At 57.4% G+C, this 57,671-nt stretch carries 39 protein-coding genes, 1 tRNA gene and 1 pseudogene (1 of these 41 running past the window's edge); 29 read left to right on the forward strand and 12 right to left on the reverse strand.

From position 1 onward, the window contains the following. Positions 1-315 precede the first annotated feature (315 nt). Both AC1AWK_RS00005 and AC1AWK_RS00010 read left to right on the forward strand, forming a co-directional pair. Positions 316-1,254 carry an aldo/keto reductase gene (locus tag AC1AWK_RS00005; RefSeq protein ID WP_476567286.1) on the forward strand — a complete coding sequence of 313 codons (939 nt, stop codon included), beginning with the start codon at positions 316-318 and terminating at the stop codon, positions 1,252-1,254. Between the two features lie 761 nt (positions 1,255-2,015). Then, on the forward strand, positions 2,016-2,267 hold the full coding sequence (locus AC1AWK_RS00010) for a hypothetical protein (RefSeq protein ID WP_476567287.1): 252 nt from the start codon (positions 2,016-2,018) through the stop codon (positions 2,265-2,267). A 658-nt stretch (positions 2,268-2,925) separates the two neighbouring features. Here the strand turns inward: AC1AWK_RS00010 and AC1AWK_RS00015 are convergent. Next, positions 2,926-3,702: pseudogene (locus AC1AWK_RS00015) on the reverse strand (nitroreductase family protein). A 250-nt stretch (positions 3,703-3,952) separates the two neighbouring features. After that, a complete protein-coding gene (locus AC1AWK_RS00020; protein ID WP_476567288.1) occupies positions 3,953-4,381 on the reverse strand; it encodes a DUF4235 domain-containing protein in 429 nt (142 codons plus the stop codon). A gap of 154 nt (positions 4,382-4,535) precedes the next feature. On the opposite strand from AC1AWK_RS00020, the gene AC1AWK_RS00025 reads away from it, so the two are divergent. From AC1AWK_RS00025 to AC1AWK_RS00040, 4 genes are all read left to right on the forward strand, one after another. Continuing rightward, on the forward strand, positions 4,536-5,234 hold the full coding sequence (locus AC1AWK_RS00025) for a histidine phosphatase family protein (RefSeq protein WP_476567289.1): 699 nt from the start codon (positions 4,536-4,538) through the stop codon (positions 5,232-5,234). A 300-nt stretch (positions 5,235-5,534) separates the two neighbouring features. After that, positions 5,535-6,869 carry an ABC transporter substrate-binding protein gene (locus AC1AWK_RS00030; protein WP_476569469.1) on the forward strand — a complete coding sequence of 445 codons (1,335 nt, stop codon included), beginning with the start codon at positions 5,535-5,537 and terminating at the stop codon, positions 6,867-6,869. A 141-nt stretch (positions 6,870-7,010) separates the two neighbouring features. Then, positions 7,011-7,868, forward strand: a complete 858-nt coding sequence (locus AC1AWK_RS00035; protein ID WP_476567290.1) for a carbohydrate ABC transporter permease — start codon at positions 7,011-7,013, stop codon at positions 7,866-7,868. Then, a complete protein-coding gene (locus tag AC1AWK_RS00040) occupies positions 7,865-8,704 on the forward strand; it encodes a carbohydrate ABC transporter permease (protein ID WP_476567291.1) in 840 nt (279 codons plus the stop codon). The genes AC1AWK_RS00035 and AC1AWK_RS00040 overlap by 4 nt, the downstream gene beginning before the upstream one ends. 79 nt (positions 8,705-8,783) lie before the next feature. Here the strand turns inward: AC1AWK_RS00040 and AC1AWK_RS00045 are convergent, their stop codons facing one another. After that, positions 8,784-9,401 carry a DUF624 domain-containing protein gene (locus AC1AWK_RS00045; RefSeq protein ID WP_476567292.1) on the reverse strand — a complete coding sequence of 206 codons (618 nt, stop codon included), beginning with the start codon at positions 9,399-9,401 and terminating at the stop codon, positions 8,784-8,786. Continuing rightward, positions 9,401-10,432, reverse strand: a complete 1,032-nt coding sequence (locus tag AC1AWK_RS00050; RefSeq protein WP_476567293.1) for a LacI family DNA-binding transcriptional regulator — start codon at positions 10,430-10,432, stop codon at positions 9,401-9,403. Before AC1AWK_RS00050 ends, AC1AWK_RS00045 begins: the two co-directional genes overlap by 1 nt. A gap of 236 nt (positions 10,433-10,668) precedes the next feature. On the opposite strand from AC1AWK_RS00050, the gene AC1AWK_RS00055 reads away from it, so the two are divergent. The 11 genes from AC1AWK_RS00055 (at position 10,669) to AC1AWK_RS00105 (ending at position 27,790) form a co-directional block, all read left to right on the forward strand. Then, entirely contained in the window at positions 10,669-13,188 is a 2,520-nt protein-coding gene (locus AC1AWK_RS00055) for a glycoside hydrolase family 31 protein (RefSeq protein ID WP_476567294.1), read from the forward strand. Between the two features lie 330 nt (positions 13,189-13,518). Beyond that, a complete protein-coding gene (gene phoA / locus AC1AWK_RS00060) occupies positions 13,519-15,519 on the forward strand; it encodes an alkaline phosphatase (protein WP_476569471.1) in 2,001 nt (666 codons plus the stop codon). 357 nt (positions 15,520-15,876) lie between these two features. Then, the gene (dnaK, locus tag AC1AWK_RS00065) at positions 15,877-17,742 is read left to right on the forward strand and encodes a molecular chaperone DnaK (RefSeq protein ID WP_476567295.1); all 1,866 of its coding nucleotides are present in this window, start codon (positions 15,877-15,879) and stop codon (positions 17,740-17,742) included. Positions 17,743-17,744: 2 nt separating this feature from the next. Further along, positions 17,745-18,398 carry a nucleotide exchange factor GrpE gene (grpE, locus tag AC1AWK_RS00070; RefSeq protein ID WP_476567296.1) on the forward strand — a complete coding sequence of 218 codons (654 nt, stop codon included), beginning with the start codon at positions 17,745-17,747 and terminating at the stop codon, positions 18,396-18,398. 132 nt (positions 18,399-18,530) lie between these two features. Further along, positions 18,531-19,547 carry a DnaJ C-terminal domain-containing protein gene (locus AC1AWK_RS00075; RefSeq protein WP_476567297.1) on the forward strand — a complete coding sequence of 339 codons (1,017 nt, stop codon included), beginning with the start codon at positions 18,531-18,533 and terminating at the stop codon, positions 19,545-19,547. Positions 19,548-19,552: 5 nt separating this feature from the next. Then, complete coding sequence (locus AC1AWK_RS00080) at positions 19,553-20,116, forward strand: heat shock protein transcriptional repressor HspR (RefSeq protein ID WP_476567298.1); 564 nt, start codon at positions 19,553-19,555, stop codon at positions 20,114-20,116. 178 nt (positions 20,117-20,294) lie between these two features. Beyond that, entirely contained in the window at positions 20,295-20,972 is a 678-nt protein-coding gene (locus tag AC1AWK_RS00085; protein ID WP_476567299.1) for an HAD family hydrolase, read from the forward strand. A 343-nt stretch (positions 20,973-21,315) separates the two neighbouring features. Continuing rightward, positions 21,316-23,484 (forward strand): glycoside hydrolase family 127 protein, encoded by a 2,169-nt coding sequence (locus AC1AWK_RS00090; RefSeq protein ID WP_476567300.1) that lies wholly within the window; start codon positions 21,316-21,318, stop codon positions 23,482-23,484. A 103-nt stretch (positions 23,485-23,587) separates the two neighbouring features. After that, a complete protein-coding gene (locus tag AC1AWK_RS00095; protein WP_476567301.1) occupies positions 23,588-24,529 on the forward strand; it encodes a helix-turn-helix transcriptional regulator in 942 nt (313 codons plus the stop codon). Between the two features lie 185 nt (positions 24,530-24,714). Next, a complete protein-coding gene (locus AC1AWK_RS00100) occupies positions 24,715-26,085 on the forward strand; it encodes a glycoside hydrolase family 27 protein (RefSeq protein WP_476569473.1) in 1,371 nt (456 codons plus the stop codon). Between the two features lie 133 nt (positions 26,086-26,218). Further along, positions 26,219-27,790, forward strand: coding sequence for a sialidase family protein (locus AC1AWK_RS00105; protein WP_476567302.1), 1,572 nt, complete (start codon positions 26,219-26,221; stop codon positions 27,788-27,790). Between the two features lie 228 nt (positions 27,791-28,018). Here the strand turns inward: AC1AWK_RS00105 and AC1AWK_RS00110 are convergent. The 3 genes from AC1AWK_RS00110 to AC1AWK_RS00120 all read right to left on the reverse strand — a co-directional run bounded on the left by AC1AWK_RS00110 (position 28,019) and on the right by AC1AWK_RS00120 (position 30,105). After that, positions 28,019-28,091: transfer RNA gene (locus AC1AWK_RS00110), tRNA-Ala, on the reverse strand. A 130-nt stretch (positions 28,092-28,221) separates the two neighbouring features. Continuing rightward, entirely contained in the window at positions 28,222-28,890 is a 669-nt protein-coding gene (locus AC1AWK_RS00115; RefSeq protein ID WP_476567303.1) for a DedA family protein, read from the reverse strand. 204 nt (positions 28,891-29,094) lie between these two features. After that, a complete protein-coding gene (locus AC1AWK_RS00120; RefSeq protein ID WP_476567304.1) occupies positions 29,095-30,105 on the reverse strand; it encodes a LacI family DNA-binding transcriptional regulator in 1,011 nt (336 codons plus the stop codon). Positions 30,106-30,410: 305 nt separating this feature from the next. On the opposite strand from AC1AWK_RS00120, the gene AC1AWK_RS00125 reads away from it, so the two are divergent. From AC1AWK_RS00125 to AC1AWK_RS00140, 4 genes are all read left to right on the forward strand, one after another. Further along, a complete protein-coding gene (locus AC1AWK_RS00125; protein ID WP_476567305.1) occupies positions 30,411-31,658 on the forward strand; it encodes a sugar ABC transporter substrate-binding protein in 1,248 nt (415 codons plus the stop codon). Positions 31,659-31,874: 216 nt separating this feature from the next. Next, positions 31,875-33,056 carry a carbohydrate ABC transporter permease gene (locus tag AC1AWK_RS00130; RefSeq protein ID WP_476567306.1) on the forward strand — a complete coding sequence of 394 codons (1,182 nt, stop codon included), beginning with the start codon at positions 31,875-31,877 and terminating at the stop codon, positions 33,054-33,056. A gap of 1 nt (position 33,057) precedes the next feature. Next, the gene (locus tag AC1AWK_RS00135) at positions 33,058-33,936 is read left to right on the forward strand and encodes a carbohydrate ABC transporter permease (RefSeq protein ID WP_476567307.1); all 879 of its coding nucleotides are present in this window, start codon (positions 33,058-33,060) and stop codon (positions 33,934-33,936) included. Positions 33,937-34,104: 168 nt separating this feature from the next. Then, positions 34,105-36,129 (forward strand): glycogen debranching N-terminal domain-containing protein, encoded by a 2,025-nt coding sequence (locus AC1AWK_RS00140; protein WP_476567308.1) that lies wholly within the window; start codon positions 34,105-34,107, stop codon positions 36,127-36,129. 197 nt (positions 36,130-36,326) lie between these two features. Here AC1AWK_RS00140 and AC1AWK_RS00145 read toward each other — a convergent pair whose 3' ends face one another. Then, on the reverse strand, positions 36,327-37,145 hold the full coding sequence (locus AC1AWK_RS00145; protein ID WP_476567309.1) for an alpha/beta hydrolase: 819 nt from the start codon (positions 37,143-37,145) through the stop codon (positions 36,327-36,329). 364 nt (positions 37,146-37,509) lie between these two features. Here AC1AWK_RS00145 and AC1AWK_RS00150 point away from each other — a divergent pair, with 364 nt between their 5' ends. Then, entirely contained in the window at positions 37,510-38,622 is a 1,113-nt protein-coding gene (locus AC1AWK_RS00150; RefSeq protein WP_476569475.1) for a glycoside hydrolase family 172 protein, read from the forward strand. A 75-nt stretch (positions 38,623-38,697) separates the two neighbouring features. Next, positions 38,698-39,612: a 16S rRNA (cytidine(1402)-2'-O)-methyltransferase gene (gene rsmI, locus AC1AWK_RS00155; protein ID WP_476569476.1), complete on the forward strand. Its 915-nt coding sequence runs from the start codon at positions 38,698-38,700 to the stop codon at positions 39,610-39,612. Positions 39,613-39,630: 18 nt separating this feature from the next. Here rsmI and AC1AWK_RS00160 read toward each other — a convergent pair whose 3' ends face one another. Next, positions 39,631-39,948 (reverse strand): variant leucine-rich repeat-containing protein, encoded by a 318-nt coding sequence (locus AC1AWK_RS00160; protein ID WP_476567310.1) that lies wholly within the window; start codon positions 39,946-39,948, stop codon positions 39,631-39,633. 84 nt (positions 39,949-40,032) lie between these two features. Next, positions 40,033-40,560 (reverse strand): hypothetical protein, encoded by a 528-nt coding sequence (locus AC1AWK_RS00165; RefSeq protein WP_476567311.1) that lies wholly within the window; start codon positions 40,558-40,560, stop codon positions 40,033-40,035. Between the two features lie 227 nt (positions 40,561-40,787). Between AC1AWK_RS00165 and metG the strand changes: the two genes are divergently transcribed. Beyond that, the gene (gene metG / locus AC1AWK_RS00170; protein WP_476567312.1) at positions 40,788-42,650 is read left to right on the forward strand and encodes a methionine--tRNA ligase; all 1,863 of its coding nucleotides are present in this window, start codon (positions 40,788-40,790) and stop codon (positions 42,648-42,650) included. Between the two features lie 310 nt (positions 42,651-42,960). On the opposite strand, the gene AC1AWK_RS00175 is transcribed toward metG, so the two are convergent. After that, positions 42,961-43,338, reverse strand: a complete 378-nt coding sequence (locus AC1AWK_RS00175; RefSeq protein WP_476567313.1) for a hypothetical protein — start codon at positions 43,336-43,338, stop codon at positions 42,961-42,963. Positions 43,339-43,789: 451 nt separating this feature from the next. On the opposite strand from AC1AWK_RS00175, the gene AC1AWK_RS00180 reads away from it, so the two are divergent. The 5 genes from AC1AWK_RS00180 to AC1AWK_RS00200 all read left to right on the forward strand — a co-directional run bounded on the left by AC1AWK_RS00180 (position 43,790) and on the right by AC1AWK_RS00200 (position 56,891). Continuing rightward, the gene (locus tag AC1AWK_RS00180; RefSeq protein WP_476567314.1) at positions 43,790-48,301 is read left to right on the forward strand and encodes a discoidin domain-containing protein; all 4,512 of its coding nucleotides are present in this window, start codon (positions 43,790-43,792) and stop codon (positions 48,299-48,301) included. Positions 48,302-48,381: 80 nt separating this feature from the next. After that, positions 48,382-51,981, forward strand: coding sequence for an Ig-like domain-containing protein (locus tag AC1AWK_RS00185; RefSeq protein ID WP_476569478.1), 3,600 nt, complete (start codon positions 48,382-48,384; stop codon positions 51,979-51,981). Between the two features lie 320 nt (positions 51,982-52,301). Next, complete coding sequence (locus AC1AWK_RS00190; protein WP_476567315.1) at positions 52,302-52,844, forward strand: MarR family winged helix-turn-helix transcriptional regulator; 543 nt, start codon at positions 52,302-52,304, stop codon at positions 52,842-52,844. Between the two features lie 303 nt (positions 52,845-53,147). Beyond that, entirely contained in the window at positions 53,148-55,001 is a 1,854-nt protein-coding gene (locus AC1AWK_RS00195; protein ID WP_476569480.1) for an ABC transporter ATP-binding protein, read from the forward strand. Positions 55,002-55,049: 48 nt separating this feature from the next. Continuing rightward, positions 55,050-56,891 carry an ABC transporter ATP-binding protein gene (locus tag AC1AWK_RS00200; protein ID WP_476567316.1) on the forward strand — a complete coding sequence of 614 codons (1,842 nt, stop codon included), beginning with the start codon at positions 55,050-55,052 and terminating at the stop codon, positions 56,889-56,891. A 609-nt stretch (positions 56,892-57,500) separates the two neighbouring features. On the opposite strand, the gene AC1AWK_RS00205 is transcribed toward AC1AWK_RS00200, so the two are convergent. Continuing rightward, positions 57,501-57,671: the 3' portion of a hypothetical protein gene (locus tag AC1AWK_RS00205; RefSeq protein WP_476567317.1), read on the reverse strand. 54 nt of this gene lie beyond the right edge of the window; 171 of the gene's 225 nt are visible here — the last part of the coding sequence; the start codon falls outside the window, past its right edge — the gene reads right to left on this strand; its stop codon occupies positions 57,501-57,503.

Here is a 57,671-nt window from a genome sequence, read left to right on the forward strand (position 1 = left end):
TTTCCTTGTCGGTCCTTACGATTTGGTGTTCCGTCGTCGCCCATGCCCCGTTCCCCCTCCCGCCGCGTCCCGTTCATGCCCCGGTTCCCGCCCCGTTCATCCCGGGTTCCCTCCCCCGCCGCGATCCCAACGCCCGTCCTCCTCCCGACTCCCCCCGCCTCCTACGCGACGACTGCAAAACCAACCACACAAAACAACACACATCCAATGAACAAGTGGTATAACTGCAGTAGTTGGCGAACAGTATTAGTTGGCAACGGTAATAGGTTGCGGATACATGCAGCACAGAAGGTACATGGTTTCAAGGAGGAGCGTATGAAATACGCGGAAATTGGTACTAGCGGAGTGAAAGCATCCCGAGTCGCACTTGGGGTGATGCGCATTAACGAAAAAGCACCAGAGCAAGCCGCAGATATCGTCAAAACCGTACTCGATGGTGGAGTGAATTTCTTTGATACAGCAGATTGCTATGCAGCGGGAGAAAGCTCGCGTGTATTGGGTCGTGCGCTCAAAGACCTCAACGTTTCACGTGAAACCGTGTATGTACAGACAAAATTCGGTATTTATCATGATCCGGAGCATCCAGATAAAGCGCGGTATAACTTTTCTAAGTCGCATTTGCTCGAAGCATTGAATAGTGAGCTAGAAAACCTGCAAACTGACTACGTAGATTTTGTATTGCTTCATCGTCCGGACACGCTGGTGGAGCTTGATGAGCTTGCGGCAGCATTTAATGAGCTGCAGTCTACTGGAAAAGTGCGCCAGTTTGGTGTGAGTAATGTGAATCCGATGCAGGCAGAATTGCTGCAGAGTGCGGTCAGCCAAAAGCTCCATGTCAACCAGCTGCAATTCGGTCTGGGGCACACGGGAATGGTGCAGCAGGAGTTCCACGTCAATATGTCCGACGCGCCAAGTATCGATCACGATGGCGGACTTATTGCCTATTCGCGCCTGAAACATATGACCATTCAAGCGTGGAGCCCCTTCCAGTACGGCTTCTTTGAGGGTGTCTTCATCGACAATCCGAAGTTCCCGGAGCTCAATGGCGTTCTTGTGCAATTGGCCGAAAAATATGGTGTAAATAAGAATGCTATTGCAGTGGCTTGGATTTTGCGCCACCCTGCCACCATGCAGGTATTGCTTGGATCCATGAACCCGACGCGCTTGAAGAGCATGATCGCAGGCGCGGACATCCAGCTCGACGCGCAGGAGTGGTATGACCTGTACTTTGCAGCCGGCAACGATTTGCCGTAATGCAACACACTACATGTCAAATGTGGGGGTTGTCAGGCATTACGTCGATAGTCCCCACTTGTCTATAAGGATCGTGTTGCATATAGGCATTGGACTGTGCGTGAGATTGGATTGCGTGCGAGGTAGAGCCGCATATGAGGATGAGGGTGCGTGCGAGGGGCGGGGCGCAAGTGAGAAGTAGACCGCATGCGAGGCTTGGGGCTAACAAAACAATCGAGTAGCCGAAAAGGAAGAGCAGCGCTGCGCGAGGTGTTTGTAGTGATGCGCTGTTGGGGGATGAAGCATCTGCGATGGAGTGATGGTAAGCGTGGGGAATAACCGGCGGAAGTGTGTTTTATAGGAGGCGAGGTGCGTCGTGAGTTTGTTGAGCGCGTCCTGAATGGCGTGCGTGGGGATGGATGGTGCCGCATCGACTATATTCGGTGATTAGTTAGGGGGCAGTGTTTTGGCACGTTACGCTAGTGTTGCGTTAACTAGGGGTGAGGTGGATGGTCTATGTCGTATTGGCTCGTGTAATGCTGGTGTGGGCTGTGCCGGGGGGCGTTGGGTGGTTTATGAAGGCGGTCGGACGTAGCGCGACGAGGGTCTGTGACACATGACATGGGGCACATGCTGATGGCAGTTGTTATGGACGGGGATGGTGCAACGAGGAACGCTGATTAAGTATGGCGAAGGCGCGAGGAATGAGCCGTGTGACATCAATGATGGGCTTATCAACGAGGTAGAAGCCGTAGAGGGTGAGCCGTAGGATATAAGGCACTATGCACTACTTCACCCCCAAGCGTTGTGTGACAACCAATAAAATCATGTACCACGATAAGGCCACGGCCGAGCGTGCGGCCGACGATAGTTTGGTGCAGCGTGGCGCGACACTGTGGGTATACCGTTGTCAATACTGTTCGACATGGCATTTGACCAGTCGAGATCCTGCCGATGCCTACGCGTATGCGCCGTTGAACCGTAGCGTCAAGCCGCATTCTCGTAAGAAAGGGTATAAGCCACGGCAGCGATAGCCACATGGTAGATGGTAGCTATGAATATCTGGTGATACAGGTTCAGGTATGCCGGATAGGTTGAGAATCCGTGCCCGGTGGGACGGCTGTGTTTCACTGGGTTGAGCGGCTTCGCGTACTGAGATGTGGGTGCGTTGGCCCGGATCCGGAATGGAATATTGCCGAGTGGCTCGATGCTGTGGCGAGGGACAACCGTACTGTGATGAGAAAACAGCGAAACGATTTTGTATGGGTGTGTTCTGCGCATCCGGACGTTTTGATTGTTGATTGCGGGAGAATCATACTGCGCAGATAAGATGACGCATGGCAGAGAAGACACACCGGGGTAGATTGCCGGGCGGAGAGGACGGTAGAGAAGGTAGATGGTATAGATGAGACCGGCAGTGTAAGCCCGACGGACAGATAAATCAACCGTAAAGATGGGTGCTTATTCCGGGACTGATGCCGTAGTGTGTAATGATAAGGCATCCTCCTCCTCGATGTTGGTCCGTGGGGTAACCAGTCGGATTGGGGCCTGTGTGTCGGTCGGACTGTCTGGTTGGGGTACCTGGTCAGATTGGGCTGGTGGCTCGGCTGGCGAATTGTGGTAGGCTCCCAAGCCGACTAGTCGGGTCGGGAGGCCGACGGTTAGGCCGGCCGCCCGGTGAAGTAGGAAGCGTTATCGGTCTAGACGAAACCCTTGCGCTTTCGCCGGTGCGCTTACGCCGCGATCCAGCACACTCTATGCCACGGCGTTGCCGGCAATCTGATCGCTGAAGGCGTCCACAGGGCGGTCCGTGTTGCGCAAATCATAATATTCATGAACGGTGGCGTCGAAGGCCTCAAGAGCTCCCTCATCCAACGCCCCATCAGGATAGGTGTTCGTAAAGAACTGCATGCCGCGAGGCAGACGAGGTTTCAGTGCCGGCTCTTGCGCGGTTTTGCCAATGGCCAAGCCCAATACCGGATACGTGTATTCTGGCAGGCGGAGCAATGCAATCAGCGCAGGCACGTCATTGAGCAGCGAGCCGAGAATGACGCAGCCCAATCCCAGAGAATAGGCCGCGGTTTCCATCGCGTGCAACGCCAGCACCGCGTCATTGTTCGCTTGCGAGAAACGGTAGCTACTATTGAGCGTGAACTCGTCGCCATGCACATCCACGCCCTTGCGCTGGGCGATCTGTGCGTTACGGTGTTGGTCGGCAACAAATACATACAGCAATGGGGCTTCGGCGATATACGGTTGCCCTGCGATATCGGCAAGACGCCCGGCAGTGGTCTTGTCCGTAATGCGAATCGCCGACCAATCATTCAGAAACTGGCTCGATGCGGCATGCTGCGCCACGGTTTCCAGCGTAGCCACCACGTCATCCGCAATCGGTTCCGGCCGCCACTGACGGATAGAACGGCGGTTGAGCAACACATCAATGGTGGGATTGGAAGCAAGCGATTCCACGGCAACTCCTTCAAATGGTCGATATATCGAACAACGCGGAAGTCTCTCGGCGGTTGCTGCGGCAACGTGTACCCGGAATCGTACGCTGCGGCGTATCGATACGATAACGGGCGGAAAGCTCGCGTCGTAAGCGGAACAATAATACAACGGTCATCTCAAGTTTTTCCGACAGTCCAATGGCGTAATCAATGCGGATGGGCTTGGGGAGGTAGTGCGAGTGGCCGCTAGGAATGGTTAGTGTATCCGGCGTTCACCGACGGTTGTTGCGAGCGTTTTTTTCGGCTCGCCTGCGGTGTTTGCGATCGATAAATGCGCGCGAACCGGCAGAGGAAAGCTGGGAGAGGGCCGCAGTGAATGCCGCGGAGGCTGCCGCAAATAGCACAGTCATCAGCAGTCCGCGCGAATGCGTAGTGTCGTTCGCATCGGCCGTTGGCGCATGCTTGGCGTGTGCCCCATGGGAACGAGCATCGACGCTGGCGTCCCACATCATATGAAAAAGTTTGCCACCAATCATGCCAACCAAGGAAGGCAAGGCGAGCGTGACAAGCTTATCCAACATGGAATCGGGGTCGTTCATTCGTCCGTTACGCATATCGGTCACCTTCTTATCCAGAGCTTGCAGCGCTGCAACCGTTCGCTCGGTTGCGTGCGAAGAGTAATCATCGGTGGCATCGGTCATAGTTCTATGATAAGCCGACATGAGGAACGCTGGGGGAGGGTTGCGGCGCCGGATAGAAAATTGGTGTTGGCTGGTTGGCGTGAATTGTGCTTGTTAATCCGTACAACCGGGTGTTGTCGCGTAAGATACAGCGTTTTCGTATTACAGTAATGATATGGCTGAAGCGAACACTTGGGGCGATGTGGCCTCGATAAGCGGCAAACTGGTGCTGTTGCGTCATGGACAAACCGCATGGAGCGTATCCGGACAGCACACGGGTCGGACGGATATTCCGCTCACCGCCGAGGGCGAAGTGCAGGCGGTGGGTGCCGGAGAACGGTTGCGTAATGCCATTCCGGGCGGCTTCTCCGAAGGATGTGTGTTCTCAAGCCCGCTATCACGTGCGCGGAAAACCGCAATGCTTGCCGGTTTCTCACAGCACCGTGTGCTAGACGATTTGGCGGAATGGGATTACGGGCGTGCGGAGGGGCGCACGCGTGCTCAGCTTGCCGAGGCATTAGGGGAGTCTTGGAATTTGTGGGCCGATGGCACAGGGTGTTTACCCAAACAGTTAGAGGGCGAGTGGGATACTGAGTTGCCGGACGGTACGGCGGTGCATGTCCGTAATGGGCGCGGTGAGGAAGTAGGCGATGTGGCGCAACGCGCCATGCGAGCGGTCCAACAAGTGTTACCGATGCTGGAATCCGGCGAAAACGTCCTGTTCGTTGCCCATGCTCATGTGTTGCGAGTGGTGGCGACGCAGTGGCTTGATATGAGTCCGCGGTACGCTCGTCAGTTACGCATGGATACCGCACACTATGGTGTGTTGGGCCAATATAAGGGTGATGCGGTTATCGAGTGCTGGAATTGCTAGCATTGTCGGCATGAGGAGGTGTGTAATCTCAAGCGGCACGCCTAATGCTTACGTATGCAAATTGCGTAGTCAATAGCGTTTACATGGCATAGATTTGGTGGAATAAGTGATTCTTTTTATGCCGTTATACGTTATCTTGTCATGTTTTTAGACGATCCGTGCATAATATGCGAAGAAAAAGGCGAACGTTTGCAAAAACATCAGTTAACAAGTATAGTGGGCTGTGTCAGTACTTCACCGCACCAACGATGGTCGGTTTTCCGTTCGTTTTCTGGAAGTATGGCGAGAGAGAAAGGTTCGATGATGAATCGTATGATAATGAGAACAATGAGTGTCCTGGCCGTTGCTGCCATGTCATGTGCCGCGCTTGCAGGGTGCGGGACAGGATCGAGTGCCGGTGACGAAGGGCGTGTGTACTTTCTGAACTTCAAGCCGGAAGCCGCTGATCAATGGGTGGCATTGGCTAAGGCTTACACCGATGAAACTGGTGTACCGGTTGATGTGCAGACGGCGGCGTCCGGCACATATGAACAGCAGCTGAAAAGTGAAATGGCCAAGAGCGAAGCGCCGACATTGTTCCAAGTCAACGGTCCCGTGGGATACGCCAATTGGAAAGACTACACGGCGGATATGTCCAGCACCAAGGTATACAAGGAGTTGCAAAATCAAGATGTGGCGCTAAAGGATGGCGACAAGGTCGTTGGCGTTCCGTACGTCATGGAGACGTATGGCATTATCTACAATAAGGACATCCTCAAGAAGTATACCGAGCTGCCCAATGCCAAGATTACGTCTGTCGACGATATCGATAACTTCGATACGCTGAAGGCTGTGGCGGATGATATGCAAGCCCGTAAAGACAAGCTCGGCATTCAAGGAGCGTTCACCTCCGCCGGTTTCGATTCCAGTTCCGATTGGCGCTTCAAGACCCACTTGGCCAACCTGCCGCTGTACTACGAGTTCAAGGCGGACAACGTAACCGAGCAGCCCGCTACCATCAAAGGCACGTATTTGCCGCAATACAAGCAGATTTTCGACCTGTACATCACTGATTCGACCACCGACCGCACCCAGTTGAGCTCCAAAACCGCCGATGACGCCAACTCCGAGTTCGCTCTCGGTGAGGCGGCGTTCTACCAGAACGGCACTTGGGCGTGGACGGATCTGCTCAAGGCGGGCATGACCGCCGACCAAGTTGGCATGATACCGATTTACATCGGCGCCGAAGGTGAAGAAAATCAAGGCTTGGCCACCGGTTCGGAAAACTACTGGTGCATCAACGCCAAGGCTTCCGAGAAAGACCAGAAGGCCACCGCAGATTTTCTCGCATGGGTTATCAGCTCGGACACCGGCAAGAAGAGCATCTCCTCCGACATGGGTTTCACCACACCGTTCAAGACCTTTGACGACGTGAAGTCCGACAATCCGCTAGTGGAGGTGGCCGTGGCCGACCAGAAGTCCGGAAAGACGCAGGTCTCCTGGAACTTCACCATGATGCCGTCCGAACAGTGGAAGAATGATTTGGGCAACGCGTTGCTCGAATACGCGCAGGGCACTGGCGACTGGAGTGCGGTCAAGACTGCATTCGTAGACGGCTGGGCCAAGGAATACCAGACAGCGCACAGCAATAGCTAGGCGCTCTAGCGATACCCCCACACGGAGACGATGACGCGTGGAAAGCGGCGGCCACCAATGAGGGCGGCCGCCGACCTTCGCATCCCAAGCGCCTCAGCCGCATCGCCGCAACGACGCGGCACACAAGGAAAGGACACTGTCATGGTTATCAACATGACGGGTAAGGCCATACGGCGTTGGTGGGCGTTGTTCGCACTACCGACGTTCGCTGCATTCGTAATAGGTTTTCTCGTGCCCTTCATCATGGGCATCTACTTAAGCTTCTGTAAATTCACCACCGTCACCGACGCCTCCTTCATCGGCCTCGGCAATTATCAAGCGGCGCTCGCAGACATGGAATTCTGGCGCTCTCTGGCATTTACGGTGGCGTTCACCATCGTGACCACCGTGGTGATCAATGTGATGGCGTTTGCCATAGCCTATATGCTGACCAAAGCCATTAAAGGGTCGACGATTTTTCGGTCGGTATTCTTCATGCCGAACCTTATCGGCGGCATTATCTTGGGTTATATTTGGCTACTGCTGCTCAATGGAGTGCTGGCGCATTGGGCGAAATCCATCACGTATTCCGCTGTGTATGGCTTCTGGGGATTGGTGATTCTAGTGTGCTGGCAGCAAATCGGCTACATGATGATCATCTACATCGCCGGTTTGCAAAGTTTGCCCACCGACGTGCTGGAAGCCGCCGCCGTGGACGGCGCGAATAGTCGACAGACATTGTTCCGCATCACCGTACCGCTGATGATGCCCAGCATTACGGTATGTACCTTCCTGTCTGTGACCAATGGTTTCAAGCTGTTCGATCAGAATTTGGCGTTGACGAACGGCGCTCCTTCCAACACTTCGGAAATGGCGGCTTTGAACATCTATCGGACGTTCTATGGACGTGTTGGTTTTGAAGGTGTGGGGCAGGCCAAAGCGGTGATCTTCTTCATTATTGTCGCGTTGATTGCAGTGCTCCAAAATCGTCTGACTACCAGTAGGGAGGTGCAGGCATGAACGGCGACAAGGTGAAGCACGGCGGCCTGTGGACGGTGCTGTTCGCGGTGATTTCGCTGGCGTGGATTTTTCCCATCATTCTGGTGGTAATCAATTCGTTCAAACAGAAGGCTTATATTTCCCGTAATGCATTCTCCATACCCATGGGCAAAGCCTTCGTAGGGCTGGATAATTATACGTTGGGCATTCAGCGCACCAATCTCATTGCCAGCTTCGGGTGGACGGTGGTTATCACCGTGGGTGCGGTACTGCTGATTCTGCTGTGCACGTCCATGTGCGCATGGTGGATTGTGCGCGTGAACAACTGGGCGGCCAAGGGCATGTATCTGCTATTCCTGTTCAACATGATCGTGCCGTTCCAGATGGTGATGTTCACACTTTCTAAGCTCGCGGACATGTTGGGGCTCAACACTCCGTGGGGCCTATGGATTGTATATCTGGGGTTCGGTGCCGGATTGGCGGTGTTTATTTTCACGGGCGTGGTCAAGGGGATTCCGCAGGAGCTAGAGGAATCCGCCATGATCGATGGCGCGAGCGTGCCGCGAATTTTCTTCCAAATCGTGATGCCGATCATGCGGCCGTCGGTGATTTCGGTGGCCATTTTGGAGGCGATGTGGATTTGGAACGACTTCCTGCTGCCGTATCTGACGTTGGATTTGCGTAAGTACAAGACCATGTCGATCGCCATTCAATACCTCAAGGGAGGATACGGCGCTGTTGATATGGGCGCGATGATGGGATGCCTGGTACTGGCAATCATTCCGATCATCGTGTTTTATCTGGTCTGCCAGAAGTACATCGTCAAAGGCGTTATGGCAGGCGCTGTCAAGGGCTGATTTCCTTTCCTTGGTGGTCCTGGACAGCATGGGGGCGGGAGTGATTCCGTCCCCATTTTTATATGGTGATGAAGTGGAGCTAATCGTGCGCAACGGCGGCCTGCGCATAAGGCGTGAATACACGTTCCAATATGGGGGTATGTACGTAAATCATGGAGCCGTAGCCGAGTATTACCAGTAGGAACAATCCTTGCGGGAAATGGAACCAGCACGCGATGAGCAGCCCCCAATACGCTGCGTCGATGAGTAGGAGACACAGTGTCCATCCAATATGCGATACGCCGAAAATACAGGCATTTGCCAAGGTTCGCCAAGGGGTGTTGTCAAAACGCGCTTGTAGCGCGAAGACCCATTCAAAAGTGATAAGCCAAAGCAAAGTGAATCCGAATTTAGGGATAAGCAGAGGAGTGATGTGTAATGTAACCCAAGCGTACAGCAATGCTACGCCGCTTGCGGCGTACACCACCCACAGTACGGTGGCGCGATACAGATTACTCCACACGGCACGCCAGTAGGCACGGGTGATGTGTGCCTCGCCTTGTGCCGATCGGCGAGAGGAGTCATGGGCCGCGCTTAGGGCCGCACCGATGGTGGCAAACGGAAGACAGAGGATCAAGGTCATGAGGTTGATCCAGATGGCGTCGGCAAAATTGGCTACGGCCTGCATGAACTTTGAACCGGGGTTCAGCCACTGCATCAGGCGCCCCGCAGCTGGTCGGTGTCGCGGAGTATGAGTTGTGCGTCTACGGTTTCGTGTGGCTGTTCCACGATTTTGCCATTGATCAGCGCAAGCGCTTTGGCGGCGGCCGCACGTCCCGTGGCGTAAGGATCCTGTCGCATCGTGGTAAGTCCTAAAACACCGGCATACAGGCTGTCGTCAAACCCGATGATGGAATAGTCTTGTGGAGCGTGATGGCCGTATTTGTTGAGTTTAATAACAAGCGGTATTGCCAGCATATCCATGGAGCAGCAGATGGCATCGGGGAATTCGGGCAAGGCGAGCAGCGCGGAAAGCGCGTCATCGGCGATGGATGTTCCACGTGGAACACTGATGACCTGCCAGCGGATATCGCCGTGTGCATGGTGTCGCTGCGCGGTTTCGCAAGCTCGGATAAATCCGTGGCGGCGGGTATCGACGCTGGAATCAAGCGCGGCCACAGGCTCGGCGCACACGTATACCAAATTGCGGTGTCCTAAGTTCAGCAAATGCTGGGTAGCAGTGAACATGCCTTGTTCGTCGGCAATGCTGACGGAAGCGTCAAAGCAGTTGGTCGAGGGCGTATTAATGCCGATCAGCGGTACGTGGATGCGTTGCAGCTGTTCCACCTCGTGACTGTCAATGGCAAACGAAGCGACGAATACGGCGTCAACATTGCGACGGACCGGTAGGTTGGTGAAGAATGCACGTCGCTGTTCCGCGGAATCAATGCGCTGGAATAGAGAAATATCGTATCCCGCTGGCTGCATTATTGAGTTGATGCCATTGACCAGCTGGTTATTGAACCAGCTGGTGATGTCTTCGTTCATCAGCAAAGCCACACGATAGGTTTGTCCTGATTTGAGCGCTGTTGCTGAGCGGGAAATGTTGAAATCCAGCTTATCGGCTGCGGCGAGCACTTTCGCGCGAGTCTTTTCCGAAACTAAGTCAGGGCGGGTGAACGCTCTCGATACCGTGGAAATGGATACTCCGGCAGCCTTCGCCACCTCTCGAATACCTGCCCTGGTCATAACCGCCTCTGCTTCCTTGCTTTTATTGCTTCATGATTATGGCTGTCGGCATTGACAACACACACTTATTATACTGCATACGTTATCAACGTTGTGGAGATGCAATGTGTTGATATCGCCGTGGCGCGTGTCATGTAAGGCAAGACGCTATGATGCAGGTGAGCCTCGCCGGTGTTGTCGATGCCGCAGCGTTGCGTAAAGGATGCAAACGATTCAGAGTTCTTGCAAGGAGTGATATGAGCCACACGATTAATGCATGCGATTTCCGCGTTCAGGCAAAGCCGCTGATGCGTGACGAGTATGTACTGCAGGGTGAGCATTGGCGTATCGGCGTGATTACCGAGTCATTGGTGCGGTTTGAATGGTCGGATGACGGGGTTTTTGAGGATCGTCCCACGCAAACGGTGCTGAATCGGCAGTGGCGGGAGCATGTGGAGTGCGCGGTGAGCGAGCGTGATGGGCTACTGGTCATCGACACGCCCGCGTTGACGGTGACGTATGACCGCAAGCCGTTTAGTAAGGAAGGCTTGAGCGTGGTGATCAAGGGCCTGTCGAACACGCAGTTCAACACTTGGCATTATGGCGATGATGCGCCGGGCAACCTGCGCGGCACGGCCCGTACCTTGGATGAGGCCGACGGGGCGATTCCGTTGGGCGAGGGTGTGATTTCTCGCGACGGTTGGGCGGTGTTGGATGACTCTGCGTCCAATGTGTTGGTGGAGGCCGCGCAGGTCAACGGTGTGCCGAATCCGTATGGCGTGTGGGTGGAGCCGCGTCAGACGCGCACGACCGACCTGTATTTCTTCGGCTATGGCCATCGTTATCGGGAGGCCATCCAAGACTTCTACCGTCTGACCGGGCCGACGCCATTGTTGCCGCGCTTCGTGTTCGGCAACTGGTGGAGCCGGTACCATCGATACACGCAAGACGAGTATGTGCGGTTGATGGATCGTTTTGTCGAGGAACGTGTGCCGTTGACGACGGCCGTTATCGACATGGACTGGCACTTGGTGGACGATGTTGATCCCAAGTATGGGTCCGGTTGGACGGGCTATACATGGAATCGCGAGTTTTTCCCGGATCATCGAGCCTTCCTTGAGGAGCTGCATCGCCGCGGTTTGCGCACCACGCTGAATGTGCACCCGCGTGACGGCGTGCGTGCGTTCGAGGAGCCGTACGAGCAGGTGGCACGGCATATGGGCATGGATCCGTCGACGGGCGAGCCAGTTGAGTTCGATATCACCAATCCGCGCTTTGTCGAAGCATATTTCGATATGCATCATGATTTGGAAGACGAGGGCGTCGACTTCTGGTGGCTGGATTGGCAGCAGGGTGGCGTGACCCGCCAGCCGGGACTGGATCCGTTGTGGATGCTCAACCATATGCATTATCTTGATTCGGGTCGTGACGGCCGATGGCCGCTGACGTTCTCCCGGTATGCCGGGCCTGGTTCGCACCGGTATCCGGTGGGCTTCTCCGGCGATACGGTGGTCAGCTGGGAATCGTTGCAATTCCAGCCTTATTTCACTGCGGCGGCGTCTAATGTCGGCTATGGCTGGTGGAGTCACGATATTGGCGGCCACATGTTCGGCAAGCGCGACGGCGAGCTGGAGGTGCGCTGGTATCAGCTCGGCGCGTTCAGCCCCATCAACCGTCTGCATTCCACCGATTCGCCGTTCAATGGCAAGGAACCGTGGAATTTCCCCGGCGAAGTGCGGCAGGCGATGGATGAGGCGCTGCGGCTGCGTCACGAGTTGATTCCGTACTTGTATGCGATGAACTGGCGGGCCGCAAGCGAAGGCCTGCCATTGGTCGAGCCGATGTATTGGCAGGATCCCGATACCGTTGACGCGTACGACGTGCCAACGCAATTCCGTTTCGGAACCGAGCTAATCGTCTCCCCGGTCGTGGAGCAGATGGACAAGGAAGCACGTCGCGGCAAGGCGAACATGTGGTTCCCTCAAGGCGTATGGTATGACTTCTTCGATGGTCGCCGATACGTGTCCGCCGCGGAAGGCGGACGGCGCATGGCGGTATGGCGTGGCCTGGACCGTGTGCCGGTGTTCGCCAAGGCTGGTGGCATCGTCCCCATGCAAATCATGGGTGACGGCGATTCGCTGAACAATGTGGACAATCCGCATGCGTTGCGCGTCATCGTCTTCCCTGGCGCCAACGGACGGTTTGTCATTACCGAAGACGATGGCAAGTATCAAGCCAATCCGGCCGATATGCGTACCGCGCGCACGGAGCTGTCCTTCGACTGGACGGCGCAGGGCGGCTCGAGCCACGAGGGTGCGGCGACGTTCAGCATCGCACCTGCGCAAGGTGAAGCGGCTGTGCTGCCCACATCCCGTTCCTGGGATATCGTGCTGCGTGGTGTGGCGCAGGCCGAAGCCCGCGTGGTTGTGGACGGCTCGCCGGTTGACTGCGGCGTGAGCTATGACGAAGCCACGTTGAGTGTGACCGTGCATGTTCCCGCACAGTCGGTGCGCTCGCGCATCGTCGTCACCTTCGGCGAATCAGTGCGCGAAACCCCCGACACCATGGAGCAGGATGCCTTCGATCTGTTGTTCCAAGCCGAGATGCTGTACCTCACCAAGGAGAAGGCCATGCATATGGTCCGCACGCTGGGCCGGTCCGCTCTGGCTTCGTTGCCGTCCCTTGAGCAAGGTCCTCGGGACGGCAAGCGTTTCTTCGCTTCGCACATGCCGCAGGCTGTGGCGGATGCGCTCGCGGAGATCATGCTGCGTTATTGATGGTGATTGATTGCGGTCGATCATGTGGTGCGATCTCGCTGTGTAATCGCGCCGCGTGATTGTGCTGGGCGACTAACCATGCCGTGCGGCCGCGCGGAGCCGTGGCAGTGAATCTCGCGGCCACTGGCGTTACCGTCCGTTTACCATTGTTCACCTGCCATTGGCCGTAATTCATCAAGGCGTCGCCCGCCCGTTGGATGGGCGACGCCTTGCCTCATTAGTGTGACCTTCGGAAGCAGGAGCTTCCGGCCGTGCGGCGCACGGTTTCGTAGATGAAGATCACAGAAGAGGCATCAAGTGAAGCATACAGTTTGGCGCGGTGCGGTGGCCATGGCTGCTACGGCCGCAACGCTTATGAGTTTGGCAGGGGTGGCGAACGCCGCCGATGGCAAGAGCGCCCAAGAGTTGGCGGCGCATGGCGGGGCGCAGCGCATTGCGACCATCGGCAGCAAGACCGCCAAGAATGTCATCCTGTTCATCGGCGACGGCATGGGTGATTCTGAAATCACAGTGGCGCGTGATTATCTGCATGGTGCGAACGGCACGTTTGATGGCTTGGATAAGATCGGACAGCCCTCGGCTTTGGGTGATGTGGCTGCTGGCACCGGCCAGTACACTACGTTCTCCCTTGGTGAGGGCATTGGCGACAAGGGCAATCCGAAGGTGACACCGGTGACGGATTCGGCGGCTTCCGGTTCGGCCTGGGCCACGGGCACGAAGACGTACAACGGCGCCATTTCGGTGGATGCTTATGGTAATGCGCAGATGTCGTTGCTGGAATTGGCGAAGATTGCTGGCAAGGCGACGGGCAATGTGTCCACCGCCGAAATTCAGGATGCCACGCCGGCGGTGCAGGCTGCGCATTCTACGGAACGTTCGTGCTATGGCCCGCAAGGCAAGACCGACGGAACGTCGGATAATGCTTCGTCGCAGTGCGAAGCGTCGCAGCTGAAGCAGAACGGTGGCATCGGATCCATTTCCGAGCAGATTCTCGATACGCGCGCCGATGTGACGTTGGGCGGCGGCAACAAGTATTTCAAGCAGACCGTGCAGGGCGGCGAGTACCAGGGTATGACCGTGCAGCAGCAGGCCGAGGCGATGGGATACACCTACATCACTGATCCGGCGGACTTGGCCGGTGTGACGGAAGCGAACCAGGACAAGCCGCTCATTGGATTGTTCTCGTCGGGCAATATGCCGACCAGATTCAGCCCGTCGGTGGCGACCAAGCAGGATCCCGCCAAGGACGAGCATCCGATTACCTGTTCGACGAATCCTGATTGGCTGGGCAACCAGGGTGTGTCGTTGGCGGATATGACGAAGAAGAGCATCGATTTGCTGCAGTCCAATCCGAACGGTGCCAAGAATGGCTTCTTCCTGCAGGTCGAAGGTGCGTCTATCGATAAGCAGGACCATAACGGCAATGCCTGCGGTCAGATCGGCGAGACCGGCGATTTGGATGAGGCCGTTGCCACCGCGTTGCAGAACGTTGACCTGTCCGATACGTTGATCATTGTCACGGCGGATCACGCCCACACCAGCCAGATTGTGGAATCGCAGCCGTATTATGCGCTGAGCACGGTGTTGCAGTCTCCGGTCGATGGCGCGAAGATCACCGTGTCCTACGGCACTTCTTCGGGCAATCTGTATGGTGATGGCAATGATGCGGAAGGTACTGCGGATGCCTCGAAGGCGCAGGGCAGTATGTCGCATACGGGCACGCAGCTGCGTATCGCGGCGTCTGGTCCCGGCGCGCAACGCGTGATTGGCTTGACCGATCAGACGGATAATTTCTTCACCATTGCCCAGGCCTTGGGGCTGGCCGCCACCACCGATCAGCAGAAGGCGCTGTCGAACGACGCCAAGCTGGATGTTACTCAGGATGCGGGCAAGGCGACAGCCGAACTCAATGGGTTCAACGGTGACTCCGTGGTGTCGTACACGCTTGAAGATCAGACTGCGCGCAGCACGCAAACGGTGGGCGTGGCCAAGGATGGCGTTTCCGGTGTGCGCGTGAAGACCGCGCAGACGACGAGCATTGATTTGGGTGATGTTCAAGAGGGGCATCAGTACAAGCTCACGGTGACTGGCCGTCAGAGCGGCAAGGTGATGGAGGCTTCGTTCGCTGGTGCGGCTGCTCAGGCTTCCGATAAGACGCCAGGTAAGGATGGTGGCGAGAAGTCTGCGAAGTCGCCTGTGGCTGGTGGAGAGAATGCCGGCCTGAAACGTACCGGAGCTGCCGCGCTGTGGTCGGTGATGGTTGCGGCCGCCTTGGCGTGCACCGGTTTGGCTGCTCGCACGGTGATGTCCGCTCGCTCTCGTCGTCGTTGAGTTGGGTGTATGCATGCCGGAGCGTTGGCGTGAGCCGCTGATGCGGTAAGTCGGCATGGTCGCCGGAGGAAGGTCTGGATAGTGGCAGTCCTCTCCCCGTGTGGGAGGGGACTGTTGCATATGGGGCAGTTGTGTGATTGGGGATAGGGTCGCGTTTAGTGTGGGGTCTGTGGTTTGGGGCGGTAATGGGGATTGTGGTTGCGGCAGTTTGCGCGTTTTGTGAACATTATGTGATGTCTCGACATGCGGGGAATAGAAAGTGGAATTTAAAAGTTGAGTGGTGTAGGCTCAAGTTTTGGAAATGCCAAGACGTTGAGCAGAACACGTCAGCGAACCAAGCAACACAAAGGAGCAGATATGGGACGCGCAGTAGGTATTGATTTGGGTACGACGAACTCGTGCATCGCCACGCTGGAAGGCGGCGAACCCACCGTTATCGTGAACGCTGAAGGCGCTCGCACCACGCCGTCGGTGGTGGCGTTCAGCAAGTCCGGCGAAATTTTGGTTGGCGAAGTCGCCAAGCGTCAGGCCGTCACCAATGTGGACCGCACCATCAGCTCGGTGAAGCGTCACATGGGTACTGATTGGACGGTGGACATCGACGGCAAGGAGTGGACTCCGCAGGAGATTTCCGCGCAGATTCTGATGAAGCTCAAGCGAGACGCCGAAGCGTACCTGGGCGAGCCCGTCACGGACGCGGTCATCACCTGCCCGGCATACTTCAACGATGCGCAGCGTCAGGCCACCAAGGACGCAGGCACCATCGCAGGCCTGAACGTGCTGCGTATCATCAACGAGCCCACCGCGGCCGCATTGGCCTATGGTCTGGAAAAGGGCAAGGAAGACGAGCGCATCCTGGTATTCGATTTGGGCGGCGGCACCTTCGATGTGTCCCTGCTGGAAATCGGCAAGGACGACGATGGCTTCTCCACCATCCAGGTGCAGGCCACCAACGGCGACAACCACTTGGGCGGCGATGATTGGGATCAGAAGATCATCGACTGGCTCGTCGGCGAAGTGAAGAATAAGTACGGCGTGGACCTCGCCAAGGACAAGATTGCCCTGCAGCGTCTGAAGGAAGCTGCCGAGCAGGCGAAGAAGGAACTGTCGAGCTCCTCCTCCACCTCCATCTCCATGCAGTACCTTGCCATGACCCCTGATGGCACTCCGGTGCACTTGGATGAGTCGCTCACTCGCGCTCGCTTCGAGTCGATGACGGCCGATTTGCTGGGCCGCTGCCGCACGCCGTTCAACAACGTGCTGGCCGATGCCGGAATCAGCGTCAGCGATATTGACCATGTGGTGCTCGTCGGCGGTTCGACCCGTATGCCGGCCGTCAAGGAGCTCGTCAAGGAGCTGACCGGCGGCAAGGAAGCGAACCAGTCCGTGAACCCGGACGAAGTGGTGGCCGTCGGCGCCGCTGTGCAGTCCGGCGTCATCAAGGGCGACCGCAAGGACGTGCTGCTGATCGACGTGACTCCGCTGTCCCTCGGTATCGAAACCAAGGGCGGCATCATGACCAAGCTCATCGACCGCAACACCGCCATCCCGACCAAGCGTTCGGAAGTATTCTCCACCGCTGAGGACAATCAGCCGTCCGTGCTGATCCAGGTGTACCAGGGCGAGCGTGAATTCGCTCGTGACAACAAGCCGCTGGGTACGTTCGAGCTGACCGGTATTGCACCGGCTCCGCGCGGCGTCCCGCAGATTGAGGTTACGTTCGACATCGACGCCAACGGCATCGTGCACGTCTCCGCCAAGGACAAGGGCACCGGCAAGGAACAGTCCATGACCATCACCGGCGGTTCCGGTCTGCCGAAGGACGAGATCGACCGCATGGTGAAGGAAGCCGAGGCGCACGAAGCCGAAGACAAGAAGCGCAAGGAAGAGGCGGAAACCCGCAACCAGGCGGAATCCTTCGCGTACCAGACCGAGAAGCTGGTCAACGACAACAAGGACAAGCTTTCGGACGACGTCTCCAAGGAAGTGACCGAGAAGGTTGAGGCTTTGAAGGAAGCGCTGAAGGGCGAAGACATCGAAGCCATCAAGTCGGCGCAAACCGCGTTGATGGAGTCCGCGCAAAAGATCGGTCAGCAGCTGTACGCGCAGCAGGGTGCCGAGAGTGCCGCCGGTGCCGAAAGCGCGGCCGGTGCTGCCGCCGGTTCGGATGATGACGTGGTGGATGCCGAAGTCGTGGATGACGACGACAAGGACAACAAGTAATCATGGCTGAATTTAATAAGGATGATTACCTGAAGGATCTGCCCGATCCCGCCGAAGCGGCGGGCGGGCAGACCGCTCCGACCGACGGCGCGGCGCAGACTGAGCCGACGGAGTCGGCTGACTCGGCTGCTCCGGCAGAAAAGGCGGAAGGTGCCAATGCGACTGATAGTTCGCAGGGCGCTGGAAACGGTGAGGCCGACGGCGCGGAGGGAGAGACTCTGACTCCACTGGGCCAGGCCAAGAAGGAAGCTGCTGAGTATCTGGAGGCGTTGCAGCGTGAGCGCGCGGAGTTCATTAACTTCCGCAATCGCACGCAAAAGGAACAGGAACGCTTCCGCCAGCATGGCATCATCGATGTGTTGACCGCATTGTTGCCGGCATTGGATGATATCGATCGCATTCGCCAGCATGGTGAGATGGACGATTCCTTCAAGGCAGTCGCCACCAAGATTGATAAGACGTTCGAGAAATTCGGCGTTGAAAAGTTTGGCGAGCAAGGCGAAGACTTCGATCCCACCAAGCACGACGCGATCCTGCATAAGCCGGACGCCGAAGCGCAGAAGGAAACCGTGGACACGGTAGTGGAGGCTGGATATCGCATCGGTGACCGCGTGATTCGCGCGGCCCGCGTGGTCGTAGCATCGCCGCAGGCCTAATTCACATAACCTACGCTGGCGGTGCCGCTGTGGCAAACAACGCACGGCACCGCCGGCAATAGTGGGGGATTCACCTGGAACAGGATTCATCTGGGGTTCACCCCACGCAATTACCTCGAAAGGAGGCACGATATGGCTGAAAACGAATGGCTGAGCAAGGATTTCTATGGAGTCCTCGGTGTCTCCAAAGACGCCAGTGACGCGGAAATCACCAAGGCCTACCGCAAGCTTGCGCGTCAATATCATCCTGATCTCAACAAGGGCAAGGAAGCGGAAGAGAAGTTTAAGGATATCTCCGAAGCCTACGATGTGTTGAGCGACAAAGACTCCCGCCAGAAGTACGACGCCATCCGTCAGTTCGGTATGGGCGGTGCCCGCTTCGCCGGCGGCAGTGGTGCGGGTGGCTTCGATGCCAGCGGTTTTGCCGATATGTTCGGCAGCATGTTTGGCGGCGGTATGCCGGGCGGCGGTCCGGCAGGGTCGCGTATCCGCTTCCAAACCGGCGGCACTGGCCCGAACATCAATGACTTTTTCTCCAATCTTGGCGGAGCCTATGGGGGCGGTATGCCGGGGGCGGGATACGGGGGCGGACATGAATACCAGCCGCAGCCCGAACGAGGCGAAGACCGCAACGCCAAAGTCGCTTTGACCTTCCGCCAGGCGGTGAAGGGGGCGACGGTATCGTTGGGTGTCGATGGCAAGAAGCTCAAGGCGCATGTGCCGGCGGGTATCAAAGACGGGCAGAAGATCCGACTGGCAGGCAAAGGCAAGCCCGGAAAGCATGGCGGTAAGCCTGGTGATCTGTACTTGCAGGTGCAGGTCAAGCCGGATGAACGATTCAGCCTTGACGGGCGTGACATTGTCATGACGTTGCCGCTCACCGTGGGTGAAGCCGTGCATGGCGGCAAGGTCGAAGCGCACGATTTGGACGGCAATGCGGTGATGTTCAAGGTGCCGGCCGGATCCTCCAGCGGGGCGCGAGTGCGTCTTGCCGGCAAGGGCGTGAGCCAAGGCAACGAAACCGGCGATTTGGTGGGCGTGGTGTCCATACGGTTGCCGGAAAAACTGAGCTCGGCAGCCAAGCGGGCGGCCAAGGAATTTGACGCCGCCGTCGTCGATTACTCCTCAGCCATCGCGCAGGAGCGCTGATTGTCATGGCGCGGACAGATCGGCAGATACGGGCGCTGTATGATATGTGTGCCAAGGCTATCGTCCAAGGCCGTGCCGACGTCGAAGGAGCCACGGAAGTCGGTTTCGATATTGAACTGCCGGTGTTTACCGTGGGGCAGGCCGCCGACCTGTCCCACGTGCACCCGCAGACCCTACGCCAATACGACCGCCTCGGATTGGTGGTGCCTCAACGTACGGAAGGCGGCGCGCGCCGATATAGCCTGCGGGATATCAGTCGGCTCGCTCAAGCGCAAAGCATGAGTCAGGACGAGGGCATCAACTTGGCTGGCATTACGCGCATCCTCTCCTTGGAAGAAGAGAACCGCGAGTTGCGTCGTCAGATTGAGCGACTGCGCAAGCCTGCTGGTTCGAGCGTGTTCGCGGCGGATGCCGATGGTGGCATCGTCGAGATTCAGCAGTCGCGTCGTGCGCGCATGTGGCGGCATCAGATTCAGGTGAATACGAGACAATTGCCTGGTCCCCAGTACGATGGCGTCGACGATGCAACTGCGGTAGTGGTGTGGGGCACGTCGCATGCCGAGTGGTGATGGTATCCATCGTTCGATGACATTGGCGCCGGTCATTGTCGCAACACCCTAGACGGAACCGTCCCGCCGCTCTGGTGTGATGGGATGTATCAGATCGATTGAGCCTGGGTGCAAGCCGATGCCGATGAGCGGCACGGTCAATGCACGTGGGCGGGCACAATGCGCGAAAGGTGGGCCCATGGAGTCACGGATGCTGAAGGCTGTGTTCTGGGACATGGATGGCACGTTAATTGACTCCGAGCCATATTGGCATCAAGGAGAAATCGCCATCGCCCACGCGCATGGCGGCGAATGGGATGAGGATGATGGCTGGGCGGGCTCCGGTACGCCGGTGCCCGATGTGGCTCGCCGTATGATTGCCAAAGGGTGCGCGTTAAGCGTCGAAGAAATAGACCGGCAGCTCAAACAGTACGTTTTTGACGCGGAGCAGGAGCGGATTCCATGGATCGATGGTGTGCTTGACGTGCTTCGTTCGTTGCGGGATGCGGGTGTTCCGGCAATGCTGGTTTCCACTTCGCCGCGTCCGATAGTCGAGCACATTATGAGTCAGTCAGAAGGATTATTCGCTGGATATGTATGTGGCGATGATCCGGTAGCGCACAAGCCGGATCCTGCGCCGTATTGGGAGGCTGCTCGCCGGTTGGGTATTGACCGGGAGGATATGCCGTCATGCGTGGTGATGGAGGATTCATCGTCGGGGCTACGCGCCGGCGTGGCTTCCGGCGCTACGGTGATCGCCCAGACGGGTTGGATTCGTACCGACACGTCAGGCTTGGGGCAGTTCGCTTCCATTGATTCCTATGAGAATGTGGATGTCGATTGGCTGGACCGGATGGTGCGGCGTCGCCTCGGATAGTGGATTCAGGCTTGCAGCCAGGATGTTCTGTGGCATTGTGCTTCTTATTGGCGATCGGGAGCTCTTGTTTCGTTTCTGCCGTTTTTATATGGATTCTCTGGTTTGTGTTACAGGTTTATATGGTGGCGTAGATGGGCATAACGGTCTTGGCGTGTTGTGATATCCCTCGACCGTAGTTGTGTTGATGCGGATGAAGAAGGGGCCCGTCCGCGGGTACGTTGCGTCTCTCTTTTCCTCCGGCAAGCGATGATATATGCAAGTTGTCAATGAAATATCCACGCTCTGGCGAATAAGCTCGACGTAGTCTGATGAATACAACGATGCACAAAGCAAGGAGGCAGGTATGGGTGCGTCAGCGATGCAAGGTGCCGGTATGCCGCTGCCGGTGGGAGCGGTCAAGGTCAGCGATGCGTTTTGGAAGGTCGAGCAGGATCTTGTTCGTGAAACGGTTATCCCCTACCAGTGGGATGCGCTGAATGATCGTGTTCCAGGTGCCGAGCCGAGCTACTGCATGCATAATTTTCGTGTGGCCGGTAAGCTGCGCGAGCGTGCGGAACAGCCGGATTTTGTGCCGCCGTCCTATACGGATAGAGGGTTCCAGGCGCTGCCGGAGGATCCGGAACATCCCCGCGATGATCGTTTTTACGGGTTTGTTTTCCAGGACAGCGACTTTGCTAAGTGGATTGAGGCGGTCGGCTATACGTTGGCGCAGCGGGAAGATCCGCAGCTGGAGCGTATCGCGGACGAGGCAATTGACGTGGTGTGTGCAGCCCAGTTGGATGATGGATATTTAGACACGTATTACATCATCAATGGGATGGACCGTGCGTTTACGAATCTGCAGGATCATCATGAGCTGTATTGTTTCGGGCATTTGGCCGAAGGAGCGGTGGCGTATTACGAGGCTACTGGCAAGCGTTGTTTGTTGGATGCGGCGTGCCGTTTCGCTGATTGCATTGCGCGGAAGTTCGGTCGTGAGCCTGGGCAGTTGCGCGGGTATCCGGGCCATGAGATTGCGGAGATGGCGTTGATTCGTTTGGCGGAAGCGACTGGCGAAGAACGTTATGAGCGGCTGACCGAGTATTTTGTCACCGAGCGCGGCCGTGAACCGCATATTTTCGAGGGACAGGCGCGTGAGCGGGCTCGGTGGGAGGGCCGGGGGGATGCGAAGCCTGCCGAACGGGCTGATCATTACGCGTATTATCAGGCGCATAAGCCGGTGTTGGAGCAGGATGAGGCGGTTGGACATGCGGTGCGTGCCGCATATTACTATTCCGGCGTGGCGGATGTTGCGCGGGTGCGCGCAGATGCCGAATTGGCGCAGGCGGCTAAGCGGTTGTGGCGCAGCATTGTCGATTCGAAGCTCTATGTGACGGGTGGTATAGGCGGCACGCATATTGGCGAGGCATTCTCTCATCCGTATGATTTGCCGAATGATACGGCGTACAGTGAAACCTGTGCCGCCATTGCGTTGGCGTTTTTTGCTCGCCGCATGGTGCAGCTGGAGGCGAAGTCCGAGTATGCCGATGTCATGGAGCTGGCCTTGTATAACACGGTTTTGGCTGGTATGGCGCTCGACGGTAAGAGCTTCTTCTATGTCAATCCGCTGGAGGTCGTGCCGGAATCATGCCATCGCGACGAGCGCAAGTTTCACGTGAAACCTGTCCGTCAGAAGTGGTTCGGGTGCGCGTGCTGTCCGCCGAACATCGCAAGACTGGTCTCTTCGATCCAGCAGTACGCCTACACCCAGCGCGATGACGCCCTGTATACCCATTTGTATATGGGCGGTACCATTGCGACAATCATGCATGATATTCCGGTGACGCTCACCATGGAATCGGGTATGCCGTGGAGTGGCAAGGGGCAGATGACGGTGGCGCTGGGACAGTCGGACTCATGCGACATGATGCTGGCGTTCCGTTTGCCCGGCTGGGCGGGCGCAGATGCTGAGCGCTCCATCGTTGCGACAGGTGAGCGCGAAGGGCGTATCGTCCGCCGGGTGCAGGGCGGGTATGTCTATTATCAGGGTTCTTGGTACGAGGGCGACGTGGTGCAGTTTGATTTTGCGATGCCAGTCCGCATGGTGCAGGCACATTCGGCGGTGCGTGAGGACTGCGGCAAGGTGGCGTTCCTGCGCGGTCCGGTGGCGTATTGTGCCGAGTCGGTAGATAACGGGAACGATTTGCATTTACTGCGGGTTGATGCCGACGCTGTGGGGGGTCAGGCGCAGGGTGTTGACGTCGAGATCACTGATGTGGCGTTTGGCGCATCGGGTATGGATGATCGGGGATTGGGCGAAGTGGATGACACGGTGCGCACGATGGCGCTGCTTCGTGTGCCTGGCTGCAGGATTGCGGCTGACGGTCCGACTGCATTGGATGGTGGCGTTGAGCCTTTGTATCACACGTACCGGCGTCCTGAGTGCGCTCCTGTATCCATTACGATGATTCCGTATTGTGCGTGGGCCAACCGCGGGGAGAGCGAGATGCGGGTATTCTTGGACGTGCGATAGGTTCGGCGGCTGCGGCGAACTGCGACGGTGCCCCGGTGCTTGGTATGGCTGATTGCCGGGCTGCTTACACCGTCGCGGTGCCGTGGCGGTATCATGGCTTTGTGTGGCAGCCACCATCGGATCGGGAGGATTGGCGATGTCGGAAGGTGAGGCGCGCGAGAAGGCCGTGTCCTCATACGTGATGAACACTGTTGCGGATATGCGTGAATCGTGGTTGTTCGAACCTGCCGATCGCCCTGTGCGGTGGTGTTCCGCAGGGCAGTTTGTCTCGGGGCCGGGATGGCGTCATGCGCGGCGGACGCTGGATAGCGCGGAGTTGATCGTGGTAAGCGAGGGCGTGCTGCCTTTGCGCTTGCAGCATTGCGATGTTCACGTGGGTCCGGGTGAGTTTGTGGTGTTGCCGGCAGGGTATGAGCATGCGGGCATAGGCGATATTGACGGCGAGCTGTCATTTTATTGGATGCATTGGCTGTCACGCGAGGGGGTGGTGAGCGGCGAGCCGCGCACTGCCGACGAGTGTGAGGGGCGTGTGGCGTTGCCGTTGTTTGGCCGAGTGCGTCGGATGGAGCGGCTCGCGGTGTTGTGGTCGCAACTGTTGGATGCCTGCGCTTGCCAGGGGGAGGGTGCTCGATGGCGTTGTGATTATGCCGCGATGAGCGTGTTGTTGGAATTGTCGATGCAGGTGGTTGATGCTGCTTGTGCGCAGGAGGGCGATATGCGTGCGGTGCGTGAATGGATCCGCGCAAATGCTCTGGAAGATTTGTCGGTTGCTGCTGTGGCGAGGCGTTGGCATTATTCGCCGAGCTATCTGACTGCGCGGTATCGACGCGCGTTTGGGATGGGAATCATCGAGCAGATTGTTGCGGATCGTATGGAGACGGCATGTTCATTGCTGGTGTCGACGTCCTTGCCGGTGTCGCAGGTGGCGAGGGAATCGGGGTATGGTGATCCTCGATATTTCTCGCGGGTGTTTCGGCGGCGTTTGGGTGTGTCTCCTTCGCAGTATCGGGGTGCGTTTCCTATGAGGTTGTACAACTCGTTATAGCAGGCGCAGCGCGGTTTTTGTCATTTGTGTCGAGGTTGACTAAAGTGGGTTTAGTACATCGTTATATTATCGGGTGTGCGTGTTGTGTGGCGCAGGGGCCACGAGAGACCGTGTGACAAGCACCGTAGACAGCAAAGGAGTGTCAAATGGCGCAGTGTACGATACCTATGGCGTGGCGTCCGCCAATGGGCTGGAACAGTTGGGATTCCTATGGAACAACCGTAACTGAAGAAGAGGTACTCGCCAACGCCCGATATATGGCCGAACACTTGCGCGATGCCGGCTGGGACACCGTGGTGGTGGATATTGATTGGTATGATCCGACGGCGAGGGCACACGGATACAACGACAATGCGCCGCTTGTGCTGGATGAATATGGACGTCAGCTCCCCGACCCGCAACGTTTCCCCAGCGCGGCCAATGGTCAAGGCTTTGGGCCGCTAGCCACCAAGGTACATGAACTTGGATTGCGATTCGGCGTGCACATGATGCGAGGCGTCCCACGTCTCGCCGTCGAACGTGCAGCTCCCATCCCCGGAACTCCCTACACGGCGGCGGATATCGCAGACCGTGAGCATGTCTGCGTTTGGAATCCCGATAACTACGGCATTAATCATCGCCATCCTGCTGCGCAGGCATGGTACGACGCCCAACTTGACCTATTCGCCTCATGGGGCATTGACTTCATCAAAGTCGACGACATGCAAACGCCATTCCACGCCGACGAAATCGCCGCCTACCGCAGCTCCATGGACGCCGCGCAGCGCCGATATGGGCACAACATCATGCTTTCGCTATCCCCAGGCGGGTGGGTGTCCACGCAGTACGTTGATTTTCTCAGGGAACATGCGCAGATGTGGCGCATCTCCGATGATCTGTGGGACCGCTGGGAAGACATTTACCAGCAGTTCGCGCGATTGGCGCGATGGGCTCCCCTCCAACAGGCCGGCCACTGGGCGGATGCCGACATGCTCCCGCTGGGCCATATTGGCCTACGTGCAGAACGGGGTGACGACCGGCAGAGCCGTCTGAGCGACGACGAAGCAAAAACCTTGCTGGCTTTGTGGTGCATGGGGCGCTCGCCGTTGATGGTGGGCGGCGATCTGCCGACCAGCGAACCTCGCACCATGGAGCTGTTGACTAATCCTGCGTTGCGTGAAGTGACGGCGGGATCGTGCAATAATGCGGAGATTGTGCGTGAACGCCTGTTCGCCGACTGGTCTGATGAGAGCACTTATCAGGGGGAGCTGATCGTATGGCGTGCTGATGCCTGCGATTGGGCTGATGGCACGCCGAGCGCGCATACGGGCGGATGCTACGTGGCGCTGTTCTGGACGGGTATCGATGCGTACGAGCTTGGAGGCAACATCGCCTTGCAAAGCATCGTGGGCCTTGGCCGCGCCGAGTTGCCATGGCGGGTGACGGATCTGTTTGCCTCTGTTGACGGCCGCACGGTCGAGGCCCCGGCCAGGCTGGAGGGCGTCGGCGCCGACCGTGTCATTCGCGGTACGATTCCCGCCCATGGCGTGATCTGGCTGGCGTTGGACCAATGCTGACTGTGGACGGTTGTTGCTGATAAATGTGCCATGCTGGATCTGTTATGAAATGTTGATAATGTGTCAATGTCTGGACATGTGTTTAGCTTAGTGACGTTTAATGGAAAAATGTCTGACGTGAGGAAGTGAGAAAATGAAACGTCACATGAGAAAATGGGCAATGGGCCAGGCTGTATTGGCGCTGTTCGCATCGCTCGCGGTGATTTGCGGAATGGTTGCTCATCCGGGAGCGGCTTTTGCGGCGAGCGGCATGCCTCGTGGTGTCATCGCATCCATAGTGCGCGCCGACTCCCTGGGTTCACAGGTCAGCGTAGGCGATCGATTGCAATACAAGGTGTCTTTTACCAATAGTGCGTATTCTTCTTACGACAGCGTTCGGATTCAGCCGACTGGTGGCAACCTCGATGGCATCGTCAATGGTGGGAGCGCCGGATGTGGTACGGTTACGATCGCGCGAGGGCAGACAGTTACATGTTCGGCCGCATACCACATCGTGACGTGGCAGGACGTCACGGATGGTGGCGTGTGGCCTAATGTGCAGATGAATGTTCTGAAGTCTACCGGTGCTGTCATCTCCCGTGGGTCGGTGGCGTCGGGTTCAATCGTGACGGCTGTATATCAGCCGCGCGAAGATGGTGTGCCGACTACCTTGGCATCCGCCGGTGATTTAGGAGTCAGTTGCTATCGTATTCCAGCGTTGGCGGAAGCTCCCAATGGTTGGATCCTTGCCGCATATGACGCTCGTCCCAGTAATTGCGGCGATGCGCCTCAAGCCAATTCCATTGTGCAACGTATCTCCAAGGATGGCGGTAAAACGTTCGAGAATCAGACCGTGGTTGCAGCTGGATATCAGGGATGGCAAAAATATGGATATTCCGATCCCTCATATGTGGTGGATTCCCAGACTGGCACTATTTTCCTGTTTTTCGTGAAGTCGTACGATCGCGGTTGGTCGAATTCCGTGGCTGGAACTGATCCGAATAACCGTAACGTATTGCAAGCTGCAGTAACGAGTTCGCAGGATAACGGACAGACCTGGAGCGAGCCCAAGGTAATTACCGCAGATATTACCAACAGCGCTGCGTGGACCTCTCGTTTCGCTGCTTCGGGCCACGGCATTCAGTTGAGATATGGCAAATATGCGGGACGTTTGATCCAGCAATATACTGTTCGCAACAATGGCGTCGCTCAGGCAGTGTCTGTGTATTCCGATGATCATGGCAAGACATGGCATGCTGGACAGCCGGTTGGCGAAGGTATGGATGAGAATAAAGTGGTTGAGCTTTCCGATGGCCGCGTGATGTTGAATTCTCGCCCGTCGAAGGCTTCATATCGCAAGGTGGCCATTTCCGAAGATGGTGGCCAAACGTACGGCGCCGTCACTGAGGATAAGAACCTGCCTGATCCTGCCAACAACGCCCAGATTACACGTGCTTTCCCGAATGCCGCGCAAGGTTCCGAACAAGCCAAGATACTACTGTATTCGTCGTCATCTCCGGGCGGACGTTACGATGGTATCATTCGTGTTTCTCGGGATGATGGCAAGACGTGGTCTTCCGGCAAGTTGTTCCAGTCCGGGGCGATGGCGTACTCCGTCATTACTGCGTTGAGCGACCGTGCCGGTGGTGGGTACGGTTTGCTCTACGAAGGCAAGAACAATGACATCATGTATATGCGTATCTCATGGGATTGGCTGAATCGCTGAGGAATATGATGTGGGGATCCTTTCCCCGTTACGTATGATGTCGATATGGCCCGCGTGCGGCGTCGAATGTTGTCGATATGGCAGCATCGCCCACGCGGGCTTCGTTGTATCAGGATGCTGTGCGGAAATGGTTTGTGTGAGATGTTTACACGCGATGGGGGAGAGAGAAGGTGGCATGGGGATATGCAAAAAGAAACCCTCCGGAGGTGGAATTCCGGAGGGTTCTCGTGGAGCTGATGGTAATCGAAACCACGACCTCTTCGATGCGAACGAAGCGCTCTACCAACTGAGCTACAGCCCCTTGGATGTTGTCTTGCCATTGCAGGACAACTCACCACACTTTAGTACAGACTCTAGCCAAGCGCAAAACGGTATGTGTTGTGCGTGTTGTAGTGGGGTATGGCTGGTGTCCGGGCTTGTTTTGCTGCTGGTCAGGCATTTGTTTTTGTGCCAAATTTTGCCTTGAACAATCCGATGAACGTAGGAATAAGCGAAATCACAAGAATCGCGATGATGACCAACTCGAAGTTATCTTGTACCACGGGAATGCCGCCAAAAAAGTAGCCCAGCAAAGTGAACAGCGTTGACCAGATAACGCCACCGAGCACGGAGAACGGCGTGAATCGGGCCCAGCGCATGCCGGAAATGCCGGAGATAAACGGCATGAACGTGCGAATGAAGGGGAAGAACCGGCCGAGGAACACGGCAAGTGGGCCCCATTTTTCGATCATGGCTTCGGTTTTGGCGATGCGCTCGGGAGTAATGGCCTTGACCTTGCCGGATTCGATGATGCGTCGTCCGAAGAACCGGCCGATGAAATAGTTGCATTGGTCGCCGATGATGGGCGCGCACCAAACCACAGGCAGCAGTGCCATGATCGGAAGCGCTGAATGTCCGGTTTGCGCGTCCGGCGCGGCGAAGAATCCGGCTGCGAATAGCAGCGAGTCGCCAGGCAGGAAGGGGAAGAACACAACGCCGGTTTCGATGAAAATAATGAGGAAAATAAAGCCAAGTGTGGGTGCAACTCCCATCGCTATCCAGCCGGCGATCGCCGAACGGGGGTCTTTGAGTAGGTTGATGAGGAAGTTGATAACACTCATGAATATCGCCTCGTGTCCTGGACGGCGTATCTGGCGGAATGCCCGGATGCGTGCCGTGTTTTTGGGTGCGGCGAATTGCCGCGCGAGGCTATACCTTACCAGTGGCGTGCGATAGGGCTATGAATGATTGCGCCGCGTTGGCTGGGTGCGCGGGGTCTAGAGTGCTGGGGCTGGACGTGAGGTCTGCAAGCGGGTCACTCGCTGTCAGCGCATGATGACATGTGGTGGCAGCAGCACATGATGGTGGGTGGCCTGCCGCTCGGGTGTGTTGCCGCCGCATAAGCCGTCAAGTCGTTCTTGGATGATGCGAATGATTTCGCGCGCGCTTTCGGCGAGTGGCTGATCGATGGTTGGCAGTCCCAGGGACTGTGACGTGGCGGTGTTGTCGAATCCCGTAACGATGGCTGGGTGCTGCTCCGGGAGCGCAAGGGCTGCGCCGGCGGCAAGAGTGTCGCTAACGCAGATGATGGCGTCGAGTTGGGGATTGCGTTGGATGAGTGCCGAGCAGGCTTCGCGGCTTGCGGCTATATCATCGGTGGCTTCGGCGTAGAGCTGTTGCAGGTGGGGTTCGTCGCCCATGCGGGCGGCGATCATGGCATCATGCCATCCGAGGTAGCGATCATGCCCGGTGCCGGAAATGCCGGGCCAACCGATGAATCCGATATGTTTCCGACCTTGCAGTATCAACGATCGTGTCATATCGAGAATGCCGCGGTGTCCGTCGACGTCAACCCACGGTACGTCGGGGTCGTAGAGGTTGGAGAGTCCCCACGGGCGTCCGAATAACACGAACGTCTGTTGGTGTGCGATGAGCCAGGGGACTCGTGGATCGTCGTGCGCGGTATCGGTGAGCACAAACGCGTCGACGTCGCCTTGGGCGATGAGGCTATCGAATTGTTCGATTTCGTTATGTTTGGAATCGGCTTTATACAGTAGTATTCGGAGATTTTGCACATCGGCTTCGGTGGCGATGGCGTGCAAGAGCCGGTCGTATACCATGGATTTGCTGATGGGGGCGATGCCGATGGCGATGGTGTTGCTGCGCTGGGTGCGCAGGCGTCGTGCGGAGGCGTTGGGCGTGTAGCCGAGGCGCTGGATGGAGGCGGCGACGAGTTCTCGGGTGCTGGGTTTGACGATACGAGGGTTATTCAGATAGTTGGATACGGTTTGTGCCGAGACTCCCGCATCCTTGGCTACGTCTTTGATGCTGACCATGTCCTTCTCCTCACGTGTCGGCTGTGATGCGGCAATGCGCCACTTTCCCCTGTTTGCACGGTGTGACGTTATCATCTTGACATCGCGCTGATATATCGATAGTATATAACTACTTTTTGAACGTAACAATTGACACGGTGTTTCATAGGTGAACCACTGCATATATTGAAAAAACAATGATTGATAGGAGATATGGATAATGTGTCCAAATATGGATGTGGTTTGTACACGCCGATAATTTGAACGTTCAAAATAACCGTGATAGGTTCGTCCCGAACAAAGCAAATGTGCGAAAGGACTCAATGATGAGCAAGAAACTTGCAGTGGCAGCCGTAGCCTCCATCGCTGCGCTCTCCATGCTGACAGCGTGCGGTGGCAGTGGATTCGACGATGGCAACACCAGCGCCAACGGCGAACTGACCTCTGACAGCTCCAAGGGGTTGACCGTGTTGATTGGTTCTTCCGGCGACGCGGAAACCGCAGCAGTGAAAAAGGCCGTCGCCGCATGGTCGAAGAAGAGTGGTGTCAAGGCCACCGTGAACGTAGCCAACGATATGGCGCAGCAGCTGTCCCAGGGCTTTGCGGGCGGCAACCCCTCCGACGTGTTCTACCTGGCGCCCGAGCAGTTGGCGGGCTTCGCGTCCAACGGTTCGCTGTTGGCCTATGGCGACAAGCTCACCAACAAGGATGATTTCTATCCCAACCTGCTGCAGACTTTCACCTATGACGGCAAGATTTATGCCGCGCCCAAGGATGTGTCGACGTTGCAGCTGATTATCAACACGGATATGTGGAAGGCGGCGGGTCTAACCGATGCCGATTACCCGACTAATTGGGATCAGCTGGCCGAAGTGGCGAAGAAGCTCACCACCGCAGACCATGTTGGCTTGGCATTCAGCGGCGAATATGCGCGAGTCGGCGTGTTCATGAAGCAGGCCGGAGGCGGCCTGGTGAACGACAAAGGCACGAAGGCCATCGCCAACACCGCGGACAGCATCAAGGGCCTGCAAGAAGTGAAAGACTTGATTACCAGCGGCAACGCTGCGTTCGCTTCTGGTCTCGGCACTGGCTGGGGCGGCGAGGCATTCGGTTCCGGCAAGGCTGCGATGACCATCGAAGGCAACTGGCTGACCGGTAGCATGGCTGCTGATTATCCGAATATTCATTACAAGGTGGTGCCGCTGCCCGAAGGTCCCGCTGGCAAGGGTACGATGCACTTCACCAATGGCTGGGGCATCGCCGCCGATAGCCCCGACCAGAAGGACGCCATCGACTTGGTGGAATATCTGACCAGCGACGATGTGGTGATGGACTTCGCCAAGGCATTTGGTATCATGCCTGCCACCAAGACGCTGGCGGATAAGTGGAAGGCTCAGTTCCCGGACTTGAGCGCATTCATGGATGGCCTCGACTATTCGGTGACCGTACCCACGGCCAAGGGCGCCGACACGGTGGTCAAGGATCTCAACGCACAGATCGAAGGGCTCAAGACCGGCGACGTCAAGACCATTCTCGACAAGACCCAGCAGAATCTGGAAAGCATCTTGCAGTAACCACTACGTGCGGCGCGGCCAAATTGCCACGCCGCGCGAGCAACCCTGTATTCCCTTAAGATCGTGCCGGTTGTGCGGCGTCACAGGTCGGTACCTGTGGTCATGAACCGGTGTCGCGAGTCGGCCGGTCTTGGGGGAATCGTTCCGAGCCGCCACAAAGACGGCGCACAAGGTTTGAGGCCGCATGGTGTGGTGCGGTACCGAAAGGAGCTGGCGATGAGTCACGCGGAGCGCGGCGCGACAAAGCGTTCGCGGGGTGCGGGAGCTACCCCGGGTCAGCAACGCATCAAGCGCAAGAATGAGGAAATTTCCGGCTGGCTGTTTTGTCTGCCGATGATCGTGATTTTGGGTGTGTTCCTGTTTGTGCCGATTGTCATGGCACTGTGGGTGAGCTTCTCGAATTGGAGTGGCCGGGGCACGCCGTTTGGCGGCGGCGTACAGTTCGTCGGTTTGGAGAATTACAAAGACATTCTCATCAAGCCGGGCTTGTCGCAGAGTGATTTCGGCACGGCGGTGCGCAATAACGCGTGGTACACGCTCTTGGTGATTCCGCTGCAAACCATCCTCAGCCTATTGCTGGCGGTGATGCTGAACAAGCGTATCCTCAAGGCTCGTGGATTCTTCCGCACGGCGTTCTACTTCCCTTCCGTCACCAGCTCTGTGGCGATCACCGTACTGTGGCTGTTCCTGTTCAACGCATCCGGCACGGTGAACGCGGTGTTGTCCTGGTTTGGCGTGAAAGGCTCGAACTGGTTCAACGATCCTCGCGGACTGATTCAAGTATTGCTGTCGCACTTCGGCATAACTGAAGGCCCCGCGGCATTGACCCAGCACGGCTTCCTCGGCATCACGTGGTGGGATTGGCTTGCCGGCCCCTCCGTGGCGATGTTCGCCATCATCCTCATGGTGGTGTTTACCACGTCCGGCACGTACATGCTGATGTTCATCGCCGCATTGCAAAGTATTGGCGACGCCACTGAAGAGGCGGCCATCATGGATGGTGCCAGCTCATGGCAGCGGTTGTGGAAGGTAACTGTTCCGCAGCTCAAGCCCACCATTTTCACCGTGGTGACCTTGGGCATCATCGGTACCTGGCAGGTATTCGACCAGATTTACACCGGCACGCAGGGTGGCCCTGCGAAAACCACGCTGACTCCCGCCTACCTATCCTACAGTGCCGCGTTCAACAGCCAGGAATGGGGACAAGGCGCCGCCATTTCCTTCGTGCTGTTCATCATCATCATCGTGATGACGTGGATTCAGCGTCAGATTATGCGCGATAAGAAGATGTCGCGTCGGCGCAGGGCGTTCTATGACGCGATGAAAGCCGAGGCACGTGGTATGACACGGGCCGAAGTGATGTCTCTGGGAGCCCATGACGAACGGAAGGAGGCGTGACATGAGTGCCGCATCGACTACTGCCGCAAGCCGTCGCACTACGCCGTGGTGGAAGCGCGTATTGCATAGTGGCATCCTGTTGTATTTGCTGCTGATTGTGATTGCGTTCATCTATATCATGCCGTTTATCATCCAGGTGGCGACATCATTCAAAACCGATTCGGACGCCACCGCCAACCCGGTGTCGCTTATCCCGGAAATCTGGACCACGGCGGCATACCGCAAGCTGTTCCTCAACTCGGATTTCCCCGTATGGTTCAAGAATTCGGTGATCGTCACCATATTCGTGACGGTGGGGCGCGTATTCTTTGACTCGCTGGCCGGCTATGCTCTTTCCCGCCTGCATTTTCGCGGTCGCAACGTCATCTTCGCCATGCTCATGGGTGTCATGAGCGTACCTATGGTAGTGCTGTTGATTCCGAAATTCCTCATCATCAAAACGCTGGGCATTTACGACAGCTACGCCGGTATGATCCTGCCGCTGCTCATCGACGCCACTGGCGTATTCATCATGAAGAACTTCTTCGAATCCATTCCGCGCAGTGTCGAAGAACAAGCCATGATCGACCGTGCGGGTACCTTCCGTATCTTCTGGTCCATTGTGCTGCCGATGGCCCGCCCTGCGTTGGTGACGATTTCCATCCTGTCCTTCCAAGGATCGTGGAACGAACTGTCACACTTCATCGTGTCGACCCAATCGTCCAGCCTGACCACCCTGACCAAAGGCGTGGCCTCCCTCGCCAGCGGACAGCTCAGCCAAGGCAACCAATATCCCGTCAAACTGGCGGCAGCGGTAGTCATGACGATTCCGGTGGCCATCCTGTTCTTCATCTTCCAAAAGAAGATCATGAATACTTCGGAAGGATCGGTCAAAGAATAGGCGCATAACGCTTCGACGATATCTACCACAAACCCAACAGATAGTGACAATCTGGTCGGCTTGCCGGCCGGGCAGACATCGCCGTGCCTCAACATCCGCGGTGAACATTCCCGTGGCGTTCCTAAACGCACAACTAAGGCACGGCCAATCACATATATGGAGACAATAATGACTGACAAGACCCAAGAGCAAGTTCGCCAGCCGTGGATGCACGATATGAAAGTGCTGGTTAACGCGCCGGCGCAAGTATGGTGCGCTCCGGACGGTACGCTGAGCGAAACCGCGGCGCAAGAGCATGCCGGTGCTCCCGGCATTGCGGGGTTCTATATTGGCGATACTCGTGTGCTGTCGTCCATCGACTGGAAGGTGGATGGCGAGCGTCCCACGCCTATTTCGTGGCGCTCGCCGGAGGGAGGCAGAAGCATTAGTGTGTCCATCGCGCGCAACAAGGTGGGGGCGACCGTCGACCCGTATGTGCGCATTGACGAGGAGCGGTTGGTATTGCCGGATTGTTTGGAAGACGTGGCACATGTGTGTGCCTCCGGCAATGAGGCGGTGCCGTTGACGCTTCAGGCGCGCATCACGGTTGATATGGCCAGCATGCAGGAAGTCAAGGGTGGCGCGCCATCTTCGGCGGCGCAGACCGGGCAGGTGCGGGTGGTGCTGCGCGATGACACGGTGGAAGTGACGTATGGAGCGTTGCGTGTGGCGATTGCTGCGGCTCCCCAGTCGAGCAAGCCGCAATGGCAGATCGATGGGTTGTGCTGTGTGGCGACGTGGCAGGTGAACGTGCCGGCCCGTGGCGGTGTGGATGTTGGCTTGGTGACGCGCGTGGAAGCGCCGGACAATGCGGTGTCTGCCGCGCATACGCCGTGCCCGTGGCGGACGGTCCATGTGCAGGCCGCTGATTCCCGGGTGGAGCGTTGGGTGGAGACGTCGCTGCGTGATTTGGCGGGGCTGCGCATGTCGGTGCCGGCCTTGCCGAACGATGAGTTCCTGGCTGCGGGCGCCCCGTGGTTCTTTACTTTGTTTGGCCGTGATTCGCTGTGGGCGGCGCGTTTCCTGCTGCCGTTGACCACGCGCACGGCGATGGGCACGCTGCGCACGTTGGCACATTTCCAGGCCACGCAAAGCGATGCCCCGACGAATGCCGATCCGGGCAAGATCATGCATGAGCTGCGCGCCGAACCGGTGGTGTCGGCGGGTGCGTTTGCCCAGGACGGCATGAATCTGCCGCCGTTGTACTATGGCACGATCGATGCCACGCCGCTGTGGATCATTCTGCTCGCGGAAGCCTTGCAGTGGGGTGCCGATCCTCAAGAAGTAGAGGAGTTGCTGCCGAATTTGCAGGCGGCGTTGGCGTGGCTGCGTGATTGGGGCGATTGCGATGGCGACGGTTTCCTGGAGTACATTGACCGCACGGGTCATGGCCTGAGCAACCAAGGATGGAAGGATTCCGGCGACTCGGTGCGTTGGCAGGACGGCCGCATTGCTGACGGGCCGATCGCCTTGTGCGAAGTGCAGGGATACGCCTACCAGGCTGCCATGCTGGGTGCTGATGTGTTGGATCGGTTCGGCCAGGAAGGCGCCGATGAGTGGCGTGCTTGGGCGAAGCAACTTAAGCAGCGATTCAATGACGTGTTCTGGGTGGATGATGGCCACGGACGATATCCGGCAATCGCACTGGATCGTGACAAGCGTCCGGTGGATAGCCTTACCAGCAATATCGGCCACTTGTTGGGCACGGGCATTCTCGACGAGCAGGGCGTGCGCGACGTGGTGGCTCGCTTGATGGGCGATGACATGATGAGCGGGTACGGCATCCGCACTATGAGCTCGACGTCCGGAGGTTACTGGCCGCAAAGCTATCATTGCGGTTCGGTGTGGGCTCATGATACGGCGATTTCCATGAACGGTTTGCGCGCCGAAGGATACGTTGAGGAAGCGGTGCGCGTGGCCGAGGGATTGTTGGCTGCGGCCGAGTCCTTCGACTATCAGATTCCCGAACTATATGCGGGCGACAGTGGAGTCGGCGGCCCCTCGCCGTATCCGGCGGCCTGCCATCCTCAGGCATGGTCGGCGGCTTCCTCGGTTGCGGTGTTGTCGCTGCTCGCGGATGTGCGTGTCGACGGTTCGATGCAACCTCTGGATGTACCGCTGGCTCACGATCTGCGCATCGATGGCCTTGCATGAGATAGACGGCGCCGATAGATGAGTGGTATATCGGCGTATCCAACGACAAGCGTCCGCGGTCGATGGCTGCGGGCGCTTGTTGGTTTTGCGATAAGAGAGTTCGGGTTTGGGGCCGGCCGCCGGGGATGTCGGTCTCTGGGCGGCGTGGCCGCGCTGTGTGGCTGCGCCGTGCCTGCACCGTGTGTGGCTGTTCGGTGTTACCTGGCGAACGTTCGTTTCAGCCAGTCGATGGAGAGCGGCATCCATGTCTGGACGTCGGGCACGATGCTGTCGCCTTGCGGCCCGGAGGTTTCCGCCGTGGCCAATGACAGACCGTGGCCGCCGGTGGGGTAGAGGTGTGCCTCCACGGGAACGCCTGCGTTGCGGCAGCCTTCGACGACGAGCAGTGTGTTGGCTACGGGCACGCAGTCGTCGGGTATGGTGTGCCAGATGAAAACCGGGGGTGTAGTGGCGTCGATGTGTCGTTCGATGGAGACTTCTTCGCGCAGACTAGGATCTGGGTCGGGGCCGAGGAGGTTGTTGAAGCTTCCGAAGTGTGCATTGCTGAATGCGGTGATGACGGGGTAGGACAACATGAGTGCATTGGGGCGTGCGTCATCGGGGTCGAAGCCATGCTTGCGCATGGTGTCGTCGCCTGCTGTTGTGGCTAGGTTGGCGGCGAGATGTCCGCCTGCGGAGAAGCCGAGCACGGCAATATGGTCGGGATCCACATGCCATTCGTCGGCATGCGCGCGGATGGTGGTCATGGACTCGGCTGCTTCCAGCAGGGCCACGGGATATGTGGCGGGCGCTACGGAATAGCGCAGAATGAACGCATGATAGCCTGCGGCAAGATATTGCATGGCGATTGGTTCGGCCTCGCGGTCTGAGGTGAACGCATAGCCGCCTCCGGGGAGAATGAGCACTGCGGGGCGGCGTCGGTTCATATCGATTTCAGACGTATTGTCTAGAACATATCCGACGAGGGTCGCCTCACTACCGTCAATGCCAGTGAGAAGTTGTTGCCAATATTGCATGATGCACACTTTCTCTAGTGGGGCCAGTGGTCACCTTGTATTATCGCTCTATCTCGGCGCTGAGGCGGTAATTTATAAGTGTTATGTGGTCAACGTGCTAAATATGATATTTGATGCAATTATTTTGGCATAATGTAGAAAAATATCTTATCTTATCTTATCTTATCGAGATGGTGGTGGGGCGGATGCGCCGTCCGCTGGGTATTGCGCAGAAAAACACCCGTAGTTGCTGCCGTTGGTGGCATAGCGTATATTGCCGCGTAACAATGCGCGTCAAACGATGTACCTCGCAGTGTGGCGGGGTGTGGAAAGGGTGAGTGCCATGACGATGAATAATTACGGTGTAGGCGGTATGACCACAGGCATGCCATTCGTCTCGGGCAGTGGCTTGTCGGCACTGACCCTTCCGTCGGCAGGGCGCTCGCGGTGTGTGAATGCGGAGAATCCGACTGGTGCCAAGGGTCGCGCGGCTATGGCCGCCAGTGCGCTGGGCCCGTCGCGTAAGGGCAGTCCCTGTATTCAGACAGTGAAGGCGGGCGAATCCGTCACGCTGATGGATGTTGATAAGCCGGGCATTATCCGCCATATATGGATGACGGTGACGGATCGTACCGGCCCGAAGGGGCCGGATGTGTTGCGCAACGTGATTTTGGAATGTTACTGGGATGGTGAAACCACGCCGTCCGTGTCCTGCCCGATTGGCGACTTTTTCTGCTGCGGCCATGCGCAGGCGTGCACGATTAATTCGATACCGGTTATGGTGAATCCGAATCGCGGCTTCAACTGTTTCTGGGACATGCCGTTCAATCGTGCGCGCGTAGTGTTGCGCAATGATCACAACGAGGACGTGCCGGCGTTTTTCTACCAGATTGACTACACGGAGTATGACGAGCTTCCCGAGGAGATGATGCGGTTCCACGCGCAGTGGCGGCGCGAGCGAGTGACTGAAATGGGCCGTGACTATGTGGTGCTTGACGGCGTGCGTGGCCGTGGTGCCTACGTCGGCACGTATCTTGCCCTGACGGCGTTGGAAAGCCGCTGGTGGGGCGAGGGCGAAGTCAAGATGTATATCGACGGCGACGAACAGTATCCCACGTGGTGCAGCACTGGCACGGAGGATTATTTCGGCGGCGCCTGGAGTTTCGCCGCGTTTGATGAGCGCGGCCATATGCGTGAGCAGACCTACACCGGCCCGTACATGGGATTCCCGTTCTACGGCCAACGGTTGGTTGGCAGGGAAAGTGACTATTGGGATGTCGCCACGCCGGTGATGCGCGGCCTGTATCGTTGGCATATTCCCGACCCGATTTATTTCGAGCATGATCTGCGCGTGGAATTGCAGCAGATTGGCACAGAGGAAGCGGGGAATTTCGAGCGTAGTGACGACGTGGCGACCGTGGCTTACTGGTATCAGGGCGAGCCGCATGTGCCCTTTGCCGACACGATTCGTGACCGTGCTTGGCGTCGTCCGCGCTGACCTGCCCGCTCGACGGTATCGACCGGGTGCGGGATACTGGACGGTATGAGTGGTGAACAAGACGAAGACATCCGGATGATGCACGAAGTCCCGAACGGCCTGGTGGTGCCCCGCGGCACAGTGGTGCTGGCGGCCACGCCCATCGGCAATACCGCGGATGCGTCCGCCAGGCTTGTGGCATTGTTGGAACATGCGGATATCGTCGCCGCGGAGGACACCCGCCGGTTGTATGCGCTCGCCAATCGTCTTGGCGTGCATGTCGGCGGCCGTGTGGTGGCATATCACGACCATAACGAACGCGACAAGGCCGATATGCTGCTTGACCAGGTGCAGCAGGGGGCTACGGTGCTGGTGGTGTCGGATGCCGGCATGCCGACCATTAATGATCCGGGATTGGCGATTGTGCGTCGTGCCATCGAACGCGGTCTTCCCGTAACCTGTGCGCCGGGGCCCTCTGCCGTGCTGGATGCGCTCGCGCTGTCGGGTTTGCCTACCGATCGGTTCTGCTATGAGGGGTTCCTGCCGCGCAAGCATGGCGAGCGTGTGCAGTGTTTGCGCGCACTGCTGTCGGAGCGGCGCACGATTGTGTGGTATGAGACACCGCATCGTATCGCCGAGTCGATGGAAGCATTGTTGGAGGTGTTCGGTGCCGATCGACGTATGGCGTTGTGCCGCGAGCTGACCAAGGATTATGAGGAGGTGCGTCGCGGCACGATTGCGCAGATTCGTGACGGCGTACTGGACGATCCGCCTCGTGGCGAGATGGTGTTGGTGGTGGCCGGCGCGTCGGACGAGGAGGCTAAGGCGGCTGATGTGTCGTCGCTGTCGGTGTCGCAGCTGGCTGCCTTGGCGTTGGCTCGTGCCGACGAGCAGGGCATGCGCATCAAGGATGCTATTGTGTCGGTGGTTCATGAGCATCCTTTCCCGGATGGTTCATTTGCCAACCGTAAGCAGGTGTATGCGGCGGTGCTGCAAATGCAGGAACGGTAGGGTGCAAGGATCCTGAGATCAGCGTCGTTCCAGCTCGCGCAAAGCAATGGTCAGCGCCTCGTGCACGTAGGGACCTCCGGCTTGGGAGATGTATTCCAGGAGTTCGGCGTCTGCGTTGGGGTTGGCGACTATCCACCGACGCAGTGCTGGCATGTTGACCGCGATATAGTCGAGCACTTCTCGGCTGGTGTTGGGGTCGCAGGCGACTGCTGCGGTGAGTCGTAGCGGCGGCGGGGGAGGTTGCGGTGATGTCGGTGTGTCTGCGGCGTTATGCAGCGTGGTGAGACGCTGCTGGCTTCGGTGTCTGTTGTTGCGTCTTGGGCGTATCCGCGGCATGTCGGCTCCTCTGATGCTCCTTTGGCGTTCCTCTGGTGTTACCTGTGTGATTTCATAGACATCGTGCCATGGGGCGGCGGGGCGTTATACGCGGTATCGTTCTTGTTCCGCTAGTAGGGAGAGAAGTTGTCTGGCGGCCGGGGCATTGGGCCAGAATCGGTGCTCGTTGAGGAGTTGTAGGCAGTCCTGCATGGTGAATTGATAGGTGGTGGCAAGTGCGAGGATGCGGTGTTCAAGGTGTGTGTTCGCGGTTGGGGAGGTGTCTGTGGAGGTGGCGCTTAAGGCAAGGTCGCATGCGGTGCGCAATGGTGTGGTGAGTGCGCAGCGTCCTATCCATGTCAGGTGTTCGTCGGGTGCCTTGCGGTTGAATACGCGTACGCGGCGTCCGTGTTTGAGTGCGCGGTAATGAGACGTGGAGATGACGTCGATGCTGCCGGGAAATTCGCCGCCTAGCCACACCCATGTGGCGAGTGCGTGGCAGGCAATGGTGCGGGCGGGAATGATGGAGGCGGCGATGGCGGCACGTGTTTGGGGATTGTCGGCGTTGAGGTTGCGGTAGGCGCTTGCGGGGCCGAGGTGGCGTACGATGCCGATGTCTGCGAGTCTGCTCATGCTGAGAGGGCCTGGTAAGTCGCGTGATGAGATAAGTGGCGCTGCTAGTGCGGGGGTGAGACTGTTCATGGCGATTATGCTAAAAACCACTGCGTGAATATTTAGGCATTTCACTGCAATCCGTGTATATGTGGATGTGTTCGCGGGTTGGTCTTTGGTATGTGGATAAGTGTGGTATGGGGATGCTGTACTTCGTGTGTCCCCGCTCCGCTCGATAATCGTGGACTATGAGTCATATTTTGGTGAATGTTGCGTGGCCTTATGCGAACGGGCCTCGCCATATCGGCCACGTTGCCGGGTTTGGTGTCCCTTCCGACGTGTACGCACGATACGAGCGCATGAAGGGTAACCAGGTGCTGATGGTGTCCGGCACCGACGAACACGGCACGCCGATTCTGGTTGAGGCGGAGAAGGAAGGCCTTAGCGCCCAGCAACTCGCCGACCGGTACAACCGGGTCATCGCCAAGGATTTGTGCGATTTGGGTTTGAGCTATGATCTGTTCACCCGTACCACCACCGGTAATCATGAGCGTGTGGTGCAGGAGTTGTTCAAGCAGTGTTTGGACAACGGCTATATTTATCGCGGCACCCAGCAGGTGGCGATATCGCCGTCCACGGGCCGTACTCTGCCCGACCGGTACATCGAGGGCGAATGCCCGATCTGTCATACCGAAGGTGCGCGTGGCGACCAGTGTGATGCCTGCGGCAATGAACTTGATCCGGATGAGCTGATCAACCCGGTGTCAAAGATTAATGGTGAGACGCCGCGTTTTGAGGAAACCGAGCATTATTTCCTGGACTTGCCGGCGTTGGCGGAGGCGAACCTCGCGTGGCTCAAGAGCCGTAAGGGTTGGCGTACTAATGTCATCAACTTCTCCATTGGCCTGTTCAAAGAGGTCAAGCCTCGTGCGATTACCCGCGATATCGATTGGGGTATTCCCGTGCCGGTGGAGGGCTGGATCGATAATCCGAATAAGAAGCTGTATGTGTGGTTTGACGCAGTGATTGGGTATCTGTCTGCCTCCATTGAGTGGGCGCGTCGTCAGGGCGATCCGGAGCTGTGGCGCGAGTGGTGGTGCAATCCGTCCACGCCGGGATACTATTTCATGGGCAAGGACAACATCACGTTCCATTCGCAGATTTGGCCTTCGGAGATGCTGGCATACAACGGTCAGGGGTCGAAGGACGGTGAGCCCGGCGAACTTGGCGTGCTGAATATGCCGGAGCAGGTGGTGTCTTCCGAGTTCATGACGATGGAGGGACGCAAGTTCAGCTCGTCTCGCGGCATTGTCATTTATGTGAAGGATATTCTGGCCCGTTATCCGGTGGATGCGGTGCGCTACTACATTTCCGTGGCGGGACCGGAGAATTCCGACGCTGATTTCACATGGGCGGAGTTTGTGCGTCATAACAACGAGGAGTTGGCGGCGAGCTGGGGCAACCTGGTGAACCGTGTGGCCAATCTGATTCATAAGAATTTTGGCGAGATTCCCGCGTTGGATGAGGATTCCATGACGGATGAGGATCGCGCGCTGCTGGTGCAGACGGCCGATGCCTTCGATGTGGTCGGCGGGTTGATCGAGCGTCATCGTCAGAAGAACGCATTGGCGGAGGCTATGCGGGTGGTCGGTGATATCAATCGCTACATCTCGTCTACTGAGCCGTGGAAGATCAAGGATGATCCCGAACGTTTGGCGACGGTGCTACATGTTGCCGCGCAGGCAGTGATGGATGCGAATCATTTGTTGGCGCCGTTCTTGCCGCATTCCGCGCAGAAGGTGTGGGAAGCGTTGGGAGGCGCGGGCGTGTTCTCGCCGTTGCCGCGTATTGAAGAGGTCGAGGATCTCGATAAGCCGGGCTTCACGTATCCGATTATCACGGGCGATTATCGTCTTGGCGAGACGGTGCATCCGTGGGAGAGTGAACCGCTGACGGTGGGTGCGCCGGTGGCGAAGCCGGAGCCGATTTTTGCGAAGATACCCAAGGAGGCCGTGGAGGAGGAGTTGGCTCGGTTTGAGACGGAGCTTGCTGCTCGTAAGGCTGCTGAGGCAGAGCGCTTCGCTGCGGCGAAGGCCAAGTTGGAAGGCTGACGGCGGCAACGATGTGACGCTTGTCATGCGCCGTGGTGGTATTCGGTTGCTTGGCAGGTGTTCTTGTGCGAATTTGCCGTTGTTATGTTCGGCAGTATTGGCGAGGTGCTCACATGCGCCTCGCCTTTTTGTATTGTGTGGTTGTGGTATGTGGGTGGTGATATAGCGCTTTGGTGTTGCAGCATCACCTGATTTTTGGGATCGCCTTATTCTGATCGTCTATTGTTTCACGTTTTCTGCACAATCTTTACAGGTTGTTTTGAGTGCCGCACATCGTTCTTTCAAGAAAGGTGCGGTTATATAGATCATGTCAGCAGCTACGGTTGTTGGCGAGGTTCTCAAGAACCCCATAACTGAACCCTTCTTCTCTCTTCTCTCTCGCCCGGCGGCTCCCTCCGCCGGGTTTTTTCTTGCTTGAGTGGCTGTGCGTTGCGAGTTTCGTTGTGTGTGCCCGTCTCTTTCCCTCTTTTTCGTCCTTGCCGTGGTGGCCTGTTCCCGTTTTCTGCTTTACCGAAACCTGTTTTTCCAGTTGGGGTTCTCTTTTTCCGTGCATATTCTGGCGTTGCCCCTCCCTGATTGTGATGAGTTGTTTTTGGTCATTAAACGAGGTGTGTGTTTGCTGCACTCTAATCACCCCGAAGATGTGTGTTTGCTGCACTCTGAGGATGTTGGTGCGTGTTTTCGCCATCCGTAGGAATCGATTGGGGCTTCCTACGATGTGGAAAACACGCACTTTTGCAATATGTATGGCGTCGGTGGTGGCTGCGGTGGTTGTCGCGGCAGCGCTGGCGTTCGCTGGTGCGGCATTGACGGTTCGCCGCAATCGGCGTTGCTGAATGTGTCGGCGCTTCGTCGCGCTGTGGATGGCGAGGCAATAATGAGACGGTGGCCGGCGGGGCGTGATGTTGTGGAAATCATGTCCGGGGAGTGTTTCTATTTTTGTGCAACACGCGTTCTGCCGGTGTGTCCATTTTGTTGGTTTGCCGTTACAATAATGAATAGATCAAAATGTTTGCGTAAACATTTACCGAACTTTTGATCGTGCTGCGATGTGTATGAAACTGGGCTTCGGGGTTGAGGTCCGCTGGTCTAGGTAATGGCCGTATCGCAGGGGTCCAAGGACGGATGCAAGGAGATATATGAAAAAAGTCAGGATGTCAATAGCTGCTATTGCTGCTGCGGCGACGCTGGCTGCCGGCGGAATCATTCCGGCGTCAACCGCCATAGCAGATGATATCGTAACCACTACGGTGACTCCAAACCCTTGGTTCACCAATGGGCCGTTCGATGGTTGGGGCACGTCGTTGGCATGGTTGGCCAACGCAACGGGCAACTACGGTGAAGAAGGGTCGATCGTCCATAGCAGCGGCGATGCCGAGGCCGACGCCAAGGCGTTGGAATATGGCAAGCAGCTGCGTCAGGAATTCTACGAGTCCATTTTCGGGGAGGATGGACTTGACTTGAATATGGCGCGTTTCAACATCGGTGGCGGCAACGCGTCCGATGTCGCATACGGATATCCCCTGATGCGCCAAGGCGCTGCAGTGCCAGGATATTGGAAGGACGACACCACCGGTTCCGGTACGTATGGCGAAGGCGTCACCACCAAGCAGGCCGACAAGGATAAGTTGGCCGAAGCGTTTGATCCGAACGACGACACTCAATATGATTGGTCCAAAGGGTCGGCGCAGGAATGGTGGCTGAAGCAGGGCGTTTCCACCGGTGGTATTGATCATGTGGAAACCTTCGCCAACTCCGCGCCGTGGTTCCTGACGGAAAGCGGATATGCGACGGGCGCGTACGATGCAGGCGACAACAATCTTAAAGACCCGGTGAAGTTCGCCCAGTATCTGGTGAAGGTCACCGAGCATTTGGAACAGACCTATGGGTTCCAGGTCAACACCATCGAAGGCATGAACGAGTCGGAAACCTCGTATTGGGGAACTCCGGGCGATAAGGCCGATAAGGACTTGGGTGATGGCGATGAAGCCGGTATCACCCCGGATTTGTTCGACTGGTATTGGACGACGTATTACAGCGATAAGAATAAATCGGTCACGCCGTACTCCACCGCGTTGAAGAAACCGCAGGAGGGCATGCATATCGACAACGCCGAACAGCAGCAGCTAATCGAAGCGATGGCGGATGCCTTGCAGCAGGCCGGCAACACGCATACCAAGATTGCTGCTACTGACGCTACGGATTCCGGGCAGTTGGTGACATCGTACAACGCCTATTCCGACGAGGTGAAGAACAAGGTCGACCAGCTCAATACGCACTCCTATGGCACGAACGACCAGCGTGTGGTGCGTGACATCGGTCAGGCGGACGGCAAGCGCGTGTCCATGAGCGAGGTGGATGGCGCTTGGCAAGATGGTTCGTTCAATCCGTATGGTTTCGATAATGCGCTCGGCATGGCGGGTAAGATCAACAGCGATATCTACGACTTGCAATCCAAGGACTTCACGTTCTGGCAGGTGGTCGAGGATCTGTACAACATGGCCACGGGCGACAAGGGTATCAACGGCAATACGGCCAAGGTGAAGGGCGAGAACACCAACTGGGGCACGGTGCTGATTGACTTCGACTGCAATGTTGCCGGCAAGGATGGCAAGCTGTATTCGGAGCGCGCATGGCTGAACAACGGCAGGTCCACGAATGGCATTCAGTCGTGCAATGTGCTGGCCAATTCCAAGTACAATGCGGTGCGTGCCTATACGAAGTTTGTGCATGAGGGCGATGCCATTGTGGCGAACAACAGCACGGGCGACAATCTCACGGCCGCTTCGGCGGACGGCAAGACCCAGACGGTGATTCATACGAATTCGTCGGATAAGACGCAGCGTCTGGTCATCGACTTGTCTAAGTACGGCAGCATTGCCGACAATGCATCCGGCACCTTGTATCTGACGACCGAACCGGCGAAGCTTGACAATATGAGCGATGCCACGATTTCCTATATGAACCAGTACAGCAATGTCAAGCAGGACGCGGGGTCGGTGGTGATCGACGCGGCCAATAAGACGGCTACGGTTACGGTTCCGGCACGTTCCATCGCTTCCATTACGCTCACCGGCGTGAGTGGCGTTGCCGAGGATGCGGCGCTGCATGAGGGCGAAGTCTACCAGCTGGTTGGTCAGCAGTCCGGCAAGGCTTTGCAGGTTGCGGACGACGGTAGCCTGAGCATCGAAAACGTCGCTACGGATCGCAAGGCCGCTTCCCAGCAGAGCATGGTGCTGCATGAGGTGCCTGCCGATGAAGCCATGCCGACGGTGAAGAAGTACGTGGTGTCCAATGTGGACGGCACGCGTGTGTTGGGTGCCGACGGTACGTTTGTGGATGGCACGGTGGACGCCGCCAAGACGAATCCGGACACGGTGTGGATTCTCAACACGGAGGATGGCGAATACTACAGCCTGGTCAACATTTCGCAAAAGCAAACGTTGGAAGTTGGCGGTCAGAAGACGGCAGCAGGTTCTCCAGTGGGCTTGTATAAGTCCAATGGCGGGCAGAATCAGGCGTGGCAGTTCCGCACGACGAATCCGACTGGCATTGTGGAAGTAGCCGGTCAGGCCACGGTTGATGGCACGATTTCGATGCCGAAGACCGTGAACCCGTATTACGAGTGGGGTGCTGGACCGGCCGTGGAGGCAACGTGGGATACGTCGACGGTAGATGTCTCGAAGGAAGGCGTATACACCGCGAAGGGCACGGCCACTGACGTGTTCGGGAACTTGTTCAACTTCACCGCCAAGGTGTATGTTGGCAAGCTCACCGCATCGGACCCGGTGTCGGTGACGCTGCTGGAGGGCGCTTCCGAAGATGACATTCGCGCTGCGGTGATGCAACAGCAGGTGTACGCGCATGTGCAGTCCTCGCCGGCGATTGCCGTGGACGGCTCGCTGGTGGATTGGGATTTCGCCGCGCAAAGCCAGCGTTTGCTGGACACGAAAACGGGTGATGTCATTACGGTGCCAGGCACGATTGATGTTGGCGGCGGCGAGACGATCCCGGCGAAGGCCACGGTGTATGTGACGCATAAGAAGCCGATCAATATCGCCAGCACGCAGAGCAACCTCACGGTGACCGACCAGCAGACCGAGGACGGCAAGGCTGACCAGTGGAAGAAGTTGACGGACGGCAACACCAGCGAGGAAGCATGGGTGACGTGGAATGCGGCGGAGAAGTTTGCCGGTAACCCAACCGCAACGTTGAACTTCGGGCGCACTCGCCGTATCGATTACGTATCCATAACGTTCGCGAATAAGCCGTCGGATTCGGTTAAGGCCGAATACACCACTGACGGCCAGACGTGGAAGCCGTTGGGCGAAGCCGTGGATGCGCCGAAGAGTGGCGCGACGGTGACGTTCAAGGGCGACGGTTTGGTTGAGGCCTCGCAGGTGCGCATCGTGAACACGGTGAACAATGACTTCATGAATGCTACGGAAATCCAGGCGTACGTGGTGCCGGAGGCCACGGATGTGGTGAACATCGCCTCGGCGTCTGGAACGCATTTCTCGGTAAGCGCCCAAGAAGGGAGTAGCGGTAGCCAAGCTATCGACGGTAAGTATGAGAAGGGTTGGTCGACCTGGGGCGTGGCTGATGGAAACGCTAACCCGGTGGCTGAATTCTCCTTCGACGCACCTACCACGATTAACGAAGTGAAGACCACGTTCTACTATGACGGCCGTGCTTCCTGGCCGAAGAGCCAGACGTTGGAATATCAGGGTACAGACAATCAGTGGCATGAGGTTGGCGTGAAGTCCGGCTGGAAGGTGCAGGACAGCAGTGATGTTGACCATACGACGGCCTCCGATACCCCGGTTGCTGACTTCGTGCTGGATACTCCGGTGACGGCGAAGGCTTTGCGCCTGACCAACACGTTGCAAGACACGCATGTGTACATCAACGTGGCGGAAATCGAAGTGTACTCGCCTATTGGCGACCTCGACGAGCTTGCGCCGATTGCCGACGCGACCCTGGGCGACCTGCGTCTCGACGGGCAAACCATCGACGGTTTCGATCCGAATACGACCGACTACACGGTGAACCTGCCGTATGGCACGCAATCCAATCCGACGGTGCAGGCATTCAGTTCGGATACGAACGCCCATGTGACAATCAGCCAGCCTCGCGCGGTGCTCGGTGGCACTGCCACCATTAGCGTCACCGCCGCCGATGGCGTCACCACGAAGGATTATCGGGTGACGTTCAACACGGCGCAGCTGGCTGAGCTGAAGGTGACCAAGCCAACGAAGAGCGAGTATCAGATTGGCGAACAGTTCGACACCGCTGGTATGAGCGTGACCGCCGTGTATCGCACCGACGGCCAGGTTTCGCATGAGGAAGCCATTGCGTTGGATGATCCCGACCTGAGCATTCGTGGGTTCGATTCAGTTGCCGCTGGCACCAAGACCATTGTGGTGTCGTACCACGGCGTATCGGCTACGTTCACGGTTGCAGTACACGCGGCTACCGCGGACGAAGATGCCAAGACCAACGACGACAAGACGTCACAGCAGGGCGATCAGTCGCAGAAGCCGGGAATGTCTCCGACGGGCGCTTCGGTGTCCGCGGCATTCGTTGCCGCTGCGCTCATCACTTTGGCCGGATGTGCCGTCATCAGCGTTCGTGCGCGCAAGCGTCGCTAACGTTTCCGGGTTGGCCGCCGCTCTATGACGGCGGCCAACCGTCATATTACTATAACCATTGCAATCAAAGGAATTATGTGATGAAATTTCCTTCCAGCATGATAGGGGCGGTTGCCGTAACTGCCATGTTATGCGGCACAGTGTTCACGCCCACGGCAGTAGCTGCCGACGGCGCTGCGGACACGAGCGCCGAACAGCGTATTGCGCAACTGGTGTCGGGCAGCCAAAACGATGGCTCGGCACAAGATAATGGAGGCGACGCCGCCGCCATGAAACAGGCCGAACAAGCCATGAACGCCTCGGCGAACACCGAGGAACGTCGGGCGGGCGACGACGCCAGCAGCGCGTCCGATGCTGCGAATCTATCTGCCGACAACTCGGACGCGGCCTCCGCCGACGCTACACCTACTCCGGCTCCGGTAACGGATGCCAGTGGTTTGCAAGCCGTCATCGACGCCACACAAGACAGCAACCTCACTCCGTTGACGTCAGGATACCGCTCTGACGACAGCGGCACCGCGCCTTATGATTCGGTCAAACCCAATGCGTCTGATCTGCAGGCGCTGCACGAGGCACGCACTGCGGCCACCGAACTTGTGCAATCCGGCACCGCCAGTGAACAGCAGCTTGCAGACGCGGCCACCGCGTTGCAAAACGCTTTCGACGCCGTTCGATTCATCTACCATTACACCGGCATCACCGGTACGTATGGCGCGCGCATGTATGACAACAACGGCAATCTGATTCAGGCTCATGGTGCTGGCATTCAGCGGGTGAAGACGTCGCTGCTGGCTGCCGATGACCGCGATATCGACGAAAACGGCGACGGGTACGTGTATATCTGGTGCGGCGAGGACAAAACCGATCGTCTGGTAGCGCACGGTGTGCGTATCTACTATTCAGACGACTTGTATAACTGGGTGGATAAGGGGCTGGGCTTCCAAACCTATCTCGGCGATGCGGATTTGGCGGCCAAGCAGGCCGGTGCCGACCCGGTATACCAGCGGTATTACAACGTCGAGAACCTGCAGAAGGACCCCGATTACACCAATATCTACGGCGAGAATTTCGACACGTTCGCCAACGATTCCTCGAACTACAATATCGACAGCGCGCAGGATGCGCTGAACCTGTTGTTGTGGGACTTGAAGGCGTTGAAGGGCACGGGCGAGGATCCTACGCAGACCAGTTGCGTGTTTGAACGGCCGAAGATGGCGTACAACGCCACGACGAATCGTTGGGTGATTTGGTTCCATGCGGACGGCCCGCAGTATGGCAATGAGGACACTGCCACGTATTCGAAGGCCAAGGCAGGCGTGGCCATCAGCACCACGGCCGACCCGGCTGGCCCCTACAAGTATTTGGGCAGCTTCCGCATGAGCCCGGGCACGAATAGTTCCAACCCCGGCATGGCCCGCGATATGAACTTGTACATTGACGATAAGGATACCAACAACGATGGTGCTAAGGATGCGTACCTCATTTATGCCAGCAATGAGAATAAGGATCTGACCATTTCGTTGTTGGACAAGACGTACACCAAACTGGTGGTGCCGGTGGCCGATCAGCAGCGCGGCACTGACGTTGCCAAGGGCGACACCTACAACATCATCGCCACGAATAGCAAGGAATCGCCGGCGCCGGTGAAGTGGAATGGCCACTATTACTTCATTTATTCCGGCACTACCGGATGGGCGCCCAATGAGAACAAGTACACCATCAGCGAAGGCGACAATATCATGGGCCCGTACACGGAAGTGGGCACGCCGTTTGTGGATGGTACGGATGTGAACCAAAGCAGCAGCAACTCGTTCACCACGCAAAGCAGCTGCATCATTCCTTACGACGAGGAGCAAGGACTGTTCATTTACTGGGGCGACCGGTGGTTCAACCCGGACAATGGCAATGACATCAGCCAGTCGCGGTATGTGATGACGCCGTTGCAGTTCGTCGGCACCACCATGCGCGTGTTGCCTGCCGGCGATTGGACGTTGGATGATTTGCAGGATTATGGGTCGTTTAACGTGCTTGACATGCTGCCGACGCAGACGGGTTCCATGTCGGATCTGATGGCGGCGTTGCCGGACGAGTTGACGATTAGCCGTGGAACGAGCGATGTCAAGGAGAAGACTGCGGTCACGTGGAATCCGTATTTTGGTGACGATCAGACCTTCGGGGCGGTAACCGTGACTGGTGTGCTGCCGAAGATGGGCAATGCCGAATTGAGCTTCACCGTTCAGGTGTATCCCAAGAATGCGGCGCTGTTCATGGATGCCGGCTCGTCGAGCAATGAGGAATCCGACTATTGGCAGACGCTGAAGAAGCACGCAACGGCGTTGATCAACACCGACAAGAGTGATCAGCAATACGGCAACGGTGCGACGTGGGGTCTGTCCAGTGTGATTGGCACGGATGTGGAATACTATTCGGATGCTTCCACCACGGATATTTATGATACCGGCTATTGGGCCAAGGGCGGCAAAACCATTGAGTATAAAGCCGATTTGCCTGCCGGCACATACGCTGTGCAAGCCGGGTACAAGGAGTGGTGGCAGAACTCACGCAATACCGAGTTCAGCGTCTCTGCCGGTGGCAAGACGCTGGCAAGTACCACGGTAGTCCCGCTGCAAAGCGGCAACGCCACCGATGCGGTGTCCTTTACCCTGACGAGCAAGCAAACCGTGACCTTCCTGACGAAGTCGTTGAGCGGTGGCGATCCGGTGTTGAGTTGGATTGGCGTGCGAACTGTGGCATCTGACGAAACCACGTCGGTGACTCCAGTCGAGCAAGATACCGTATTTACGCAAGGTTCGACCCCTCAATTGCCCAAGACGGTGACGGTGACGCTGGCTGACGGCAGTACGGAAACGCGTGCGGTGTCATGGCTGTGCGATGTCAATTCGCTGACGCCGTTTGCCGTGACTACGGTACAGGGCGTGGTTGAAGGTACGTCATATCCGGCCACGACGCAAGTGCAGAAGATTCCTGCTGATCTTTCCTACTTCATTGGTGTGGCCGCCGGCGATACGTCGACGATTTTCCAGAATGTCACCAAGCTTGAATCGGATTCGCTGCAGAATACGGTTTCCGATCAGAAATTTGATGGTACGTGGGGCAATACGTCCAGCAACTATGCGGAGCATATTGGCAGCGGCGATACCGGCGATCCGTTTGATTATGGTATTTACGCTGGCGCGGACAATACGAATGCGCCGTTGTCGTATGTGCTGACGTTGACTCCCGGCACGCATACGATTTCGCTTGGCTTCCACGATTGGTGGAATCAGAGCCGTCCGACGACGATTTCGTATGCCATCGACGGCGTGTCTGAGAAGGCAACGTCACAGTTGGCTACGGTTACGGTGAACGGCGGCAAGGTGGTGGCGTCTGGTGACATCACCATTCCTGAGGGTGAAAGCCGTCAGGTGACGTTGACGCTGACTTCGAGCACGGGTACTGGCCCGGTGTTGAGCTGGATTTCCGCGGCTCCTGCGTCGAGCAATGATACGCCGAGCGAGGATCCGGGTGACAATACGCCTAATGGGCCGGATGATGCCCCGAACACTCCGTCGAACGGAGATTCGAACGGGGAGCAGCCGGGGGGGGGCAGCCGTCGGCGGGGAATACTCAGGATGGTTCTGGGTCGAAGGATACGGCTGACGGCAAGAAGTCGGGCTTGAGTTCGCCGACCGGCGCGTCGGTGGCGGCTGCGGTGGTTGTTGCAGCAGCGCTGGCGTGCGCTGGTGCGGCATTGACGGTTCGCCGCAATCGGCGTTGCTGAATGTGTCGGCGCTTCGTCGCGCTGTGGCGGCTGGTGGCAGGTGTTGCGACTGGCGATGAGTGCTGCCGCGTGATGTTGGTGCTGACGTGGTACAAGGCCCCGTGGTGCGGATGTGCTACGGGGCCTTGTTGCACGCAAAAATATTACATAGTGTTAAAAGTTTTCACCATGAGATATTCTTGAGGGTGGAAGAGAGCGATGAGTGGCAAGGAGCGTGCGATGGGTTTTGAACAAGAAGCGTTGGAGACGCTGATTGCCAGCGTTGAAGGCAGTCGTTCGATTATGGAAGAGCGGATGGCCCGCGCCACCAAAGGCGAGCCGTTCGTGTTGCGTCAGCTGCTCAAGCAAGGGTTTATGACGCCGTCCCAATTGGCTTCGGCGATGAAATCGAGTTCGGGGCGTATTTCTGCGGTGTTGTCTGCGTTGGAAAAGAAGGGCATGGTGACGCGGGCCGTCGATCCGCAAGATCGACGCAATGTGATTGTCAACCTTACCGAAGCGGGTCGTGAGCAAGCGTTGCGTAATCGTGAGGAAGTGCGTTCGGCTGTGTGCTGGGTGTTTACGCAGATGGGGGAGCGCCGCACGCGCGAGTTTGTGGAGCTGATGGAGGAATTTTCCACGTATGTGTCGATTTGCCGACCTGGTGGAGAGGAGCCTTCTGCGCAGGAAGTGTCGGAGGCGTTTGCTAGGCGACGCGCGGAACGAGAGGCCGGCTCCGCCGCGAGCGATAAGCCGCTGGATATGGGGGATTGCAAGGGCTGAGATTGGCCGGAGGGCATTGCGAGGGCCTGAAGCCTCCGGCTGGGGCAATGTAGTGTGGTGCGGCCGCCAATGACACGGCTGGCTCGTCATAATCGAATGCTGTTTGCCCCATCCTTGCGTATCCGCTTCATGTTCGCGCATTCTGCGGAGATTCGCTCCGGCGTGCATCTGGCGCGACACGCTGTCGCTATGTTCGCGACGGGCGAATGTCTCCCCCGCTGTAATACTTACACTGTTATGTAATACTTACACTGTTAGCTATTAATGATAGAAGATAAAATGGAAGCAACGGAAAGGACGCGTATGTTCCGTATCTGCAAATACCTGTCCAAAGCGGAGATAGGGCAGTTATTCGTTGGCCTGCTCTTCATCGTCGGGCAAATCTGGTTTGATCTCGAGTTGCCCGACTACATGGCAGACATCACCCGCCTCGTCGAAACCCCTGGCAGTGAGATGCGAGATATTTGGATTGCCGGCGGCAAAATGCTCCTCATCTCGCTCGGGTCGGTGTTGTGCGCCGTCGCTACAGGATTCATCGCCGCGCGTGTGGCCGCTTCCTTCAGCCAGCGCTTGCGCTCCCTCGAATTCCGTAAAGTGGAATCCTTCGGTCCGGCAGAGCTTAATCGTTTCTCCACCGCAAGCCTGATCACCCGCTCCACCAACGACATCACGCAAATCCAAATGTTCATCACCATGGGCTTGCTGCTGCTCGTCAAGTCCCCCATCATGGCGGTGTGGGCAGTCTGCAAGATCGCCGGCAAAGGTTTTGACTGGACGCTTGCCACAGCCGTCGCTGTCGTCATCCTGCTCGTAATGGTGGCCGTGCTCATGGCGCTGGTCATGCCCAAATTCCGTCAAATGCAGGCACTTACCGACAATATCAACCTAGTAGCGCGTGAAAACCTCACCGGTCTGCGCGTCGTGCGCGCCTACAATGCGGAAGACTATCAAGAGCGTAAGTTCACCGCCGCCAACCAGGATCTCACCGGCACGCAGCTGTTCACCCAACGTGCCATGTCCATCATGATGCCGTTGATGAATACAGTCATGAACTGCCTCATGCTGGCCGTCTATTGGATCGGCGCTTACCTCATCGAAGAAGCCGACCTCACCGACAAACTCACCCTGTTCTCCAACATGGTGGTGTTCTCCAGCTACTCCGTGCAAGTCATCATGAGCTTCCTGCTCATGAGCATGGTATTCGTGTTGTGGCCTCGCGCCGACGTCTCCGCGCGTCGCGTCATGGAAGTGCTCGACACCAAGCCGAGCATCGAATCCGGAACTCGCAAAGACGGTGAAACTGGTCAAACCGGCACCGTGGAATTCCGCGACGTCACCTTCGCCTACCCCGATTCACGCGAACCAATGCTCGAGCACGTGAGCTTCCGTGCCAAGCGTGGCGACACCGTCGCCTTCATCGGATCGACCGGTTCCGGCAAATCCACGCTTGTCAATCTTGTCCCACGCTTCTACGACGTCACTGCGGGACAAGTGCTTGTCGATGGCGTGGACGTGCGTGACTACAACCTCAAAGCCCTGCGCGACAAAATCGGCTACGTTCCCCAACAGTCGGTTATGTTCAAAGGCACAGTCGAATCCAACGTATCCTACGGCGACAAGCCCGGAGAATCAGCGGAAGTCGAACTGGCCGACACCTCCACCATCGCGGGCCGCAAACGCGAAGCCGCCATGCTCGCCGAACAAGCCCAAGCCACACTCAGCGACGAACAGCGTGCCGCCGTACGCTCCGCCTGCGACGTGGCCCAAGCCAGCGAATTCGTCAACCGCATGGAAGACACCTACGAAGCCAGCATCGCCCAAGGCGGTTCCAACGTGTCCGGCGGACAGAAGCAGCGCCTTTCCATCGCCCGTGCCGTCTACCGCCAGCCTGAAATCCTCGTATTCGACGACTCGTTCTCTGCGCTGGATTTCAAAACTGACCGTGCGGTGCGAGACGCGCTTGCCGAATATGCGGCCGATTCCACCAAACTCATCGTGGCGCAGCGCATTGGCACCATCATGAACGCTGACCACATCGTTGTCCTAGACGATGGCAAAGTCGCCGGACAAGGCACCCACCGGGAGCTGTTGGAGCACTGCCAGGTGTATCGGGAAATCGCAGAATCGCAGCTGAGCGCCGCCGAATTGGGTGAATGATAACGGCGAGCGACGCGCATTGACAAGACCAGTAGGAAAGGAACGCACATGCCTCCACGGATGATGGGCCCGCAATCAGCTGCGGAAAAGCCCGCCGATTTTGGCAAAGTTATGAACAAGCTGGTGGTATTCAGCCGCCGGTATATCCCTGTTATCGTCATCGGCCTTATTCTCGGCACCCTGGGCACGGTTTGCCAGATCATCGGCCCAGATCGCATCAAAGACATCACCAACGAAATCACCAAAGGCCTGCCGGCCATGGTGCACGGCCGTCCCGTGCTTAACTCCATCGACTTAACTGCCGTGGAAAACATCGCCTGGGGGTTGGTGGCTCTCTACGCCGGTTACGCGGTGCTCACTTACGTGCAAAACTGGTTGATGGCCACCGTTACCCAGCGCACCGCACAGCAGTTGCGCGAAGCCATCAGCGTCAAAATCAACAAGCTGCCGCTGAAATACTTCGACAAAGTCAGCTACGGCGATGTCCTGAGCCGCATCACCAACGACGTGGACGCCATCGGACAAACCCTCGGCCAGTCGTTGGGTGCCCTCATCACGTCGATAACCCTGTTCTTTGGGTCGCTTATCATGATGTTCCGCAACGATATCATCATGACCGTGTGCGCCATCGGTTCCAGCATCATTGGCATGATCATCATGATGGCCATCATGAAAGCCTCGCAACGCTACTTCATGCGCCAGCAAGCCGCCTTGGGCGATGTCAACGGTCACGTCGAGGAAATGTACGCCGGCCATATCGTCGTCAAAGCCTACAACGGCGAAGCCGACTCCATCCGCCGATTCGAGCAGTACAACAATGATCTGTATGAATCCGGCTGGAAAAGCCAGTTCTTCTCCGGCCTGATGATGCCGCTGATGAACTTCGTCGGCAACTTCGGCTACGTCGTCGTATGCGTGGTCGGCGCGGCGCTTGCCCTGAACGACAAAATCGAATTTGGCGTGATCGTGGCGTTCATGATGTACATCCGCCTGTTTACGCAGCCGTTGAGCCAGTTCGCGCAGGCGTTCCAGAACCTGCAGCGGTGCGCAGCCGCATCCGAGCGCGTGTTCGGCTTCCTTGAGGAGCCGGAAATGGCCGACGAACAGTCCAAGCAACCGATGCTGGGCCGTGACGCCAGCGGTGCGCCGCAGCGGGTGCGCGGCGACGTGGAATTCAGCCACGTGAGTTTCGGCTACGATGCCGACAAGACCATCATCCACGACTTCTCTGCATCAGTGAAGGCCGGGCAGAAAGTCGCCATCGTCGGGCCGACTGGTGCGGGCAAAACCACCATGGTCAACCTACTTATGCGGTTCTACGAGATTAGCGGCGGCAGCATCGCCATCGACGGCGTGGACACCAAGTCCGTACCGCGATGGAACGTGCACGACCAGTTCTCCATGGTATTGCAGGATACGTGGGTGTTCCGCGGCACTGTGCGGGAAAACATTGCATACGCCAAGAAGGGCGTTACCGACGAGCAGATTGTCGCCGCATGCAAGTCCGTTGGCTTGGACCGCTTCATCCGCTCCCTGCCGCAAGGGTACGACACGGTATTGGATGACAAGTCATCGCTGTCGCAAGGCCAGAAGCAGCTGCTCACCATCGCCCGCGCCATGGTGCAGGATGCGCCGATCCTGATCCTCGACGAAGCCACATCATCCGTGGACACGCGCACCGAAGAGCTGATCCAAAAAGCCATGGACGCGCTCACCGTCGGCCGTACCAGCTTCGTCATCGCGCACCGCCTGTCTACGATTCGTGACGCCGACATGATTCTCGTGATGAACGGCGGCGACATCATCGAACGTGGCACGCACGAAGAACTGCTGGCGGCGAACGGCTTCTATGCGGGGCTGTACAACTCGCAGTTCACGCTCGACGCGTAAGGCGTGTGTCGTTGTGCCGGGTGCCCGGGGTGTTTCCGGGCGCTCGGGCTCGCCGGCCGTTCGGGCTTGTCGGCCGTTCGGGTTCGGCGGGGTGCTCGGCGTGACGTTTCTTGGCGTCCGGGTTGTCTGCGGGCGCCTGGTTTTGGGTGTTCGGTGTTTTCCGGGTACCCGGACTCGCTGAGGGGGGGGTCCGCGGTGATCCTGTCCGGGAGGTGTGTGTTTTCAGCATCGATGGGGTTGCTGTCCGCGTCTCGGTTTAGAAAGTGCGTGTTTGCACCATTCTCGGGTCCTGTTTTGTGTGTATTTACGACACCGTTAAGGCCGCTGCGGATGCCACCGCTCGGGTGGTGTGTGTTTTCGACATTGGTGGCTCGTGTTTTGTGTGTGTTTTCGACACTCTGGAATGGATGGTGTGTGTTTTCCGCACTCTTGGAGGCTCGAAACCGGCCTTGTGGATGTTGGAAACACACACTTTCGTATTTGAGGCCGAAAAAGATGCGGGTTTTGGTCATGATAGTGGTGGAAACACACACCTTTGCGCTGGGTTTGTGCGGTTGTGCAGTCGTACGGGCATGCAGCCGCGTGGCAGCAGCCGCACTGACGTGCAGCCTATTGCTGCTCGAGCGCCAGTCCAATCAGTCGATCGGTGTGGTCTGCCATGAACAACGGAATGTTCAACATATCACCGTCGAGCTTCAGATTGTTCAGCGAGAAGAGGATGCGAAGCTTGGTCCGATTGGGGAAGATCTCCTTGAATTTCTTGAGGCTTTTGCTGATGAT

It is taken from the genome of Bifidobacterium sp. LH_491, assembly GCF_056356495.1.

Bases quoted from the DNA above. Each gene is read 5' to 3' on its own strand.
- AC1AWK_RS00090 (WP_476567300.1), top strand. From the start codon at position 21,316: ATGGGTGCGTCAGCGATGCAAGGTGCCGGTATGCCGCTGCCGGTGGGA.
- AC1AWK_RS00125 (WP_476567305.1), top strand. From the start codon at position 30,411: ATGAGCAAGAAACTTGCAGTGGCAGCCGTAGCCTCCATCGCTGCGCTC.
- AC1AWK_RS00040 (WP_476567291.1), top strand. From the start codon at position 7,865: ATGAACGGCGACAAGGTGAAGCACGGCGGCCTGTGGACGGTGCTGTTC.
- AC1AWK_RS00115 (WP_476567303.1), bottom strand. From the start codon at position 28,890: ATGAGTGTTATCAACTTCCTCATCAACCTACTCAAAGACCCCCGTTCG.
- AC1AWK_RS00175 (WP_476567313.1), bottom strand. From the start codon at position 43,338: ATGGCGAAAACACGCACCAACATCCTCAGAGTGCAGCAAACACACATC.
- AC1AWK_RS00130 (WP_476567306.1), top strand. From the start codon at position 31,875: ATGAGTCACGCGGAGCGCGGCGCGACAAAGCGTTCGCGGGGTGCGGGA.
- AC1AWK_RS00165 (WP_476567311.1), bottom strand. From the start codon at position 40,560: ATGAGCAGACTCGCAGACATCGGCATCGTACGCCACCTCGGCCCCGCA.
- AC1AWK_RS00190 (WP_476567315.1), top strand. From the start codon at position 52,302: ATGGGTTTTGAACAAGAAGCGTTGGAGACGCTGATTGCCAGCGTTGAA.
- AC1AWK_RS00135 (WP_476567307.1), top strand. From the start codon at position 33,058: ATGAGTGCCGCATCGACTACTGCCGCAAGCCGTCGCACTACGCCGTGG.
- AC1AWK_RS00085 (WP_476567299.1), top strand. From the start codon at position 20,295: ATGGAGTCACGGATGCTGAAGGCTGTGTTCTGGGACATGGATGGCACG.
- AC1AWK_RS00195 (WP_476569480.1), top strand. From the start codon at position 53,148: ATGTTCCGTATCTGCAAATACCTGTCCAAAGCGGAGATAGGGCAGTTA.
- AC1AWK_RS00105 (WP_476567302.1), top strand. From the start codon at position 26,219: ATGAAACGTCACATGAGAAAATGGGCAATGGGCCAGGCTGTATTGGCG.
- AC1AWK_RS00180 (WP_476567314.1), top strand. From the start codon at position 43,790: ATGAAAAAAGTCAGGATGTCAATAGCTGCTATTGCTGCTGCGGCGACG.
- grpE (WP_476567296.1), top strand. From the start codon at position 17,745: ATGGCTGAATTTAATAAGGATGATTACCTGAAGGATCTGCCCGATCCC.
- AC1AWK_RS00025 (WP_476567289.1), top strand. From the start codon at position 4,536: ATGGCTGAAGCGAACACTTGGGGCGATGTGGCCTCGATAAGCGGCAAA.
- AC1AWK_RS00045 (WP_476567292.1), bottom strand. From the start codon at position 9,401: ATGCAGTGGCTGAACCCCGGTTCAAAGTTCATGCAGGCCGTAGCCAAT.
- AC1AWK_RS00080 (WP_476567298.1), top strand. From the start codon at position 19,553: ATGGCGCGGACAGATCGGCAGATACGGGCGCTGTATGATATGTGTGCC.
- phoA (WP_476569471.1), top strand. From the start codon at position 13,519: ATGGCTGCTACGGCCGCAACGCTTATGAGTTTGGCAGGGGTGGCGAAC.
- AC1AWK_RS00185 (WP_476569478.1), top strand. From the start codon at position 48,382: ATGAAATTTCCTTCCAGCATGATAGGGGCGGTTGCCGTAACTGCCATG.
- AC1AWK_RS00140 (WP_476567308.1), top strand. From the start codon at position 34,105: ATGACTGACAAGACCCAAGAGCAAGTTCGCCAGCCGTGGATGCACGAT.
- AC1AWK_RS00120 (WP_476567304.1), bottom strand. From the start codon at position 30,105: ATGGTCAGCATCAAAGACGTAGCCAAGGATGCGGGAGTCTCGGCACAA.
- dnaK (WP_476567295.1), top strand. From the start codon at position 15,877: ATGGGACGCGCAGTAGGTATTGATTTGGGTACGACGAACTCGTGCATC.
- AC1AWK_RS00075 (WP_476567297.1), top strand. From the start codon at position 18,531: ATGGCTGAAAACGAATGGCTGAGCAAGGATTTCTATGGAGTCCTCGGT.
- AC1AWK_RS00035 (WP_476567290.1), top strand. From the start codon at position 7,011: ATGGTTATCAACATGACGGGTAAGGCCATACGGCGTTGGTGGGCGTTG.
- AC1AWK_RS00030 (WP_476569469.1), top strand. From the start codon at position 5,535: ATGATGAATCGTATGATAATGAGAACAATGAGTGTCCTGGCCGTTGCT.
- AC1AWK_RS00100 (WP_476569473.1), top strand. From the start codon at position 24,715: ATGGGCTGGAACAGTTGGGATTCCTATGGAACAACCGTAACTGAAGAA.
- AC1AWK_RS00055 (WP_476567294.1), top strand. From the start codon at position 10,669: ATGAGCCACACGATTAATGCATGCGATTTCCGCGTTCAGGCAAAGCCG.
- AC1AWK_RS00160 (WP_476567310.1), bottom strand. From the start codon at position 39,948: ATGCCGCGGATACGCCCAAGACGCAACAACAGACACCGAAGCCAGCAG.
- AC1AWK_RS00200 (WP_476567316.1), top strand. From the start codon at position 55,050: ATGCCTCCACGGATGATGGGCCCGCAATCAGCTGCGGAAAAGCCCGCC.
- AC1AWK_RS00145 (WP_476567309.1), bottom strand. From the start codon at position 37,145: ATGCAATATTGGCAACAACTTCTCACTGGCATTGACGGTAGTGAGGCG.
- AC1AWK_RS00005 (WP_476567286.1), top strand. From the start codon at position 316: ATGAAATACGCGGAAATTGGTACTAGCGGAGTGAAAGCATCCCGAGTC.
- AC1AWK_RS00050 (WP_476567293.1), bottom strand. From the start codon at position 10,432: ATGACCAGGGCAGGTATTCGAGAGGTGGCGAAGGCTGCCGGAGTATCC.
- AC1AWK_RS00020 (WP_476567288.1), bottom strand. From the start codon at position 4,381: ATGACCGATGCCACCGATGATTACTCTTCGCACGCAACCGAGCGAACG.
- rsmI (WP_476569476.1), top strand. From the start codon at position 38,698: ATGATGCACGAAGTCCCGAACGGCCTGGTGGTGCCCCGCGGCACAGTG.
- metG (WP_476567312.1), top strand. From the start codon at position 40,788: ATGAGTCATATTTTGGTGAATGTTGCGTGGCCTTATGCGAACGGGCCT.
- AC1AWK_RS00150 (WP_476569475.1), top strand. From the start codon at position 37,510: ATGCCATTCGTCTCGGGCAGTGGCTTGTCGGCACTGACCCTTCCGTCG.
- AC1AWK_RS00010 (WP_476567287.1), top strand. From the start codon at position 2,016: ATGCACTACTTCACCCCCAAGCGTTGTGTGACAACCAATAAAATCATG.